Source organism: Neorhizobium sp. BETTINA12A (assembly GCF_023006485.1).
GTDB lineage: Bacteria > Pseudomonadota > Alphaproteobacteria > Rhizobiales > Rhizobiaceae > Neorhizobium.
This window is the reverse complement of sequence record NZ_JALBGW010000003.1, coordinates 56957-114307: the sequence shown is the minus strand read 5'-3', so window position 1 is coordinate 114307 and position 57351 is coordinate 56957. Positions and strand designations below refer to the sequence as shown.

Annotated in this window: 50 protein-coding genes and 1 pseudogene (2 of these 51 only partly in view); 24 read left to right on the top strand and 27 right to left on the bottom strand. The window is 59.9% G+C overall.

Features of this window, described 5'->3' with window-relative positions; translation table 11 throughout:
* Positions 1 to 23, top strand: partial view of a divergent polysaccharide deacetylase family protein gene (locus MOV61_RS02075; RefSeq protein ID WP_247135350.1) — the 3' end only. Its footprint begins 1174 nt before the window's first position; 23 of the gene's 1197 nt are visible here — the last part of the coding sequence; its start codon lies beyond the left edge, outside the window; it ends in the stop codon at positions 21 to 23.
* 16 nt (positions 24 to 39) lie between these two features.
* The gene (locus MOV61_RS02070) at positions 40 to 585 is read left to right on the top strand and encodes an RNA pyrophosphohydrolase (RefSeq protein WP_247135349.1); all 546 of its coding nucleotides are present in this window, start codon (positions 40 to 42) and stop codon (positions 583 to 585) included.
* A gap of 116 nt (positions 586 to 701) precedes the next feature.
* On the opposite strand, the gene bfr is transcribed toward MOV61_RS02070, so the two are convergent.
* From bfr to MOV61_RS02050, 5 genes and pseudogenes are all read right to left on the bottom strand, one after another.
* A complete protein-coding gene (gene bfr, locus MOV61_RS02065) occupies positions 702 to 1187 on the bottom strand; it encodes a bacterioferritin (RefSeq protein ID WP_038547247.1) in 486 nt (161 codons plus the stop codon).
* Positions 1153 to 1556 (bottom strand): annotated as a pseudogene (locus MOV61_RS30545) ((2Fe-2S)-binding protein). The gene bfr and the pseudogene MOV61_RS30545 overlap by 35 nt, the downstream one beginning before the upstream one ends.
* 57 nt (positions 1557 to 1613) lie before the next feature.
* A complete protein-coding gene (locus MOV61_RS02060; RefSeq protein ID WP_247135348.1) occupies positions 1614 to 5054 on the bottom strand; it encodes an error-prone DNA polymerase in 3441 nt (1146 codons plus the stop codon).
* A complete protein-coding gene (locus MOV61_RS02055; RefSeq protein ID WP_408962338.1) occupies positions 5051 to 6502 on the bottom strand; it encodes a Y-family DNA polymerase in 1452 nt (483 codons plus the stop codon). The genes MOV61_RS02060 and MOV61_RS02055 overlap by 4 nt, the downstream gene beginning before the upstream one ends.
* A gap of 13 nt (positions 6503 to 6515) precedes the next feature.
* On the bottom strand, positions 6516 to 7454 hold the full coding sequence (locus MOV61_RS02050; RefSeq protein WP_247135347.1) for an ImuA family protein: 939 nt from the start codon (positions 7452 to 7454) through the stop codon (positions 6516 to 6518).
* Positions 7455 to 7626: 172 nt separating this feature from the next.
* Here MOV61_RS02050 and MOV61_RS02045 point away from each other — a divergent pair, with 172 nt between their 5' ends.
* Complete coding sequence (locus MOV61_RS02045; protein ID WP_038547261.1) at positions 7627 to 8064, top strand: metallopeptidase family protein; 438 nt, start codon at positions 7627 to 7629, stop codon at positions 8062 to 8064.
* A 17-nt stretch (positions 8065 to 8081) separates the two neighbouring features.
* On the opposite strand, the gene MOV61_RS02040 is transcribed toward MOV61_RS02045, so the two are convergent.
* Both MOV61_RS02040 and MOV61_RS02035 read right to left on the bottom strand, forming a co-directional pair.
* Positions 8082 to 8288: a DUF1737 domain-containing protein gene (locus MOV61_RS02040; protein WP_007764402.1), complete on the bottom strand. Its 207-nt coding sequence runs from the start codon at positions 8286 to 8288 to the stop codon at positions 8082 to 8084.
* Positions 8285 to 9187 (bottom strand): CoA ester lyase, encoded by a 903-nt coding sequence (locus MOV61_RS02035; protein WP_247135346.1) that lies wholly within the window; start codon positions 9185 to 9187, stop codon positions 8285 to 8287. Before MOV61_RS02035 ends, MOV61_RS02040 begins: the two co-directional genes overlap by 4 nt.
* 107 nt (positions 9188 to 9294) lie before the next feature.
* Between MOV61_RS02035 and MOV61_RS02030 the strand changes: the two genes are divergently transcribed.
* The 5 genes from MOV61_RS02030 (at position 9295) to lpxE (ending at position 12841) form a co-directional block, all read left to right on the top strand.
* On the top strand, positions 9295 to 9522 hold the full coding sequence (locus MOV61_RS02030; protein WP_038591495.1) for a hypothetical protein: 228 nt from the start codon (positions 9295 to 9297) through the stop codon (positions 9520 to 9522).
* Positions 9523 to 9659: 137 nt separating this feature from the next.
* Complete coding sequence (leuD, locus tag MOV61_RS02025) at positions 9660 to 10265, top strand: 3-isopropylmalate dehydratase small subunit (protein WP_038547271.1); 606 nt, start codon at positions 9660 to 9662, stop codon at positions 10263 to 10265.
* Between the two features lie 16 nt (positions 10266 to 10281).
* Positions 10282 to 10671 (top strand): RidA family protein, encoded by a 390-nt coding sequence (locus MOV61_RS02020; RefSeq protein WP_038547274.1) that lies wholly within the window; start codon positions 10282 to 10284, stop codon positions 10669 to 10671.
* A gap of 109 nt (positions 10672 to 10780) precedes the next feature.
* Positions 10781 to 11890, top strand: coding sequence for a 3-isopropylmalate dehydrogenase (gene leuB, locus MOV61_RS02015; protein ID WP_247135345.1), 1110 nt, complete (start codon positions 10781 to 10783; stop codon positions 11888 to 11890).
* Positions 11891 to 12025: 135 nt separating this feature from the next.
* The gene (gene lpxE, locus MOV61_RS02010) at positions 12026 to 12841 is read left to right on the top strand and encodes a lipid A 1-phosphatase LpxE (protein ID WP_038547280.1); all 816 of its coding nucleotides are present in this window, start codon (positions 12026 to 12028) and stop codon (positions 12839 to 12841) included.
* Between the two features lie 94 nt (positions 12842 to 12935).
* Here lpxE and MOV61_RS02005 read toward each other — a convergent pair whose 3' ends face one another.
* Positions 12936 to 14819, bottom strand: coding sequence for an MFS transporter (locus MOV61_RS02005; protein ID WP_247135344.1), 1884 nt, complete (start codon positions 14817 to 14819; stop codon positions 12936 to 12938).
* Positions 14820 to 15301: 482 nt separating this feature from the next.
* On the opposite strand from MOV61_RS02005, the gene MOV61_RS02000 reads away from it, so the two are divergent.
* Complete coding sequence (locus tag MOV61_RS02000; RefSeq protein WP_038549857.1) at positions 15302 to 16336, top strand: aspartate-semialdehyde dehydrogenase; 1035 nt, start codon at positions 15302 to 15304, stop codon at positions 16334 to 16336.
* A gap of 203 nt (positions 16337 to 16539) precedes the next feature.
* Positions 16540 to 17352, top strand: coding sequence for a lytic transglycosylase domain-containing protein (locus MOV61_RS01995; RefSeq protein WP_038547286.1), 813 nt, complete (start codon positions 16540 to 16542; stop codon positions 17350 to 17352).
* Between the two features lie 37 nt (positions 17353 to 17389).
* Here the strand turns inward: MOV61_RS01995 and MOV61_RS01990 are convergent, their stop codons facing one another.
* The gene (locus MOV61_RS01990; protein WP_038591515.1) at positions 17390 to 18064 is read right to left on the bottom strand and encodes a carbonic anhydrase; all 675 of its coding nucleotides are present in this window, start codon (positions 18062 to 18064) and stop codon (positions 17390 to 17392) included.
* A 70-nt stretch (positions 18065 to 18134) separates the two neighbouring features.
* Positions 18135 to 19007 (bottom strand): pyridoxal kinase PdxY, encoded by an 873-nt coding sequence (gene pdxY, locus MOV61_RS01985; RefSeq protein ID WP_038547291.1) that lies wholly within the window; start codon positions 19005 to 19007, stop codon positions 18135 to 18137.
* A 174-nt stretch (positions 19008 to 19181) separates the two neighbouring features.
* Between pdxY and MOV61_RS01980 the strand changes: the two genes are divergently transcribed.
* On the top strand, positions 19182 to 23948 hold the full coding sequence (locus tag MOV61_RS01980; RefSeq protein ID WP_247135343.1) for an NAD-glutamate dehydrogenase: 4767 nt from the start codon (positions 19182 to 19184) through the stop codon (positions 23946 to 23948).
* A 34-nt stretch (positions 23949 to 23982) separates the two neighbouring features.
* Positions 23983 to 25365, top strand: a complete 1383-nt coding sequence (locus MOV61_RS01975; protein WP_247135342.1) for an MFS transporter — start codon at positions 23983 to 23985, stop codon at positions 25363 to 25365.
* Positions 25366 to 25568: 203 nt separating this feature from the next.
* On the opposite strand, the gene purH is transcribed toward MOV61_RS01975, so the two are convergent.
* From purH to htpX, 4 genes are all read right to left on the bottom strand, one after another.
* On the bottom strand, positions 25569 to 27185 hold the full coding sequence (gene purH, locus MOV61_RS01970; RefSeq protein ID WP_247135341.1) for a bifunctional phosphoribosylaminoimidazolecarboxamide formyltransferase/IMP cyclohydrolase: 1617 nt from the start codon (positions 27183 to 27185) through the stop codon (positions 25569 to 25571).
* Positions 27186 to 27271: 86 nt separating this feature from the next.
* Entirely contained in the window at positions 27272 to 28954 is a 1683-nt protein-coding gene (locus MOV61_RS01965) for a heparinase II/III family protein (RefSeq protein ID WP_038547302.1), read from the bottom strand.
* A gap of 99 nt (positions 28955 to 29053) precedes the next feature.
* Positions 29054 to 30472, bottom strand: coding sequence for an RsmB/NOP family class I SAM-dependent RNA methyltransferase (locus MOV61_RS01960; protein ID WP_080719243.1), 1419 nt, complete (start codon positions 30470 to 30472; stop codon positions 29054 to 29056).
* Entirely contained in the window at positions 30463 to 31425 is a 963-nt protein-coding gene (gene htpX / locus MOV61_RS01955) for a zinc metalloprotease HtpX (RefSeq protein WP_038547307.1), read from the bottom strand. The genes MOV61_RS01960 and htpX overlap by 10 nt, the downstream gene beginning before the upstream one ends.
* 123 nt (positions 31426 to 31548) lie before the next feature.
* Here htpX and MOV61_RS01950 point away from each other — a divergent pair, with 123 nt between their 5' ends.
* The 3 genes from MOV61_RS01950 to MOV61_RS01940 all read left to right on the top strand — a co-directional run bounded on the left by MOV61_RS01950 (position 31549) and on the right by MOV61_RS01940 (position 33445).
* Positions 31549 to 31767 (top strand): DUF1674 domain-containing protein, encoded by a 219-nt coding sequence (locus tag MOV61_RS01950; protein ID WP_038547309.1) that lies wholly within the window; start codon positions 31549 to 31551, stop codon positions 31765 to 31767.
* Positions 31768 to 31916: 149 nt separating this feature from the next.
* Positions 31917 to 32762, top strand: a complete 846-nt coding sequence (locus MOV61_RS01945; protein WP_247135340.1) for a DUF3800 domain-containing protein — start codon at positions 31917 to 31919, stop codon at positions 32760 to 32762.
* A 236-nt stretch (positions 32763 to 32998) separates the two neighbouring features.
* The gene (locus tag MOV61_RS01940) at positions 32999 to 33445 is read left to right on the top strand and encodes a thermonuclease family protein (protein WP_247135339.1); all 447 of its coding nucleotides are present in this window, start codon (positions 32999 to 33001) and stop codon (positions 33443 to 33445) included.
* Between the two features lie 38 nt (positions 33446 to 33483).
* On the opposite strand, the gene acs is transcribed toward MOV61_RS01940, so the two are convergent.
* Positions 33484 to 35436, bottom strand: coding sequence for an acetate--CoA ligase (acs, locus tag MOV61_RS01935; protein WP_247135338.1), 1953 nt, complete (start codon positions 35434 to 35436; stop codon positions 33484 to 33486).
* Between the two features lie 239 nt (positions 35437 to 35675).
* Between acs and MOV61_RS01930 the strand changes: the two genes are divergently transcribed.
* Positions 35676 to 36392, top strand: coding sequence for a DUF1013 domain-containing protein (locus MOV61_RS01930; protein ID WP_038547321.1), 717 nt, complete (start codon positions 35676 to 35678; stop codon positions 36390 to 36392).
* A 56-nt stretch (positions 36393 to 36448) separates the two neighbouring features.
* Here the strand turns inward: MOV61_RS01930 and MOV61_RS01925 are convergent, their stop codons facing one another.
* A complete protein-coding gene (locus MOV61_RS01925) occupies positions 36449 to 38380 on the bottom strand; it encodes a propionyl-CoA synthetase (protein WP_247135337.1) in 1932 nt (643 codons plus the stop codon).
* A gap of 106 nt (positions 38381 to 38486) precedes the next feature.
* A complete protein-coding gene (locus MOV61_RS01920; RefSeq protein WP_247135336.1) occupies positions 38487 to 39146 on the bottom strand; it encodes a YggS family pyridoxal phosphate-dependent enzyme in 660 nt (219 codons plus the stop codon).
* 177 nt (positions 39147 to 39323) lie between these two features.
* Between MOV61_RS01920 and leuS the strand changes: the two genes are divergently transcribed.
* The 3 genes from leuS to holA are packed head-to-tail and all read left to right on the top strand — an operon-like array spanning position 39324 to position 43523.
* The gene (gene leuS / locus MOV61_RS01915; protein WP_247135335.1) at positions 39324 to 41954 is read left to right on the top strand and encodes a leucine--tRNA ligase; all 2631 of its coding nucleotides are present in this window, start codon (positions 39324 to 39326) and stop codon (positions 41952 to 41954) included.
* Positions 41955 to 41994: 40 nt separating this feature from the next.
* A complete protein-coding gene (locus MOV61_RS01910) occupies positions 41995 to 42504 on the top strand; it encodes a lipoprotein (protein ID WP_038547331.1) in 510 nt (169 codons plus the stop codon).
* Positions 42492 to 43523, top strand: a complete 1032-nt coding sequence (holA, locus tag MOV61_RS01905; protein ID WP_247135334.1) for a DNA polymerase III subunit delta — start codon at positions 42492 to 42494, stop codon at positions 43521 to 43523. Before MOV61_RS01910 ends, holA begins: the two co-directional genes overlap by 13 nt.
* Before the next feature lie 10 nt (positions 43524 to 43533).
* On the opposite strand, the gene MOV61_RS01900 is transcribed toward holA, so the two are convergent.
* The 8 genes from MOV61_RS01900 to hemE all read right to left on the bottom strand — a co-directional run bounded on the left by MOV61_RS01900 (position 43534) and on the right by hemE (position 52213).
* A complete protein-coding gene (locus MOV61_RS01900) occupies positions 43534 to 44415 on the bottom strand; it encodes a ParB/RepB/Spo0J family partition protein (protein WP_247135333.1) in 882 nt (293 codons plus the stop codon).
* Between the two features lie 23 nt (positions 44416 to 44438).
* Entirely contained in the window at positions 44439 to 45230 is a 792-nt protein-coding gene (locus MOV61_RS01895) for a ParA family protein (protein ID WP_038547340.1), read from the bottom strand.
* A gap of 15 nt (positions 45231 to 45245) precedes the next feature.
* A complete protein-coding gene (gene rsmG, locus MOV61_RS01890) occupies positions 45246 to 45863 on the bottom strand; it encodes a 16S rRNA (guanine(527)-N(7))-methyltransferase RsmG (RefSeq protein ID WP_247135332.1) in 618 nt (205 codons plus the stop codon).
* A complete protein-coding gene (gene mnmG, locus MOV61_RS01885; RefSeq protein WP_247135331.1) occupies positions 45863 to 47743 on the bottom strand; it encodes a tRNA uridine-5-carboxymethylaminomethyl(34) synthesis enzyme MnmG in 1881 nt (626 codons plus the stop codon). The genes rsmG and mnmG overlap by 1 nt, the downstream gene beginning before the upstream one ends.
* Before the next feature lie 45 nt (positions 47744 to 47788).
* The gene (gene mnmE, locus MOV61_RS01880) at positions 47789 to 49093 is read right to left on the bottom strand and encodes a tRNA uridine-5-carboxymethylaminomethyl(34) synthesis GTPase MnmE (protein ID WP_247135330.1); all 1305 of its coding nucleotides are present in this window, start codon (positions 49091 to 49093) and stop codon (positions 47789 to 47791) included.
* Between the two features lie 86 nt (positions 49094 to 49179).
* Complete coding sequence (gene rho / locus MOV61_RS01875; RefSeq protein WP_105404823.1) at positions 49180 to 50445, bottom strand: transcription termination factor Rho; 1266 nt, start codon at positions 50443 to 50445, stop codon at positions 49180 to 49182.
* A gap of 191 nt (positions 50446 to 50636) precedes the next feature.
* Positions 50637 to 51182 carry a protoporphyrinogen oxidase HemJ gene (hemJ, locus tag MOV61_RS01870; protein ID WP_408962337.1) on the bottom strand — a complete coding sequence of 182 codons (546 nt, stop codon included), beginning with the start codon at positions 51180 to 51182 and terminating at the stop codon, positions 50637 to 50639.
* On the bottom strand, positions 51179 to 52213 hold the full coding sequence (hemE, locus tag MOV61_RS01865; protein WP_247135329.1) for a uroporphyrinogen decarboxylase: 1035 nt from the start codon (positions 52211 to 52213) through the stop codon (positions 51179 to 51181). The genes hemJ and hemE overlap by 4 nt, the downstream gene beginning before the upstream one ends.
* Before the next feature lie 404 nt (positions 52214 to 52617).
* On the opposite strand from hemE, the gene MOV61_RS01860 reads away from it, so the two are divergent.
* The 5 genes from MOV61_RS01860 to dnaQ are packed head-to-tail and all read left to right on the top strand — an operon-like array spanning position 52618 to position 56223.
* Positions 52618 to 53439, top strand: coding sequence for a pyruvate, water dikinase regulatory protein (locus MOV61_RS01860; protein ID WP_038547357.1), 822 nt, complete (start codon positions 52618 to 52620; stop codon positions 53437 to 53439).
* Between the two features lie 32 nt (positions 53440 to 53471).
* Positions 53472 to 54065: a Maf-like protein gene (locus tag MOV61_RS01855; RefSeq protein ID WP_247135328.1), complete on the top strand. Its 594-nt coding sequence runs from the start codon at positions 53472 to 53474 to the stop codon at positions 54063 to 54065.
* Positions 54058 to 54918 carry a shikimate dehydrogenase gene (locus MOV61_RS01850; RefSeq protein WP_247135327.1) on the top strand — a complete coding sequence of 287 codons (861 nt, stop codon included), beginning with the start codon at positions 54058 to 54060 and terminating at the stop codon, positions 54916 to 54918. The genes MOV61_RS01855 and MOV61_RS01850 overlap by 8 nt, the downstream gene beginning before the upstream one ends.
* On the top strand, positions 54915 to 55526 hold the full coding sequence (gene coaE, locus MOV61_RS01845) for a dephospho-CoA kinase (protein WP_247135326.1): 612 nt from the start codon (positions 54915 to 54917) through the stop codon (positions 55524 to 55526). Before MOV61_RS01850 ends, coaE begins: the two co-directional genes overlap by 4 nt.
* A complete protein-coding gene (gene dnaQ, locus MOV61_RS01840; protein WP_247135325.1) occupies positions 55519 to 56223 on the top strand; it encodes a DNA polymerase III subunit epsilon in 705 nt (234 codons plus the stop codon). Before coaE ends, dnaQ begins: the two co-directional genes overlap by 8 nt.
* A gap of 51 nt (positions 56224 to 56274) precedes the next feature.
* Here dnaQ and secB read toward each other — a convergent pair whose 3' ends face one another.
* A complete protein-coding gene (gene secB / locus MOV61_RS01835; protein ID WP_038591599.1) occupies positions 56275 to 56751 on the bottom strand; it encodes a protein-export chaperone SecB in 477 nt (158 codons plus the stop codon).
* Between the two features lie 85 nt (positions 56752 to 56836).
* Positions 56837 to 57351 carry the 3' portion of an FxsA family protein gene (locus MOV61_RS01830; protein WP_038547374.1) on the bottom strand. It continues 1 nt past the right edge of the window, so only the last 515 of its 516 coding nucleotides appear in the window; its start codon straddles the right edge of the window (only 2 of its three bases are visible, at positions 57350 to 57351); it ends in the stop codon at positions 56837 to 56839.

Here is a 57351-nt window from a genome sequence, read left to right as displayed (position 1 = left end):
CAAGCGAAAGCGTCGAACCGTGATCGATCGGAGTTATCCATGAGCAAGAAAGACAAACGCTCGGTCATCGCCGAGGAACTTCCCTATCGCCCCTGCGTCGGCATCATGGTTCTGAACCAGGCGGGCCTTGTCTGGGCCGGCCGGCGCATCAGCGAAGGCAATAGCGAATATGATGGCTCCCCGCAGCTCTGGCAGATGCCGCAGGGCGGCATAGACAAGGGCGAGGACCCGCTTCCCGCCGCCTATCGCGAGCTTTACGAGGAGACGGGGATGCGCTCCGTCACCTTGCTTGCCGAGGCGCAGGATTGGATCAATTACGATCTGCCCGCGCATCTGATCGGCATCGGGCTGAAGGGAAAATATCGCGGCCAGACCCAGCGTTGGTTTGCCTTCCGCTTCGATGGCGACGAGAGCGAGATCGCCATCAACCCGCCGCCGGGCGGACACGCGCCGGAATTCGATGCCTGGGAATGGAAGCCGATGGCGGAACTGCCCAGCCTGATCGTGCCCTTCAAGCGCGCGGTCTACGACCAGGTCGTCGCGGAGTTTACGCATCTGGCCGAAGCGGCAGCCGAACGGCTCTGACTAACCAGGGCCGGCGCTCCTTTCATGCTTCCATAGTCAACGTTCCCATCGACCGAAATAAAAAGACCCGGCGAAGCGGATGCTTCGCCGGGTCTTCTGCGTTCGGATACTGGTAATTATTCGGCTGAATCCGCGGATTCAGCATTAAGGAGGCCGTAGCGTTCCTCGCCGATCTTCGCCAACAGGTCGAGTTGGGTTTCGAGGAAGTCGATATGGCCCTCCTCATCCATCAGAAGCTCTTCGAAGAGCTTCATCGACACGTAATCGCCGGCCGCGTGACAGATATCGCGAGAGGCTTTGTAGGCTGTGCGGGCATCATATTCACCGGCAAGATCGGCCTCAAGGACTTCCTTGACGTTCTGGCCGATGCGCAGCGGGGCAAGCGTCTGAAGATTGGGGTGGCCTTCGAGAAAGATGATGCGATCGATGAGACGATCGGCATGGTGCATTTCCTCGATCGATTCCGCTCGCTCTTTTTTCGCGAGCTTCTTGAAGCCCCAATCCTCCAGCAGGCGATAATGCAGCCAGTACTGGTTGACGGCGCCTAGCTCGAGAAACAATGCCTCGTTAAGCCGCTCGATGACCTTTGAGTCGCCTTTCAATGTCCGCTCTCCTGTTTTCTTCATGGAACTGTCTCAGGCGGGACATATATACGACCACTTCGTCTTCCGTCGAGTGGTGGTGGGCGTGATATTCTTCGGTCGTGCGGATGATCAGGTCGACAACGCTTGGGAAGCAGCCGCAGCAGCGGCCGCGTTTCGCCATGGCATGATAGACCTTTGACGGTACGATGAGCTGCCAACAGTCCTCATCAAGGAGTTGCGTGATGACGTCCTTGATTTCCCTGTCGGTGATGTAATTGCAACTGCAAACCAGCATTCTCGGTCGACCTGCCAAACATGACCCGTAACATCCTCTTTTTGCGAAAGCGGACAGGAGATGTCAAGAAAGAATCGACATATATGAGTCACTTCTTAAGGGAGCCTGCCATACCCACGGCTTCTTCTTTTGTATCATGGCATCGGTAATTAGTGGAAATTGCGGCCCTTCGGCATGACGCTCCCTGGTCCGGCTTCGTAGGAACCGTCAGGCACCGCCTCTTTTGCACTTCCCCTGCGCGCCTCCTCCATTCCATTCGAACGCCTCTTCTGCCGGTGGTCTCCGCTCGATTGCAGCGCCTCGTCCGAGCGGGCCGACACGCCGAACCGCCTCGCCTCCTTCTGCAGCAGACCCAGCATCGGGGTAATGTCTTCGATATGCTCGACCACGGTATGGATGACGCCGCTCTGGCTTTGCAGTCTCCCCCGGATCTTCACCAGCCGCGCGCCCATCACGACCGGCCGATAACGTTCGAAAATCTTCGACCAGACGATCGCATTGGCAACACCGGTCTCGTCTTCCAGCGTCATGAAGATAACCCCCTTGGCCGAGCCCGGCCGCTGCCGGACAAGAACGATCCCGCCGATCGTCACCCTCTGCCCGTTCGGGACCGCCAAAAGATCGACGCTGCGGGTAATCCCCATCGCCTTGAATTCTTCGCGCAGAAACGAAACCGGATGCGCCTTCAGCGAAAGCGAGAGATAGCGGTAATCCTCGATCACCTGTTCGCCGGGCAGCATTTCCGGCAGCGTCGCTTTCGCCTCGGGCCGAAGATCCGCATTGTCCCCAACGTCAAATAGAGATCGGCTCTCGGTCGTCTTTTTGGCATCGAGACCACGAACTGCCCAAAGTGCTTGTCGGCGCGATAACGCAATATCTCCAAAGGCATCAGCATCAGCCAGCCGCTCGATAGCCGATTTGTCGAGACCAGACCGGATCCTTAGATCGTGGACGGACTCATATCCCTGCCCGCGATTGGCGATCAATTTCTTGATCATGTCCTCTTCTGCCAAACCTTTGACCTGGCGGAAACCCAGTCGCACGGCATATCTCGTCCTGATGACATCCCGCATGGATTCGTGACGCTTATCGATCGCGGTTTTGTCGAAGGCGGTTTCTTCCAAGGTACAGTCCCATTCCGACCTGTTGATGTCGACGGGGAGAATCCCGACACCGTGCTCGCGTGCATCCCGTATGAGTTGGGCCGGCGCATAAAATCCCATCGGCTGGGAGTTCATCATCGCCGTGCAGAAAACATCCGGGTAATAGGCCTTGATCCAGGAAGAGGCGTAGACAAGCAAGGCGAATGAAGCCGCGTGACTTTCCGGAAACCCGTATTCGGCGAAACCTTCAATCTGGCTGAAGCAGCTTTCTGCGAATTCTCTGGGATACTTATTCTTCTCCATACCAGCAATGAAATCACGCCTGAATTCATCCACTCTTCCGGAACGCTTGAACGTTGCCATCGACCGACGCAATTTGTCAGCCTTCGCCGCCGAAAAGCCGGCTCCGGTGATTGCGATCTGCATCGCCTGCTCCTGGAAAAGCGGCACTCCCAGCGTCCGTTCAAGAACCTTTTCCAACTCAGGGCCCGGGTATTCGATAGGCTGATTGTTCCGTAAGGCCTCCCGCCGCTTCAGATAAGGATGCACCATGTTGCCCTGGATCGGGCCGGGCCGGACGATCGCCACCTCGACGACAAGATCGTAGAATTTTTCTGGCCTCAGCCGCGGCAGCATGCTCATCTGCGCCCGGCTTTCGATCTGGAAAACGCCGATCGTATCGGCTCGGCAAATCATGCCATAGACGTTTTTGTCTTTATCTTTCTGAAGAAGACCCGCCAACGTCTCCTCTCGATCGTAATGCTGCTTCATCAGCTCGAATGCCTTCCTGAGGCAGGTCAACATACCGAGCGCCAGCACGTCGATCTTCAAAAGCTTCAACGTATCGAGATCATCCTTGTCCCATTCGACCATGTAACGGCCAGGCATTGCCGTTTTCATGATCGGCACGACTTCATCCAGCCGGTCGCGGGTTATCAGGAACCCGCCGACATGCTGGGTGAGATGCCGCGGAAAACCCATAAGTTCCTTGGCATGAGCAATCACCTTGAGTGTCGTTTTATCCGTCACATCGAGCCCCGCGACCCTTGCCTCGCGCTCCGAAAGCCCCTCTTCCGACCAGCCCCAGACCGTGCTCGAAAGGGCTGACTGTACATCTTCGGAAAGGCCGAAAGCCTTGGCCACCTCGCGGCCTGCCATGCGGGTCCGGTAGCTGGTAACCGCCGCCGTCAAGCCGGCATGGCGATAGCCGTAATGCCGGTAGATATACTGGATAACCTCCTCGCGTCGCGCGTGCTCGAAATCGACGTCGATATCCGGCGGCTCGTTCCGCTCCGTCGAAATGAACCGTTCGAAGAGAAGTGTCGTGAAAGTCGGATCGACCTCGGTGATGCCGAGGCAGAAACAGACGGTGGAATTGGCCGCCGAGCCACGCCCTTGGCAGAGAACCTTCAGCACATCTCGGGCATGCCAGACGATGTGGCGTACCGTCAAGAAATACGGCTCGTATCCCATCTCCTTGATCAGATCGAGTTCGTACCTGATCTGGCCTGCGATCTTTTCGGTAATTTCGTCAGGGTATCGGCGCTTTGCCCCTTCCCAGGTAAGACGCTCCAAGGTTTCCGATACGGTTTCACCCGGAACGCTCTCATCTGGATAATTATGGCTGAGTTCATCGAGCGAAAACTTCAGCCGGCTGAAGAACTTTCCCGTATTGTCGATCGCATCGGGATAGGCGCGGAAGAGCCGCGCCATTTCGGCAGGTTGCTTGATATGCCTTTCTCCATTCGGCGCCAGCCGAAATCCGGCTTCCTGGATCGTCACATGTTCGCGGATTGCCGTGACCACATCCGACAGGGATCGCCGATAAGGGAGATGGAAAAGAGGCAGGTTGGTCGCGACCAAGGGCACCCGGTTGCGCGCGGCAATCCGGGCAAGCAAGTTGAAAACAAAGACATCTCGTCCATCATAGGTCGGCGACAGAACCAGATAGATGTTCTTTTTGAACCGCTCTCTGTATTTACCGAGACAGGCTCCGAGGTGTCGCTGATAGGCCATCTCTTCCACGCGGGAAAAATCCGGCACGACCGCCAGCATCATCTCGTCGCACCATTCCAGAAGATCCCATTCTTCCAGAATGCAGGACCCTTTGTTGGTCCTGAGATTTCCACGGCTCAGCAGGCGGCAGAGATTGGCCCAGCCCTTCCGGTTCTGCGGATAGGCGAGAATATCCGGCGTGTTGTCGGAAAAAACGAGCCGCGCTCCCGGATAAAACGCACAAGGGAGGATGGCTGCTTCCTCGTCTTTCTTTCTGCCCTGCTTCTGCTGAAGCTCGTAGGTTTCCTTCATGTTTCTGACTTGGCTATGCGCTCTCACCACGCCGGCAACGGAATTCCTGTCGGCTATACCAAGGCCGGATAGGCCGAGCACGCTTGCCGCCAAGATCATCTCCTCCGGTTTGGCAGCCCCTTCCAGGAAAGAGAAATTGGTCTTCGCGCCGATCTCGAAAAAAACGGGGGCATCCGTCATGCGAAAATCCCATGCACGCGCCAGGTCGGCGCAGTTTTGCCGGCAACGTAATGACCGGCGCGGAAAATCCAGAAGCGGCGGCCAGCTTCACTTTCAAGCCTGAAATAGTCGCGCTCCTCGACATCCTCCTCGTCATTCCACCATTCGGGCGAAATCCGCTCCGGCCCCTCCGCACGGATGACTTCATGGACGATGCGGCGCCAGCGGAAACGCTGCGGAGGGCCATCCGGCACCGTTGCCGCAAAAGCCTCCATCAGTTCCGGATGACGGAAGAGCCGCAAGGGGCGGTCACTTTTCGGCGCGAAGGTAAAAATCTCCTCGGTCTTTTCCCGGACGATCCGCGAGGCAATCGCCGGCACGAACACTTCCGCGCGCTCCGGCACGTGGCTCTGCTTCGGTTCGGCGATCTGCAGACAATCGGCCCCGAGCCGGGCCGAAACCCGATCGACAAAATCGGCAAGCGAGATTTCGCTATCGCCATTGCCGGTGAAATCACCCTGGGAAATCCTGAAGACATCGTATTGCAACACGTTGAGGCGCAGGAGCTCGAAACCAAAGCCTGCATCGAGGTCATCGTGCACGGCGTTCAGGCGCTCGGAAAACAGCAAAGAGATCCGTTTCGGATCCTGCAATGGCTGCGAGGCACCGGCGGCGATGCGAAACACCCGGCCATCGACCCGGAAAAGCACCAGTTCGAAAACACGCCCCCCGACACCACGGGCTTCCAGTTCCGATTTCAACGAAATGGCAATCTGGCCGGCCAGCTGCAGAATATGTTCTTCCGCCTGGATCGGTTCGGCGAGCCGTCGCTCGGCGGAAAGGGCAGCCACGGGACGGCGAGGCGAGATGGCTTCCTCATTGTGCCCGAGCGCCTGATCCAGCCGAAGCAATAGATGAATGCCGAAACGGCGAGCCAACGGCGCACGCGGCATCGGCAGAAGGTCGCCGATCCTTTTCAGTCCGAGCTTGTAAAGCGATGCGACAGTGGCCTCATCGATACGCAAAGCATTGACCGGCAGCGGCGCCAGTACCGCCTCCGTCACCTGGTCGGCAATCACGCCGCCGCGGCCGAAGCGACAGGCGGCCCAGGACAGGCCCGGCGACGAGGAGATCGCCCCTTTGACATCGAATCCCATCTGCAAAAGTCGGCCAAGGATGTCCTTGAGCAGAGCCTCCTCGCCACCGAAGAGGTGGGTGCAGCCGGTTATGTCGAGAAACAGACCTTCGCGGCCGTCCAGCGCCACCAGCGGTGTATAACGGTCGCACCAATCGGCGATCGCCTCAAGAAGGCCCCGGTCCGCCGCGCCATCCTCGTCCACCACGTCGATCTTCGGAAACATGGCGCGCGCTTCCGCCAACCCCTGCCCACGCTTCAGCCCGAGACGTTCGGAAACCTCGTCGAGCGCTGTGAGCCGCATGGCGTTTTCGCGCCGGCCGGCACAGAGGATCGGCGGATGATGTTCAGGACGCCCTTTCGAACGCCACGACAGCCCCCAGAGCCGGCGCGCGATCCTGTCGGTCGGCAGGTGCGGGAAGACGAGCGCCAGGATGCGCTGGCGGGTTGCGGAAAGAGAAAGCCTCTCCTGCCTCTCGGCCGAGGGAAAATTGACGGTCATGGGGATTCCACTCCAGAAGTAGGGATAGCGGAGCCGGGATGCGGCTCTTCTCCAGGGTCAGCCTGAAAACGGGATGACCGATGCTGCCGCCAAGCTCGGATCCCTCCGGAAGATGCCGGCGAGCCGCCGGCGCCGGTTCGACAAGGAAGCGGAACGAGGCGCTGCTTGCCTCCTCCTCTCCCGCATGCCGCAGCAGAAAGAGCGGCCGTCCCGCCGCCTTTGCCCTCAGACCCAACCTGCGGCTTTCGGTGAGACCGAAATGCCTGGGGTTGCCCCGGATTTCGAGAATGATGGCGACAACAGCCCCGCTGGCCACCGCAGTCTCCGCAAGCCACAGGGCATCGTCCAGCTTGCGCGGAGAGGCGTAAAGAACATCCCGCTGGCTCAATCCGAACTGTTTGAGGCCGACGGAATAGGGAATTCCGGCCTCCTGCGTGGACACGACATCGCCGATCCACAGAACCGGCGCGTCGCCTGGCTGTCTCGCTTTCAGGTGAGAGGCCAGCGAGAGAGCAAAGCCGCTTGCTGCTCCGGCATCTCCCATCAGCAGCGAGCGGATTTCCGTGATGCCGTCGAGCGGCAGGCCACCTTCCAACGCGGTATCCATCGGCGGTATGCCGAATGGCAAACGCGGTTGATTATTCCTGGCTTTCTGGCCTTCCGGATCAGCGGCCAAGTCCGCTTGTTCCGCCGCGGCAAGCGCCGGGAGAGATTTTCCTTCCAGTCTGGCGATCTGTTCGCGCAGGGCAAAAAGCGTCTCCTGCGCCGTGGCGTGCTCGGCCATGGCGTCAGCTCCATTCGTACATGTTCTCTTTATGTTCTTATGGATTCCAGAGCTGGCCGAAAGAGTCAACAGCCAAATCCTGGGAATCTTTTCCTCGGATCCTAGGCCAATGATTCTTCACTCGAAAAATATCGCGGGAGGTACTATATGGGCCTGATCAGAAGGAGAGCCTATGGCCCGCATCGACCAGACCGACGATTGGCAGGATCGCCACGCACCGACGATCAGCACGTTCGAGTCGCTGGCAATCGAGGCCTATGGTCATTTACCGGAGGAATTCCGGGCTCTCACCGTCAACCTGACGATCGAGATCGAGGATTTTCCGGACGACGACGTTTTCGAGGATATGGCACTCGAGACGCCTTTCGACCTGCTCGGCCTTTTCGAAGGCCGCGGCATTTCCGAGCGGTTCAACATGGAAACCGGTGAATTGCCGAACCGCATCCGGCTTTATCGCCGGCCGATCCTGGATTACTGGGCGGAAAACGAGGAAACCCTGGGCGATATCATCACCCATGTGCTGATCCACGAGATCGGCCACCATTTCGGCCTCAGCGACGACGATATGGAGCGTATCGAGGCCAGCGCCGACGAAGCTGCTCAGCGCTGATCCTCTCCGACTGGAGCTTATTGCTCGCCGAGCTTCATCTCGGGATCGTATTCCTTGCCATGAACGGTTTTGGTCACCGCCTGGCCGCACTGCATCTCGCCGGTCGTGGCGTTGAAGGCGTAGGTCGGCGAACCGGAAAGTTCCCAACCCTTGTTCAGTGCCGCCGTCACCTTGTGGCAGAAGGAAGAATCGTCGGGACCGCTGAGGAAGCGATAAAGTTTCATGGCGTTTTCTTTCGTTCGGCGATGATGCGTGCCTTGGCGGCAAGCTTTTCAGCCTCCACCAGGTGCAGCCGCTCGACCATCTTGCCGTTGAGGTTGATGACGTTGAGATGTTGCGCGTCCGGTTCCGCAAAGGCGGCAATCACCGCTTCCGCCTCTTTCACGGCCTGAGGATCCGGCCCGAAATGCCGGTTGGCAGGTTCGATCTGGGCCGGATGGATCAGCATCTTGCCGGAAAAGCCCATGGCGCGTCCCTGGGCGCATTCCGCCTCAAAGGCTTCTGCATCCTTGAACTCGTTGAAGACGCTGTCGATCACATCGATCCCATGGGCGCGGCCGGCAAGCACGATCTGCATCAGCCAGGGCACCAGATAGGCCCGACCGGGCTGCGGCAGCACGCCCGTCTCCTTGCGCAGGTCGTTGAGGCCGACCACGAAACACTGGAGCCGCTCGTCGACAGGGGCAATTGCCGGCGCATTCAGGACGCCCTTCGGCGTTTCGATCATCGCCCAGATGGCAAGATCGTCCGGAGCCCCGGCCTCGGACAGGATATCCGCCACCGCCTGGACCTGCGACATGTGCTCGACCTTCGGGATCAGCACCACGTCGGGAGAGACCTCGGTCACCAGGTCCATATCCGCCTTGCCGAATTCGGTTTCGAGCGGGTTGATGCGGATGATCGTTTCCCTGCCCCGGAGCGGATTTTCCTTAAACAACCGGCGCAGGTTGTCGCGGGCCTCCGCCTTCTTTTCCGGTGCGACGGAATCTTCCAGATCGAAGATCGCCGCATCGCAATCGAGGCCATGCACCTTTTCCAATGCCCTCGCATTGCCGGCCGGCACGCTCAGGATCGAGCGGCGAATATGAAAGGAGGCGGATTTGATATCAGTCAAGGCGATCATCCGCGCTTTGTGCCAATCTTTTTGGTCTGCGGCAATACTGCATGCCCAAAGCCCCTTGCAAGACAGGGCGGAAGGCTCCACATTCCTTGATGAGAAAGGTATATACCATGCAAAACATTCGCGTATTCTTCGTCATCATATCTGCCATTGCCGTGCTCGCCATGGCAGCACTTCTGACGGCTTCGCTGACCGTCGCCTTTGCCGGCATTCTCGCAGTTCTGTCCATCGGGCGTGCGCTTTCGGCGCGGCTGAAGCCGGTTCCGGTACGGGCCAAGGCGAGCAAGCGCGAGATGCGCGTCTGGAACGACGGCCGCGGCACGATCATCGACCTCTGATCGCGCCGAAGCGGTAAAGAGACGAATGCGCCGGTTTCCGGCGCGTGGGCGTACCGGTTCACGCCAAACAGCCCTTCAAATCCGCGTCAATATGCTTTATGGCAGCTTCCGCAGATAAGTCCACGTGGAGGCAGATCATGGAAAAGTTCACCAAGCTCACAGGCGTTGCAGCGCCGCTGCCGGTCGTCAATATCGACACGGACATGATCATTCCGAAGGATTATCTCAAGACGATCAAGCGCACCGGCCTCGGCAAGGGCCTGTTCGCGGAAGCCCGTTACAATGACGACGGCTCGATCAACCCGGATTTCGTGCTGAACAAGCCCGCCTATCAGAATGCCAAGATCCTGGTCGCCGGCGACAATTTCGGCTGCGGTTCCTCGCGGGAACACGCGCCGTGGGCGCTTCTCGATTTCGGCATCCGCTGCGTCATCTCGACGAGCTTCGCCGACATTTTCTACAATAACTGTTTCAAGAACGGCATCCTGCCGATCGTCGTTTCCCCGGAAGATCTTGAAAAGCTGATGGACGATGCCGAGCGCGGCTCGAACGCCATCCTTTCGATCGACCTGGAAGCCCAGGAAATCACTGGCCCGGATGGCGGCTCCATCCGTTTCGACATCGATCCCGGCCGCCGCCATATCATGCTCGAAGGCCTCGACGACATTGCCTCGACGCTGAAGAGCGATGCGGCGATCAGCACGTTCGAAAACAACAACCGAGCCGCTCGCCCCTGGCTCTGATTTCCGGAGCATCCTGATGGTCAAGCGGATTTCCTCCGGATCGCCCTTCGAAGCGCGGATCGGCTATTCGCGCGCCGTCGTCGACCGCGACATGGTCTATGTCTCCGGCACCACCGGCTACGATTATGGTCGGATGGAAATGCCCGAAGACGCCGCCGCCCAGGCCCGCAATACGCTCGGCACGATCGAGAAGGCATTGAAAGAGGCCGGCAGCAGCCTTCAGGACGTCGTCCGGGTGCGCTATTACCTCACCGATATGGCCGATTACGACGCCATCGTTCAGGTACTTGGCGAGACCTTCTCCGAGATCCGGCCAGCGGCCACGATGGTCGTCTGCGGCCTCACCATGCCCGAAATGAAGATCGAGATCGAAGTGACTGCCCGCATCGGCGCCGGCAGCCCTTAAAACCTTTCCAGCCTCGTCGCTCTAGCAGGTTCGGACGAGGTTTTGCCAGGCGCGGAAATTCCGCGCGGGAGGACGCGAGCCTGCAAAACCCGCAAGGATACCAAACGATATGGCAAAGAACCTCTTCCTCCTTCCCGGCGACGGCATCGGCCCCGAGGCCATGGGCGAAGTCCGCAAGATCATCGCCCATATGAACAGCGCCATGAAGGCCGATTTCGTCCTCGACGAAGGGCTGGTCGGCGGCTGCGCTTACGATGCCCATGGCGCCGCGATCTCCGAAGGGGACATGAGCAAGGCCATGAACGCGGATGCCGTGCTCTTCGGCGCCGTCGGCGGCCCGAAATGGGACCAGGTTCCTTATGAAGTCCGTCCGGAAGCCGGCCTGCTTCGCCTGCGCAAGGACATGGAACTGTTTGCCAACCTGCGTCCAGCCATCTGCTATCCGGCGCTTAGCTCCGCTTCCTCCCTGAAGCCGGAACTGGTCGAAGGCCTCGATATCCTGATCGTCCGCGAATTGACCGGCGGCGTCTATTTCGGCGAACCGAAGGAAATCATCGACCTCGGCAACGGCCAGAAGCGCGGCATCGATACGCAGGTCTACGATACGTATGAAATCGAGCGCATTGCCGGCGTCGCCTTCGAGCTTGCCCGCACCCGTAAGAATGCCGTCTGCTCGATGGAAAAGCGCAACGTCATGAAGTCGGGCGTGCTCTGGAACCAGGTGGTCACCGAAACTCACAAGGCGAAATATTCAGACGTCAAGCTGGAACACATGCTGGCCGATGCCGGCGGCATGCAACTGGTCCGTGCTCCAAAACAGTTCGACGTGATCGTCACCGACAACCTGTTCGGCGACATGCTCTCCGACGTCGCGGCGATGCTCACCGGCTCGCTCGGCATGCTGCCGTCCGCATCGCTCGGCGCACCCGATGCCAAGACCGGCAAGCGCAAGGCGCTTTACGAGCCGGTCCACGGTTCGGCGCCTGATATCGCCGGCACCGGCGTTGCCAACCCGATTGCGATGATCGCTTCGTTCGCCATGTGCCTTCGTTACTCCTTCAACATGGTCACGGAAGCCGACAACCTCGAAAAGGCCATCGCCAACGTGCTGGATCAGGGTATCCGCACCGGCGACATCATGGCCGAAGGCGCCCGCAAGGTCGGCACCGCCGAAATGGGCGATGCGATCCTCAAGGAATTCGTAGGCCTTTCCGCCTGATAACACCGATCGGTGCCTTTCCGCCCAAGGCGGAAAGGCACCTTCATATTTGGCGTTCGGCATCCTGCTACCCATATCGCGGAATCTATGGGAAAAAGCGGCGCGGGATCGATCCCGCGCCACGGACAGAGGCCGATGAAACGGACAATCGAAAAACTGAAACATCGGCGGTATCGCCATCCATCCGGGCCGCCGTCGCCGCGATGGCTGCCTTATGCGCTGGTCACGATCAACCTGATCCTGATCGCCTTTTTCCTGCTCGATGCCCCCGTCGGCTCCTATGCCGCCCATACGCCCAACGTGCTGCTGCCGGTCGGCAAGGCGATCACCGATTTCGGCACGTCCGGCTGGATCCTTTTTGCGACAGCGCTCCTGTTTTTCGAAGCGCTCGCCGTTATCCGGCTCGCACCCGGCCTGAAAGCCCGCTTCCAGGCGATGCTGGTCAGCCATGTCGCGGCTTATATCTTTGTGGCCGTTGCCGGTTCCGGCCTTCTCGCCAACCTGGTGAAGCGTATCATCGGACGCGCCCGGCCAGGACTTTACGAGCAATGGGGTTTCCACGGCTTCAGCCCTTTTTCCGGCTCTCGGTTCGAAAGCTTCCCTTCCGGCCACGCAACCACGGTGGGCGCGTTCCTGATGGCACTGGCGCTGCTTGCTCCGCGCTACCGCCTGTTCTTTCTGATCATCAGCTTCTGGCTCGGTTTTTCGCGCGTCATCGTCGGAGCCCATTATCCGAGCGATGTGATTGCAGGCCTCTCCTTCGGCGCTTGGTTCTCGGTGATCATGGCAATCGTCTTTTCCCGTTACGGGCTGCTTTTCCGGCAGGAGCCGGACGGCTGGCCGGTTCTGCGCCGGGCGATACCCCTGCTGATACGTCCCGACTGGAAAAACACACCCTTCCCGCCGCGCGGCATGCCACCGAAGCGGGAGACGGACGTAAAACAGCAATGACCCCTTCATGAAAAAAGCCCGGCGCAGTTGCCTGCGCCGGGCTTTTTCATTTTAGCGGGGTTGCTGACGCAAACCCGAACAGGGAACGAAACCCTTATTCCGCGTGGATATCGCGATCCTTGGTTTCCGGCAGGAAGAGCAGCCCGATCACCAGAGTGATGACTGCGAAAACAATCGGATACCAGAGGCCATAGTAGATATCGCCCGCGGCCGCGCTCATCGCAAAAGCCGTTGCCGGCAGAAGGCCGCCGAACCAGCCGTTACCAATGTGGTAAGGCAGCGACATGCCGGTATACCGGATGCGGGTCGGAAAGAGTTCGACCAGCAGGGCCGCGATCGGGCCGTAGACCATCGTCACATAGATGACCAGAACGAAGAGGACGGCGATCGTGCCGATCCAGTTCACCCGGGCCGGATCGGCCACCATCGTGAACGCACCGCCCTTGGCGATCGTATAGACCGGCATGTCGGTGACGCCCTTCGCTTCGTCCGCGGTCAGCAGCTTTTGGCTGACGAGGTCGGCCGCAGGAACGCTCGCCTTTTCGCCGCCGCGAACGGAGGCGGCATTGAGAGCAAGTTCCGGATTGGCGGCGATGAAGGCGTCGAGCTTGGAATCCGCCACCTTGATCGCACCGCGGCTTAGCGGGTAACCGGCATCGTGAAGCGCAACATTGACGCCCTTTTCGAAGGCGCGCTGCTTGGCTGCGGCATCGGCGCCGGCAGCAACCGAGTCAAAGCTGGTGACGCTCTTGCCGGCGATCTTTACCGTAGCCGGCTGGCCGGTGGGACCGACGACAACTTCGTAAGGCACCGAGTTACGGGTCAAGAACGACGTGGCGATATCGCAGGAGCTGGTGAACTTCGATGTGCCGGTCGGGTTGAACTGGAATTTGCAATCCGCCGGATCGGCCGTGACAGTCGCCTTGATCGTCGCCTGGGCTTCGGCAAGTGCCGGGTTCGCCATCGAGGTCATCGCCTTGAAAAGCGGGAAGTAGGTGACCGCCGCAATCAGCAGGCCGGCCATGATGATCGGCTTGCGGCCGATCTTGTCGGAAAGCCCGCCGAAGATGACGAAGAACGGTGTGCCGAGGAAGAGCGCGATCGCGACCATGATATTGGCCGACAGGAGATCCACCTTCAGCACGTTCTGCAGGAAGAACAGTGCATAGAACTGGCCGCCATACCAGACGACGGCCTGGCCCATGGTCGCGCCGAGAAGCGCGATGATGGCGATCTTGGCGTTGCGCCAGGTGCCGAAGGCTTCCGTCAGCGGTGCCTTGGAGCCCTTGCCTTCGGCCTTCATCTTCTGGAATGCCGGTGACTCGTTCATCTTCAGGCGGATCCAGACGGAAACCCCGAGCAGGATGACTGACACGAGGAACGGAATGCGCCAGCCCCATGCCGCAAATGCGGTGGCACCCATGAGCCACTGGACGAAGACGATGACGATCAGCGACAGGAAGAGGCCGAGTGTCGCGGTCGTCTGTATCCACGAGGTGAAATAGCCACGTCGCCCATGGGGCGCATGTTCGGCCACATAGGTCGCGGCACCGCCATATTCGCCACCAAGCGCAAGGCCTTGCAGGAGGCGCAGGGCGATCAGGATGATCGGGGCTGCGATGCCGATCGTGGCGGCACCCGGCAGGATACCGACCAGGAAGGTCGACATGCCCATGATCAGAATGGTCACAAGGAAGGTGTATTTCCGGCCGACGAGGTCGCCCAGGCGACCAAATACCAGCGCGCCGAAGGGGCGGACCAGGAAGCCCGCAGCGAACGCGAGCAGCGTGAAGATGTTACGCGTTGCTTCCGGATACTGGGTGAAAAAGGTCGCGCCGATATAGGTGGCGAGTGAACCATAGAGATAGAAATCGTACCATTCGAATACGGTGCCGAGCGAAGAAGCGAAGATGACTTTCTTCTCCTCCCGCGTCATCGGTCCGGCCTTCACGCCGACCCCCGTTGCGACATTTGCCATTATCGTCCTCCCTCAAGATAAAACTCGCGTGCCGACTCCGGGCCCGTTCCTCCTGGGCTTGGGCACGGCGACGCATTGTCGCAGATTGACAGAATTCAAGGCTCAAGAAGAGGGATGCTTTGGGATTATGACTTTCGTCTAATATCGCGCGCACCGTGCACCACGGATGCCGCAGCGCAGCAATCGAGTTAGCATCGCTTGACTCATTGCAAAAATCTTCTAAACACCTTCGCGAACGGGAAGACACCCACATGCGCGCCTGCGAATTCGACATCGCTGCCTCCGCACTGCCGGCTATCCAAGCTGCGCAGCGGGCGTGTTTTTCCGCTTTCTTCAAAACCAAGGCCAAAACGACGACGAAAACCGTCTGACGTCTCTGGCCGCCGCTCTCTCCCCGGATGGCCGGGGACAAGGAATTCCGCGACTTCAACCGCGGCTTCCCCCTCACCGGAAACGAGGAGAGACAGAAAGAGAGCAAAAAAATGGGTTTCAAGATCGCAGTCGCCGGTGCAACCGGCAATGTCGGCAGGGAAATGCTAACGATCCTTTCCGAGCGCGGCTTCCCGGTCGACGAAGTCGTGGCGCTGGCATCCGCCCGTAGCCAGGGAACCGAAGTTTCGTTCGGCGACCGGACGCTGAAGGTTTCCAACCTGGAAAACTACGACTTTTCCGACACCGATATCTGCCTGATGTCGGCAGGAGGCGAGGTTTCCAAGAAGTGGTCGCCGAAGATCGGCGCCCAGGGCTGCGTCGTCATCGATAACTCTTCCGCCTGGCGTTACGATCAGGACGTTCCGCTGATCGTTCCGGAAGTAAACCCCGATGCGATCTCCGGTTTCACCAAGCGCAACATCATCGCCAATCCGAATTGCTCGACCGCGCAGCTCGTCGTTGCCCTGAAGCCGCTGCACGACTTTGCCAAGATCAAGCGTGTGGTCGTCTCGACCTACCAGTCGGTTTCCGGCGCCGGCAAGGAAGGCATGGACGAGCTCTTCACCCAGACCCGCGCCGTCTTCGTCGCCGATCCGGTCGAATCCAAGAAGTTCACCAAGCGCATCGCCTTCAACGTCATCCCGCATATCGATAGCTTCATGGAAGACGGCTATACGAAGGAAGAGTGGAAGGTTCTCGCCGAAACCAAGAAGATCCTCGATCCGAAGATCAGAGTGACCTGCACTGCCGTGCGCGTTCCAGTTTTTATCGGTCATTCGGAAGCGGTCAATATCGAATTCGAAAACGAGATCACCGCCGATCAGGCCCGTGACATTCTCCGCGAAGCTCCGGGCTGCCTCGTCATCGACAAGCACGAGAACGGCGGTTACATCACGCCCTATGAATGCGCCGGCGAGGACGCCACCTACATTTCCCGCATCCGTGAGGATGCGACGGTGGAAAACGGTCTCAACATCTGGGTCGTTTCCGACAACCTGCGCAAGGGCGCGGCGCTCAACGCCATCCAGATCGCCGAGTTGCTTGTCAATCGCGGCCTGATCAAGCCGCGCAAGGTTGCTGCCTGATAGATAATAAATTTATTAAGCATGTTCCGATAGAAACCCCGTCAGAAATGGCGGGGTTTTTCTGTCGAATCACCCATATCACGAACTATTCATGAACGGATGAGTTGCGATTGTTTGCAACCGCCGCCATAAGGCCGAAACAATGCACATTATCCGGACGCTTCTGGCCGAGCGATCCGGTTCTCGGGGACGGGTTTGACCGCATGAAGAAGATTTTGCTGGCAGGATTGATCGCAACCGGTTTCATGACCGCTAGTCCGGCGCTTGCCGCGCTCCAATGCGGCAACGATTCATCCGGCTTCGCCCGCTGGGTCGAGGAGTTCAAACGGGTTGCGCCGTCGAACGGCGTCAATCCTTCGGTCGTCGAAAAGGCCTTTTCGGGCGTCTCCTACAATCGCCCGACCATCAGCGCCGATCGCGGCCAGAAAAGCTTCAAACTCTCATTCGACGACTTCATGAAGAAGCGCGGCGGGGCTGCCATCATCTCCCGCGGCAAAGGCATGAAGTCCGGCAATGCCGCGCTTTTTGCGCAGATCGAGCGCCGCTTCGGCGTGCCGGCCGGCCCGATCATCGCTATCTGGGGCATGGAAACCGGCTTCGGCAGCTTCATGGGTGATCAGCATACGCTTTCCGCTGTCGCGACGCTCGCTTACGATTGCCGCCGCTCCGCCTATTTCACCGAACAGCTTTATGCTGCGCTTGAGCTGGTCGGCCGAGGTGATCTGAGCGTCACCGCCCGTGGCGCTGCCCACGGCGAAATCGGCCAGACCCAGTTCCTGCCGCTGAACGTTGTCCGCTACGGAGCCGACGGCGACGGCGACGGCCATATCGACATGGTCCGTTCGCGTGCCGATGCGCTTGCCTCGACCGCCAACTTCCTAAAAGGACATGGCTGGAGAGCCGGTGCCGGTTACCAGCCGGGCCAGCCGAACTTCGTTGCTATCCAGGGCTGGAACGCCGCAACCGTCTATCAGCAGGCGATCGCCTATATGGGCGCACAGATCGACGGCCAATAAGCCCGCCGGCAGTGAAGTTTCGCTTCACCTGAAAAATTCAGGCCGACGCTTGTTCGGCCTGGACGGGCAGTTCGGTAAGGTCCGGACGGACGAAGTCGCCCTTGCTGTCCATAATCCACAATTCGCCGCTCGAGATATCGAACCAGGCGCCGTGAACGCTGAGTTCGCCTTTCTCTCCACGTTTTTTGACGAACGGGAACGTCTCCAGGTTGGCGATCGAATTGCGGATCGACACCCGTTCCAGCGCTGTCTGCCGCTCGGCCTGGGTCATGAACTCGTTGCTCTGGATCTGTTCGGCGGCCGGTTTGACCAGCGCCATCCAGCGGCCGATGAAATCGCCGGGAGAAAGCGGCGACATGCTCGGATCCAGTGCCGCTCGGATACCGCCGCAACGGCCGTGACCCATCACCACGATATTGTCGATCTCCAAAACCTCGACCGCATATTCCAACGCCGCCGAAGTGGCATGGAACTGGCCATCCGGTTCAAAAGGCGGGACCATGTTGGCGACGTTGCGGACGACGAAGAGTTCGCCCGGACCGCAGTCGAAAATGGTTTCCGGTGCGGCACGGGAATCGCAACAAGCGATGAGAAGGGTGTGGGGGTTCTGCCCGGTCTCCGCCAACACGCGGTAGCGCTCGCGTTCATCGCTATAGCGCCCGCTCATGAAGTTGCGGTAGCCCGCCAGAAGTTTGGCTGGAAAATCCGTCATGGAACAACGATTATAGCGCCGCCGAGCGAAGATCAACGGCCATTGTGCATCTGCGAACTTCCGATGCCGGTTACCGCTTGGTGCGCTGCAACGGATGCACGAGCCGGCGCATCTGGACCATCGCCATGGGAGTGGAGAGGCTGGACGCGTCGGTCTCCAGTGTCAGCTCGTCGCCGCCGCGCTTGGCTGTGCGCGCCAAGACCTCGAAAACGCTCGCGGTAGCCAGCTGCAGCGCCTTTTCCTCGTCCATGCCGGCAAGGATCCGCCCCAGGAACAGGGCTCCCAACAGGTCCCCCAACCCGTTTGGCGGATTGTCTATCAGCCGGTGTTCGGCAAGCAGCGCGTGTTTGCCCGTCAGGTAAAGATTGCCGGTACCGCCCGCCATCATCGGCACGGCCGAAGTCACCAGGATGCGCGGCGGCCCGAGCGCGATTGCGGCATCCATGATATCGTTGTTGGTTTCAAGCGGCGCGCCGGAAAGCCAGGCGAGTTCGTAACGGTTCGGGGTGGCGATCGTTGCCAGCGGAATGAGTTCGTCGCGGATCGCCTCTGCCGTCGGCTGCGGGATATAGAGACCGCCGAGATCGCCCATGACGGGATCGCAGACATAGAGAAGGTCCGGGTTTTTCTCCTTCAGCGCCCTTATCAGCCGCGCCACCGAACGCGGCTGGGCGGCGTTGCCGAAATAACCGGTCAGCACCGCCTTCACTTCTCCGAGCCATGGCGCGCGAATAAGATCGTCTATAGCCTTGTCGAAATCTGATTCGGGAAAGGTCAGCCGCGTGGAAGGTCCGTGACCGGGATGCCAGGGGAGGACGACGGTCGGCATTGCCCAGACGGGGAACCCCAGCGTCTCGAGCGCGAAGACGGCGGCACGATTGCCGACCGAGCCGCGCACGACATGGCTGGAGATGACGAGGACGGCACTGCTGGTATCCTGCATGAGATCGGTTTCCGGCTACGATGGCCCTGTTGATCGTTTCTTCGCCGCCGCATGTCAACAAGGCTTCACGGAAGAATGAAACGTGTAGTGTCGCTTGACATGGATCAGCCACGTTGCCGCGTGATGACACAAAGCTAATTTATTCCGTCCGGGCACGGAAAAGGGGAGAGGGACATGGCCGTCAGGCAAAATCCGAAACGGGAAAAACAGATCGAAAGCGCACGCAAGATCGTTGCTGCGAGCAAGGGGCCGCATCTCGACCCGCTCATCCTGTTCGCCCGGGCCAGCACTGACGACCTCGAAAGCTATACGCCGGAAATGCTGGCGCTTTCCGCCAATCATGCAGCCGAGCGGCTGATGGCCTGGACCCGGATTCGGGCCGATATCACGGTCGAGCCGATCGCCGGCGTCGCACCGGACGGAATTCCGGTCTCGGTGCTGACCGTCGTCGATCGCAACATGCCCTTCCTGTTCGACTCGGTCATGGGCGAAGTGACCGCGACCCACCGCGATCTTACCATGGCGGTCCATCCGATCCTGGTCGTGGAGCCCGGCAAGGACCCGGCGCTCCGCTCCAACGAGCAGCCCAGTAATCCCGCTCATCACGTAAGCCTTATCCAGATCCATCTGTCGCCGCTCAACGAGGAACAGGCGGCTTCGCTCACCGAGCGTATCCGCTACATTCTCGATCAGGTTCATCTGTCGATCACCGACTGGGGCTCCATGCTGGAAGTCTTGGACGGCGCCGCCAAGCAGCTCAACAACTCGACGAGCCGCCGCAAGGCCGACCGCGACGAGGCGCTCGCCTTCCTGGACTGGCTGCGCGACGACAACTTCACCTTCCTCGGCATGCGCGAATACGTCTATTCCGGCAAGGGCACTGAGGCCAAGGTCGAACGCGGCAAGGGCCGCGGTCTCGGCATCCTCTCCGATCCGGATGTTCTGGTGCTGCGCCAGGGCAAGGACGCGGTGACGACGACGCCGGAAATTCTGGAATTCCTCGACGGGCCCGATTTCCTGATCGTCACCAAGGCGAACGTGAAATCCGTGGTGCACCGCCGCGCCTATATGGATTATGTCGGCGTCAAGCGCTTCGACGAACAGGGCGAAGTTGTCGGCGAACTTCGTGTCGTCGGCCTTTTTACGGCAACCGCCTATACCCACTCCGTCCGCGACATCCCTCTCCTGCGTGCCAAGACCGGCCGGGTCGAAGAGCAGTTCGGCTTCGACCCCGACAGCCATTCCGGCCGAATGTTGGAAAACACGCTCGAATCCTATCCGCGCGACGACCTTTTCCAGATCGATGTCGATCTGCTCGCGCGCTTCTGCGAGCAGATCATGGCATTGAGCGAGCGTCCGCGCGTCCGGGTCCTGCCGCGCATCGACCATTTCGACCGTTTTGTCTCGGTGATCGTCTACGTGCCCCGCGAGGACTATAATTCCCTCGTCCGCGAGAAGGTCGGTGACTACCTGACCAAGGTCTATGATGGCCACGTCTCTGCCTATTATCCGGCTTTCCCGGAGGGCGGCGTCGCCCGCGTCCACATGATCATCGGCAGGCGCGGCGGCAAGACCCCGAGGATAGCGCAAGCCAAGCTCGAGGAAGCGATCCGGCTCATCGCCACGCCCTGGGAAGACCGCTTCGCAGCGCTTGCGGAGAAGGGGCCGCGGCTCACCGTCACCCAGGCCTTCCAGGAAGCCTTCTCGCCCGAGGAAACCTTCGCCGACCTGCCCGACATCGCCGCCTGCGCCGCCGGCGAAACGATCCGCATCGCCTTCTATCGCCGCCCGGGCGACCCCGCCAACACCGTGTCGCTGAAGATCTTCCACAAGGACCGGCATCTGTCGCTCTCCCGGCGTGTGCCGCTCCTCGAAAATCTCGGGTTCCACGCCGTCAGCGAGCAGACGTTCGAAATCCAGGCGGGGCCGGAAAACGACCGCAGCCAAGTCGTCCTCCACGACATGGAACTGCAGCTCGGCGATGGGCGTGAAGTCGACCTGTCGCGTGAAGGCTTGGCTCTGGAGGAGGCCTTCCTCTCAGCCTTCGAAGGCCTGATCGACAATGACGGCTTCAACCGGCTGGTTCTGCTGGCCGGCCTGTCAGCTCGCGAAGTCACGGTGCTGCGTGCATATTCCCGTTATCTGCGGCAGACCGGCATCGTTTATTCGCAGGCTTATATCGGCGATACGCTGGTGAAATACCCGGCCATATCCGCCGCCATCTTCCGCCTCTTCCGCGATGGTTTCGACCCCAAGATCACTGAGAAGGCCCGCGTCAAGAAACTCACCGACCATCATGCGGAGATTGAGGAAGCGCTCGGCAACGTGCCTAACCTCGACGAGGACCGCACGCTTCGTCGTTTCGTCAATGCGGTCGATGCGACGCTCAGGACCAACTACTTCCAGCGCGACCCCAACGGGGCTCCATACCGGATGTTCGCCTTCAAGCTCGATCCGAAGCTGCTGGACGGCCTGCCGGAGCCCCGGCCCTTCCGTGAAATCTTCGTCTACGGCACCGAGGTCGAAGGCGTGCATCTGCGCTTCGGCAAGGTCGCCCGCGGCGGGCTGCGCTGGTCGGACCGCGGCGAGGATTACCGCACCGAAATCCTCGGCCTCGTGAAGGCACAGCAGGTCAAGAACGCCGTCATCGTGCCGGTTGGTGCCAAGGGCGGCTTCTTCCCGAAGATGCTGCCGCCGGCAAGCGCGCGCGACGCATTCTTCAATGCCGGCCGGGAAGCCTACAAGACCTTCATCCGCACCCTTTTGTCGATCACCGACAATATCGTCGGCGCCGACATCGTCGGGCCGCCGGACACGATCCGCCTCGATGGCGACGACCCCTATTTCGTGGTTGCCGCCGACAAGGGTACGGCGACCTTCTCCGACACCGCCAACGGCCTGGCGCAGGAAGCCGGCTTCTGGCTGGACGATGCCTTCGCCTCCGGCGGTTCGGTCGGTTACGACCACAAGAAGATGGGCATCACCGCCCGCGGCGCCTGGGAAGCCGTGAAACGGCATTTCCGCGAGAAGGACATCGACATCCAGACGACGCCATTCACGGTCGCCGGGGTCGGCGACATGTCCGGCGACGTCTTCGGCAACGGCATGCTGCTGTCGCGCAAAATCCGCCTCATCGCCGCCTTCGACCACCGTGATATCGTCATCGATCCAGATCCGGATATCGAAAAGTCATTCGCGGAACGCGAACGCATGTTCGCCCTGCCGCGATCGAGCTGGCAGGATTACGACAAATCGACCCTTTCCGAAGGGGCGATGGTCATTTCCCGCTCGGAGAAGTCGGTAAAGCTCACCAGGCAGGCAGCGGCCGCGATCGGCATCGACAAGGCGACCGCAACGCCTTTCGAGATCATGACCGCGATCCTGAAGAGCCCGGTCGACCTTCTCTGGTTCGGCGGCATCGGCACCTATGTCAAGGCGGCCTCCGAGACCGATACGGAAGTCGGCGATCGCGCCAATGACCCGATCCGCATCACCGCGGCTGAAGTGCGCGCCAGCGTCATCGGCGAAGGCGCCAATCTCGGCATGACCCAGAAGGGCCGTATCGCCTACTCCCTGAATGGCGGGCGCTGCAATTCGGATGCGATCGACAATTCCGCCGGCGTCAACTGCTCCGACGTCGAGGTCAACATCAAGATCGCCCTCAATTCGGCCATGCAGGACGGCCGCCTGACCCGCGACAAACGCAACCAGCTTCTCGCCTCGATGACCGAGGAAGTCGGCCACTTGGTTCTGCGCAACAACTATCTGCAGCCGCTGTCGATCTCGCTGACCGAACGCAAGGGTACCGGCAACCGCGAAGAGCTTTCACGGCTGATGTCCGTGCTGGAATCGCAAGGCCAGCTCAATCGCAAGGTCGAAACTCTGCCCGATGATGCGGAGCTTGCGGAGCGTTATTCCTCCGGCAGACCGCTGACCCGTCCGGAAATCGGCGTGTTGCTCTCCTATTCGAAGATCGTTCTCTTCGATGCCCTGCTCGACAGCAGCCTGCCGGACGACCCCTATTTCTCGGCTGTCCTGAAGGCCTATTTCCCGGCCAGGATGCAGAAGGCTTATGCGGCGGACATCCAGTCCCACCGCCTGCATCGCGAAATCGTCGCCACCACGCTCGCCAACGAGGCGATCAACCGCGGCGGCCCGGGTTTCATACAGCAGATGAGCGATATGACCGGCGCTACGGCGGCGAATGTCGTCAAGGCTGCCTTCCTTGCCCGCGACGGCTTCGAACTTCCCAAGCTCTGGGCCGAGATCGATGCGCTGGATGGAAAAATCCCCGGCCAGCTGCAGAACGATCTCTACGCCCGCACCACCGAGACCTTCGCGGAAGCGACCCGCCTCATCCTGCAGACGCAGGTCGGCAGCGGTGATGTGGACGGCGCGATGAGCCGCCTCAAGGCCGCGATCAAGGGGCTGCGCTCGTCGCTCGCGGGCGAAGATTTCGTGGAAACCGCAGCCCGCGCCTCGGAACTCGAAGCGCAGGGCATACCGGCATCGCTTGCCCGTGAAATCCTGTTGCTGTCGACGCTGGTCTTGGTGCCGGAGATCATGCTGATCGCCGACCGTACCGGCGAAACCATGGCGCGCGCCACCGAGAGCTATTTCACTGTTACCGAAACTTTCCGCATCAATCGGCTGATCGGCGCAGGCGAACGCATCAGCACCTCGGAACACTATGAGAGCCTGGCGCTCTCCCGCAGCCTGCAGCAGCTCGCCTCGGCGCGCCGCGACATCGTCATCGCCGCGATGACTGCCCATCCGAAGGAGAAAAAGCCGCTGGAAGCCTGGGTCGGCGGCGATCGGGTGCGAGTGAACCGCATCGGCGCCGAACTGGTGACCTTGAGCGAAAGCGGTGAACTGACGCTTCCGAAGATCACCGTCGCGGCCGGTCTCCTCAGCGATCTTGCGCACGGTCGGGCGATGTAGGACAACGGACCGAACTGGCTGATCCGGGGGAAAAATGGCCATTATTGATGTGGACGATGCGCCGGTGAGAACGAGCCGGCGCGGCATCTGGGGCTGGATGTTCTTCGATTGGGCAGCCCAGCCGTTTTTTACCGTCGTCACCACCTTCATCTTCGGTCCCTATTTCGTTGCGCGGCTGACCGAGGATCCCGTCTCGGCGCAGGCGGCCTGGAGCAACATGGCGACGATCTCGTCGCTGGTCATCGCCGTCTTCTCCCCGGTCCTCGGCTCGATCGCCGATCAGGCCGGTCCGCGGAAACCCTGGATCGCCTTTTTTGCGGTGATCAAGATCGTTTGTGTTTCGGCCCTCTGGTTCGCGGCACCCGGTTCGCCGATCATCTGGCCGATGATCTTCATGATCTTCGCGTCGATCGCCGCGGAATTCTCGACCGTCTTCAACGATTCGATGATGCCGCGGCTGGTCTCCAAGGACGATGTCGGCCGCATTTCCAACGTCGCCTGGGGGCTCGGTTATCTCGGCGGCATGATCGTACTGATCGCCGTCGTGGCGCTGCTCGCCGCCAATCCCGAAAGCGGCAAAACGCTGATCGGCATCCCCCCGCTTTTTGGCCTCGACCCGCATCTCGGCGAAGACGCGCGCATCACCGGGCCGATCTCGGCCTTCTGGTATTTTCTCTTTATCCTGCCGATGTTCTTCTTCACGCCCGATGCCAAGAAAGGTCTGCCGCTCGCCGCGGCGGTCCGCTCCGGCATAAGGGAGCTCAGCGGCACGCTGCGGGATCTGAGGCAGCGCACCGGCATCACGAAATTCCTGGTTGCCCGCATGCTCTACCAGGACGGCGTCAACGGCCTGCTGATCCTCGGCGGCACGTTCGCAGCCGGCATGTTCGGCTGGGCGACGATCGAGATCGGCATCTACGGCATCATCCTGAACGTCGTGGCGATCTTCGGCTGCATCGTCGCCGGCTGGCTCGACCGCCTGCTCGGCTCGAAGATCGTCGTGATCATCAGCCTCGTTCTGTTGCTGGTGGCCACCCTCGGCATCATTTCCACCGGCCCCGGCTTCGTCTTTTTCGGCCTTCTGCCGCTTTCGGCAGAGGACAGCGGCGGCTTGTTCGGCACCGCAGCCGAAAAAGCCTATATCCTGTTTGGATTGCTGATCGGCCTCGCCTTCGGCCCCGTCCAGGCCTCATCGCGATCCTATCTCGCCCGCAGCGTCAGCCTTTCTGAGACCGGCCGCTATTTCGGCATCTACGCTCTCTCCGGCCGCGCGACGAGCTTTCTCGCCACCCTGTTCTTTTCGGTGATGACCTATGCCAGCGGCTCTGCCCGGCTCGGCATGGCAACGCTGCTGATCTTCCTCGTGGCAGGGCTGGTGCTGCTGTTTGCGACGCCTTATCCGGCGAACAGGAAGTAGAAACGGATAACTATTCGGTCGAGACGTGGGTCCTCGGGTCAAGCCCGAGGATGACGGAGCGCGTGGGGATCTAGCAGAGAAAAACGGAACGTCACAGCTTGCTCAAATCTCTCTTCGAGCAAGCCGGAAACACCTCTCCGCCGTCATCCTCGGGCTTGACCCGAGGATCCACGCCACACCCTCAGAGCTGACATCCAACGACATCAATGCCGGAAATGCCGCATTCCGGTAAACACCATCGCCACGCCATGTTCGTCGGCAGCGGCAATCACCTCGTCGTCGCGCATCGAGCCGCCCGGCTGGATGACGGCGGTGGCGCCGGCAGCAATGGCGGAAAGCAGGCCGTCCGCAAACGGGAAGAACGCTTCCGAGGCAACGGCGGAACCCTTGGTCATCGGTTCGGCCCAGCCCATCGCCTTTGCCGCTTCTTTCGCCTTGATGCCGGCGATGCGGGCGGAATCGATGCGGCTCATCTGGCCGGCGCCGATGCCGGCCGTCTGACCGTTCTTGGCGTAAACGACCGCATTCGACTTCACGTGCTTGGCGACCTTGAAGGCGAACTTCATGTCTTCGAGTTCGGTCAGCGTCGGAGCGCGCTTGGTGACGACGCGCAGGTCGATATCCTCGACCATGCCGTTGTCGCGAGTCTGGACCAGCAGGCCACCCGAAACGGTCTTCGCCGTTAGCCCGCGCGAGCGCGGGTCCGGCAGGCCGCCGGTCACCAGCAGACGCAGGTTCTTCTTGGCGGCGATGATCGCCTGGGCCTCGTCGGAAACTTCCGGGGCGATGATGACTTCCGTGAACAGCTTGACGATCTCTTCGGCCGTCTCGGCGTCCAAAAGCTGGTTGACCGCGATGATGCCGCCGAAGGCCGAGGTGGAATCGCAGGCGAGTGCCCGCAGATAAGCTTCCTTGAGGCTTGGGCCGGTCGCCACGCCGCAGGGGTTGGCGTGCTTGATGATCGCGCAGGCCGGCGCCTTTTCGGGCGAGAACTCGGCAATCAGCTCGAAAGCGCCGTCGGTGTCGTTGATATTGTTGTAGGAGAGCTGCTTGCCCTGCAGCAGTTTTGCGGTCGCGACACCGGGGCGGTTTTCACCGGTCACGTAGAAGCCGGCGCTCTGGTGCGGGTTCTCGCCATAACGCATCTCTTCCTTCAGCACCCCGCCGATCGTCCGGTAGCGGGGAATTTCGATGTCAAGCGCTTCCGCAAACCAGTTCGAGATCGCCGTGTCGTAGGCGGCGGTGCGGGCATAGGCCTTGGCGGCGAGCTTCTGGCGGAAGGCATAGACCGTCTGCCCGTCATTCGAACGCAGTGCCTCGATGAGGGCAGGATAATCGGAAGGATCGGTAACGGTGGTCACATAGGCATGGTTCTTGGCCGACGCGCGGATCATCGCCGGGCCGCCGATATCGATATTTTCGACGGTCGTCGGGTAGTCGCCGCCGGCGGCGCGGACTTCCTCGAACGGGTAGAGGTTGATGACGGCAAGATCGATGCCCTCGATGCCGTGTTCCTTCATCGCCGCGACGTGTTCCGCATCGTCGCGGATCGCCAGCAGGCCACCATGTACCGTCGGATGCAGCGTCTTCACCCGGCCATCCATGATTTCCGGAAAACCGGTGACTTCCGATACGTCCGTCACGGCGAGACCGGCGGCAGCGATCGCCTTATGGGTGCCACCGGTCGACAGCAGCTTCACGCCCTGCTCGGTGAGCGCCTGGGCAAGCTCGATGATACCGGTCTTGTCGGAGACCGAGAGCAGTGCGGTGCGAATCCTGATGCGATCGGGAGCGGGGATTTTCTTGGAAACGACGGCCATCGGTCTCTCCTGGAAACGCGCCGCGGGACCCGGCGCAAAGGTAAGATCGCCGCCCGTTAGCACAGCTTGGCAGAAGAAGAAACGGCCTATTCGCCGCGCCTCAGCATCCAGCGTATTTCCGAGGTCTCCGGCGGAGAAAACTCGATGACCAGCTGCTGACTCGGCCGCACCCCGGAGACGTCCGCAAAGAAGATATCTTCATCGATCATTACCTGAAGCCCCGGTGCCGCAAAGATCCAGGTCTCACCATCCGGCGCGCGCATGGTGACGCTCTCCTCGTCCCGCCGCGAAAGGTTGATGACGGGATGGATGTGGAAACGCGCCACCGCTAGGAGAGCCTCGTTATCGGGCGCCTCGCCCTCGGGCAGGAAAAGCCGGTCATGTCCCTTGATCTTGTTGCCCTTCGCATTGAGGCCGATTTCACGCTCGTGGAAATAACCTAACTGATGGACATAACCGTCATGGCTGGCGCGCAGCCAGTCATTGCCATGCATGTCGTCCCAGCGCTCCACCTCCACCTCCGAAACGCCGCCGAGCAGCATGGAACCTGCGAAGCGGGACCGGATGATGCGGCTGGACGATGTCTCATTGAGCGTCACCGTCGAATGGGCGGGGGTCGAGCGGGCCATGTGCCGGTAGTTCCGTCCTGCATATTTCGGCGAGCCGCAATTGACGATGAAACGATGCCGACCGGCCGACATCTCGAAGGAAAGACAACCCGCATGCGCGCCGCGGGAAAGACCCGGAGAAAGCGGACGGCCGGTATCGACGATCAGCGTCGTGCCGTCCGCCGAGAGGCGATGATAGTTCATGTGCGGCAGCGCCTTGAACGGCTTGCCGGCGGTCTCGTCGTAGCGCAGCACCGACATCAGCTCGCTCGCCGGCGTCGAGCTCGCACCGTTGAAAAGCGCCAGATCCCCGTCCTGATGGCGAAAGAAGCGCAGCGCCGGATACATTCGGTCGATCGTGGGGATGAGTTTTTGCGGCAGGTCGTGGCCGAGATTGATATAGGTCTGGCGAAGCGGCAGGAGATCAATCAGTAGGTCGAGCACCGCACGTGGATTGCGGGACACATGCCCGCCATCGGCAAGGATCTGACGTTCCAGCTCCCGATCCAGCCGTCTGCCCTCACGACGGATATAGGCAGCCCGCGTCGGCATCGAGATCGAGGCCATGGCAAGCGCGATCCTGAGCCTCAGCCGCGTATCGCCCTCCGGCGTGCAGCCGGCTATCTTTCTCAGATAACGGACCTGGTAGGCGAGGCTTTTCATGAAACGGCGGTAGAAGCCGGCCTCTGCGCCCTGCAGCACCACCGTCGAATGGGAAAGCCAGGCGATCACCCGTTCCGCCGCGACATGCGCCTCCCAGGCAATGCCTTGCGGATCTCGGCCATAAAGCGCGATCCAGTCGGCGACCACCTGACGGGCGCCGGCACAGGCGGCTTCCGTCTTGTTGGTGCGGATATGACGCAGCCAGGCAAACGAATGCAGCCGCTCCGCCGCCGCCCGGGACGGCAGCTCGACGGAGAACGGCGATTGGCCATAGGTTTCGAGTATCCGTCCCGCGAGCGGGAACCGACCTTCCAGGATTTCCTCCGCCACGAACGGGTCGAGCGCCCGCAGATCCGTCGGCGCGACAATCAGCCGATCCGGCACCTGCATGGAAAACGAGGTCACGGCCAAGCGGAATCCGGCGGAACGCCGGCAAAGGCGCCGCCAGATTTCCCGCAAGCCGAAGGACAAAAGCCTCCGGCGATCCGCGAGCCGCATCTTCAATCTGGACACTCCGCAGGAATCAGCCTCCGCCCCGCCGGCGGGAATCAACTATTAGATTGTTCGAAAGTATCGGTCCGTATGGTGAAGAAAGCCTTACCGGACCTGGAGCACGCTTGCGAAGAAGCCATCCATGCCGCCCACAAAATTTTCGCGGGCGGGCAGCATCGCAGGCGTGGTGCGAAATTCGCCGAGCGGCGAGATCGCCCCTTCCAGCCCCGGCCAGTCCTCAGGATTGACGGCCACCCGTTTCAATTCGGGATGGTCCTTGAGCACGCGCACGACCAGTTCCTCCCCCTCCAGCGAATCGAGCGAGCAATTGGAGAAAACGATAGTGCCGCCCGGTTTCACCAGCGTGACGGCGTGGCGCAGCATCTTTTCCTGGAGGGCTGCGAGCTTCGCCACATCCTCCGGTCCCTTGGTCCAGAGCACGTCCGGATGCCGGCGCGTCGTGCCGGTCGAGGAGCAGGGCGCGTCCAGCAGCACGCCGTCCAGCAACTCTGCCGGCTTGAATTCGAAAAGGTCGCCGCCGACCAGCTCCGCCTCGTAACCGAGCCGCCCAAGATTTTCCTTGAGCCGTGCCAACCGGTTGACGGATTGCTCGACCGCGATCACCTCCGCACCGGCCGCAATCAGCTGCGCAGTCTTGCCACCGGGCGCCGCGCAGAGATCTGCGACCTTCTTGCCCTTCAGATCGCCGAACAGCTTTGCCGGAATGCTGGCTGCAACATCCTGCACCCACCAGACACCCTCATCGAACCCTTCGAGCGCGGAAACCGCACCATCGAAGGCCGTCAGGCGAATGCTGCCGGTCGGCAGAACCGTACCGCCGAGCTTTTCCGCCCAGGCGGCTGGATCGGATTTGACCGTCAGGTCGATAGCTGCCGGAACAAGCTGGGCCTCGGCGATACGATCCGCCTCCGCCTCGCCATAGAGGGCGACCAAGCGCTTGCGGAACCATGCCGGTACCGGGGAAATCGTTGCGGTCGCGGCAAGGATCTCGTCCTTTTCCCGGTCCATCCGGCGCAGGACCGCATTCACCAGCTTGGCGAAACGGCGGTTGCGCGGATCACGGTTGGCCTGTTCGACCGCAAGGTCGACGGCCGCATGCGGCGGCACGTCGAGATGCAGGATCTGCGCGGCAGCGATCACTAGCACATGGTGAAGCGCCCGAGCGCCTTCCGGCAGCGGCGTGTCGATCAGCGACGCGATCGCCGCCTCGATGCGCGGCAGATGACGAAGCGCTGTATTGAGAATGGCGCGTGTCAGCGCCCGGTCGGCATCGCTGAGCGCCCGATAGGCCGGATTGCCGTGGACGAGGTCGAGCATGCCGTCGAGCGAAATCTTGCGATCGATGACAGCCGCCAGCAACTTGGCGGCCGTGACACGAACTTCGAAGCCCGCCTTGAAGGGGCCGCTTTCGCGCTCCGAGTGAGCCGGTCTCCTGCGCTGTTCGGCTGGTTTGCCCGATGGCTTGTATGGCTTCTTGTTCTTCTTGTCTTCGTTCAAGACCAGGGACCTTTACGCGGTTCATCCGAGCCGCGGCCCCAACCGGTATTCGGAACGGAGCGCGCGGTGCGCTGCGGTCTATCAGCCTGGAACCCGGCCGTCGAGGCACCGTTGCGGAACTCACCGGCCATCTGCTGAAGCGCGGCGATACGGTTCCCGGTGTCCGGGTGAGTCGAGAACAGGTTGTCCATGCGCTCGCCCGACAGCGGGTTGATGATGAACATATGCGCCGTCGCCGGATTGCGTTCGGCTTCGTAGTTCGGGATCTGATGCGCCGCACCGGCGATCTTGCCGAGTGCGGAGGCAAGCCACAGCGGATTGCCGCAGATCTCGGCGCCGCGACGGTCGGCCGAATATTCGCGCGTCCGGCTGATCGCCATCTGCACCAGCATCGCCGCGAACGGAGCGACGATCATCGCCACCAGCACGCCGACGAAACCGAGCGGATTGTTGTTTTCGCGATTGCCGCCGAAGAAAAAGGCGAAATTGCCGAGCATCGAAATCGCGCCGGCAAGCGTCGCGGTGATCGTCATGGTCAGCGTATCGCGGTTCTGGATATGCGCGAGCTCATGCGCCATCACGCCCGCCACTTCCTCGTGCGTCAGCCGCTGCATCAGCCCGGTGGAAGCCGCAACGGCGGCGTTCTGCGGGTTGCGGCCGGTCGCAAAGGCGTTCGGCTGCGGATTGTCGTAGACATAGACTTTTGGCATCGGCAGGCCGGCATTGGCCGAAAGATCGCGGATCATGTTGTAGAATTCCGGCGCACTGCGCGCATCCACTTCCTGCGCATGATAGGCCGAAAGCACCATCTTGTCGGAATTCCAGTAGGAAAACAGGTTCATGCCGGCAGCGATCACCAGCGCGATCATCATGCCGCCCGTGCCGCCGATCAGGAAGCCGATCCCCATGAACAGGGCCGTCATGAAGGCCAGAAGCATGGCGGTGCGCATTACATTCATCGTCATCTCTCCCGTTGCCGATATCGCCCAAAGGCCTTTAAAGGGTTTTCCCCCAGGCGCGAACGCCTTATGATGTGGTCAATTCACCCAGAGTTTTCAATAATCCACCCGGCGAAGCCCAAGATGCAGAACGCAGATAACGACAATTCGGAAACCGCCCCGGAAGAGGAAGCTCCCAGGAAACCGCTTACTCCAGCTGCCGAGCGTGCCCTCAAGGAAGCCGAGGAACGCCGCCAGGCAGCGGCCAAGGCCGAACTGCCCGAAGAATTCGGCGGCCGCGGCGGCGCCGACCCCGCCCGCTTCGGCGACTGGGAGATCAACGGCCGGGCGATCGATTTCTAAGTAAATACTGGCACTGTTATCTTTGATGTTCAGCCAAGAGAATCGGGTATACTAAAGCTCCCGGCTAGGCTCCGAGAACAACCGCGGACCGTGTCCTTCTCTTCTCAATGCCAGTTAGCCTTTCCATCAAGCTCTCGGTTTCTCACTACATGGCCAAGCGTCACTACACAATATTTTGCGACGAATCTGCCAAGAAAGGTCGCTATTTTTCAAATTTCTATGGCGGTGCGCTTCTTAAATCGGAAGATCGTCAGGCGATAGAGGCCCACCTGAGGGCTAAGCAGGCAGAACTGAATATATCAGGAGAGATGAAGTGGACGAAAATAACTAAAAACTATCAAGAGAAATACATTGAATACATTAGGTTGTATTTTGATTTCGTCCGCACCGGGCGGATTAAGTTAAGGATAATGTTTACCCATAACTATCGTCGCGCTAAAAATCTTACCGATGACCATCACGAAAATCAATACTTTATACTTTATTACCAAATGTTAAAGCACGCTTTCGGTCTACAATACTCTAATCCAAATTTTATCGACAGAATTTATGTATCGACATTGTTGGATGAAATACCAGACACTAAGGAAAAACTTGAAAAATTCAGAAATTTTATAGCAGGAATAGAGAACACCGTGCAATATAGGGGAAAAGGAATCTATTTCCTTAAGGATCAGATCGGCGATGTAAATTCACACGATCACGCCATATTGCAGGGCTTGGATATCATCCTTGGCTCAATCTACTTCAGGCTAAATGATCTCCATAAAGAGAAGCCGGAAGGTCAGCGCATTCGCGCAAAGCGGACTATCGCGAAAGAGAATGTTTATAACGAAATCAACAGACAAATTAGGTCGATTTATCCCAATTTTAATATCGGGGTAACTACCGGTGCAGCTGACGGGGAGTCAGTCAGATGGACCCACCCATATCGCCACTGGTGCTTCCGACCATCAGACTATGAAATTGATGAAAAAGCGGTGAAGCCCCGCTAGTGCCTACATAAATAATCCTAGTGGAACTAGAACCTTCGGCAAAAGCAGGGCTCACGAATCAGTATAAAGCGACTTTCTTAAAAAGCAATCCGCGGTATTGACTCTAAGAGAATTTATGTTACCGCGCGACCTTTGTATCGAGTCGATCCTGTCAGGGTTCAAGCACCGTTATTTCGTCGTTTGGCAAAGAAGATATTCCTATTGACTTTGACTGAATTCCGGAATTTATTCCTTTCATGATCAAGGTGCATCTAATCCCTATTGTCATCGCCGCCATGTTCGCCACCGAAGCGGAAGCGCGTGACGAAATCCCGGGACCGGTGGCGGCGGAAATCCTGCGGGTCATCGACGGCGATACGCTGCTGGTCGAAGCGCAGCCCTGGCCGCAGCAGAAGATGGAAGTTTATGTGCGTATTCGGGGCATTGACGCGCCGGAGCTGAAATCGAAATGCGAGCGGCTCCGGGAAGCGGGCCTCAATGCCCAACGGGCGCTCGAAGCGCTGACCGCCCAATCACATAAAATTCAGCTCACCCATATTTCCGGCGATAAATATTTCGGTCGCATCGTCGCTGACGTCGTGCTCTCCGATGGCCGCAGCGCCGGCGGCGACCTGCTGCTCGCGGGCCTCGTGCAGCCCTATGACGGCGGACGCAAGCCGCGCGAGGTCTGCGACACAGACTGAAAAGGCCGCCCGGTTTCCCGAGCGGCCTTTAAGTTCAATCAGCCCGCTTTGTTCTGGCGGTTGGCGATCAGATCGTCCACCACGCCCGGATCAGCGAGCGTCGAGATATCCCCCAGCGAGCCAAAGTCGTCCTCGGCGATCTTGCGCAGGATGCGGCGCATGATCTTGCCGGAGCGGGTTTTTGGCAGGCCGGGCGCGAACTGGATCTTGTCGGGTTGCGCGATCGGGCCGATTTCCTGGCGGACATGCTTCACCAGTTCCTGGCGCAGCGCGTCGCTGCCTTCGTGGCCGGACATCAGGGTCACGTAGCAATAGATGCCCTGGCCCTTGATATTGTGCGGATAACCGACGACCGCCGCTTCCGACACGAGATTGTGTGAGACGAGCGCCGATTCCACTTCCGCCGTGCCGAGCCGGTGACCGGAGACGTTCAGCACGTCGTCGACGCGGCCGGTAATCCAGTAATAACCGTCCTCGTCTCGCCGGCAGCCGTCACCGGTGAAATATTTCCCCTTGTAGGTGGAGAAATAGGCTTGGATGAAGCGGTCGTGGTCGCCGTAGAGCGTGCGCATCATGCCCGGCCACGCGTCGGTGATGCAGAGATTGCCGTCGGCCGCGCCTTCCAGCACCTTGCCCTCGTTATCCACCAGTTCGGGCTTCACGCCGAAGAACGGTTTGGTGGCCGAACCCGGCTTCAGGTCGGTGGCACCCGGCAGCGGGGTGATCATGTGGCCGCCGGTTTCCGTCTGCCACCAGGTATCGACGACCGGGCAGCGCTTGTCGCCGACCACGTTGTAATACCATTCCCAGGCTTCCGGGTTGATCGGTTCGCCGACCGTGCCAAGCAGGCGCAGGCTTGTCCGCGAGGAGCGTTTCACGAACTCGTCGCCGGCACCCATCAGCGAACGGATCGCCGTCGGCGCGGTGTAGAAGATGTTGACCTTGTGCTTGTCGATGATTTCCCAGAAACGGCCTTGATCGGGGAAGTTCGGCACGCCTTCGAACATCAGCGAGGTGGCGCAGTTCGCCAGCGGCCCGTAGACGATGTAGGAATGGCCGGTCACCCAGCCCACATCCGCCGTGCACCAGTAGATGTCGCCGTCATGGTAGTCGAACGTATATTCGTGGGTCATCGCCGCGAAGACGAGGTAACCGCCGGTCGTGTGCAGCACGCCCTTCGGCTTTCCGGTCGAGCCCGAAGTGTAGAGGATGAACAGCGGATCTTCCGCCTTCATCTTCGCCGGCTCGCAGTGCTCCTTCACGGTGGCGATTTCCTGGTGGTACCAGAGGTCGCGGCCAGACGCCCAGCCGGTCTTGCCGCCAGTGCGGCGCACCACCACGACCTTGTTGACGATCACGTGCTGGCGGGCCGCGATGTGGATCGCCGTATCGGTATTGTCCTTGAGCGGCACCGGCTTGCCACCGCGGACGCCCTCGTCGCAGGTGATCACGAAGGTAGACTGGCAGTCGATGATACGTCCGGCCAGCGCTTCCGGCGAAAACCCGCCAAACACGACCGAATGTACCGCGCCGATACGGGCGCAGGCGAGCATCGCATAGGCCGCTTCGGGGATCATCGGCATGTAGATGGTGACGCGGTCGCCCTTCTTGACGCCGTGTTTCTTCAAGACGTTGGCCAGCCGGCAGACCTGATCGTAAAGCTGGTTATAGGTGATCTTCTTGTCGATATAGGGGTTGTCGCCCTCCCAGATCAGCGCGGTGCGCTCACCATGGGTCTTCAGGTGCCGGTCGATGCAGTTGTAGGAAACGTTGGTCAGACCGTCCTCGAACCATTTGATCGAGACCTTACCCTTGAAGGAGGTGTTCTTGACCTTGGTATAGGGCTTGAACCAGTCGATGCGCCTTCCATGCTTGCCCCAGAACTTGTCCGGGTCCTCAACGCTCTCCTCGTACCACTTCTCGTATTTATCCTTGTCGATGAGCGCCTTCGCTTTGGCAGACTTGAGGACCGGGTAGACTTTTTCTGACATGAACACCTCCCTGAATTGGCACGCATGACGACGCATCGAGCCGTCAGCGATATGTGCCGCATTCATAACAGGTGAGGCAAGGGCGGCAATTAGACAAACGGTTCATCTCGGTGCGACGATCTCGCTTCAAAGATTTGCAATTCTGTACCAATTCGATTATAGGGCGGTAAATTCCCGGAAATTGTGGTTGATACCCACGGCCCGCGACACCGGCGCGGACGGACAGAGGACCTATACCCATGGCTCAACAATTGCTCATGCCGAAGGCGACCGCTGTATGGCTGGTCGACAATACCGCGCTTTCCTTCGAACAGATCGCCAATTTCTGCAAGCTCCACCCGCTCGAGGTGAAAGCCATTGCGGATGGCGAAGCGGCGCAGGGCATCAAGGGCCTCGACCCGATCGCAACAGGCCAGCTTTCGCGCGATGAAATCGAGCGCGGCGAAAAGGACATCAACCACAAGCTGAAGCTGTCCGAGCCGAAGGTTCGCGTGCCGGAATCGAAGCGCCGCGGCCCGCGCTATACGCCGGTCTCCAAGCGCCAGGATCGCCCGAACGCCATTCTCTGGCTGGTTCGCAACCATCCGGAACTGAAAGACGCGCAAATCTCCCGCCTCGTCGGCACCACCAAGTCGACGATCGAGCAGATCCGCGAGCGCACCCACTGGAACTCGACCAACCTGACGCCGATGGATCCGGTGACGCTTGGCCTCTGCAGCCAGATCGACCTCGACCTCGAAGTCGAACGCGCTTCCAAGGGTCGTCCGCTGCCGACCGCCGCCGAACTCGGCGCTTCCCTGCAGCCGGCGAGCGAAACCGAAAACCTCGGTTTCAATTATCGCAACGAGCGCGAGGAAGAGAAGGAAAAGGAGATCGACGCGGACGCCGTTTTTGCCAAGCTCTCGTCGCTCAAGTCCACCCGTCGCGACGACGACGAGGAAGACGACCGCTTCTGATCGAACCATTTCGATTGCATGAAAAAGCCCCGGAGACGATCCAGGGCTTTTTTCGTTCAGGCGCTCTGTTTCAGGCCACTGCCCTCGCGGGCATAACCGTTCGCCTTCAGGATCGCGGTGATCTCGTCCAGCACCGCTGCATCCTCGATCGTCGCCGGCATTTTCCACGGCATGTCGTCGGCAATCTTCTGCATCGTGCCGCGCAGGATCTTGCCCGATCGGGTCTTCGGCAGCTTATGAACCACCATCACCGTCTTGAACGCCGCCACCGGGCCGATCTCGTTGCGCACCAGCTCGGCCACTTCTCTCGCAATATCAGTGATTTCCCGTGAAACATGGTTCTTCAGCACCATGAAGCCGCAGGGGATCTGCCCCTTGGTGGCATCATGGACGCCGATTACCGCGCATTCTGCGACATCGGGATGTTTGGCGCAGACTTCCTCCATTGCCCCGGTCGAAAGCCGATGGCCGGCGCAGTTGATGATGTCATCGGTGCGCGCCATCACGAAGATATAACCGTCCTCGTCCATCACCCCGGCATCGGCCGTCTTGTAATACCCCGGGAACTCGTCAAGGCAAGCCTCGCGGAACCGCTGGTCGGCATTCCAGAAGCTGACGAGGCAGCCGGGCGGCAGCGGCAGCTTGATGACAATATTGCCGAGCGTCCCGCGCGGCACCGGATGGCCGGCATCGTCCAGCACGTCGAGCGCATAACCGGGCATCGGCCGCGTCGGCGAACCGTGCTTGACCGGCATCAGACCGAGCCCGACCGTGTTGGCGGCTACAGGCCAGCCCGTCTCCGTCTGCCACCAGTGATCGATCACCGGGATCTTAAGCTTCTGCTCGGCCCATTTCAGTGTTTCCGAATCGGCCCGCTCGCCGGCGAGGAACAGGGCGCGCATCCCGGTCAGATCGTATTTTTCGACCAGTTCGCCCTCCGGATCGTCACGGCGGATCGCCCGAAAAGCCGTCGGCGCCGTGAACAGCACTTTCACGTCGTGATCGCTGACGACCCGCCAGAACGTGCCGGCATCCGGCGTGCCGACCGGCTTGCCCTCAAAGATCACGCTTGTATTGCCGGCGAGCAGCGGTCCGTAGACGATATAGGAATGGCCGACCACCCAACCGATATCGGATGCCGTCCAGAACACCTCCCCCGGCTTGACGCCAAAGATGTTCTCCATGCTCCAATGCAGCGCCACCATGTGCCCGCCATTGTCGCGCACGACGCCCTTCGGCTGGCCGGTCGTCCCGGACGTATAGAGGATGTAGAGCGGATCGGTCGCCTTGACCGCCACGCATGGTACGTCCCTGCCCCGCGTCTTCTCCACCGCCTCCGAGAAATCCAGCTCTCCCCGCTCCGACCACAGCTCCACCTGGAGCTGTTCGCGCTGGAGTATGAGGCAATGTTCGGGTTTTACGCGGGCAAGCTCGATCGCCTGGTCGAGCAGCGGCTTATAGGCAACGGTGCGACCGGGTTCGAGGCCGCAGCTCGCGCTGATCACCAGTTTCGCTTCCGAATCGTTCAGTCGCGCCGCCAGCTCCTGCGCCGCAAAGCCGCCGAACACCACCGAATGCACCGCCCCGAGCCGAGCGCAGGCCAGCATCGAAAATATCGCCTCCGGCACCATCGGCATGTAGATGACGACCCGATCGCCTTTCTCGATGCCGAGATCCCGCATCACAGCGGCGATCGCCGTTACCTCCTCGAGCACCTCGGCATAGGTGAAGCTCTTCTGCCTTCCCGTCATGGCGCTGTCGTGGATGAAGGCGCGCTGTTCGCCACGCCCTGCGGCCACATGCCGGTCGAGGCAGTTGTGGCAGGTGTTGGTCTCCCCGCCGGTGAACCAGCGGCCATAGACCCCTTCGTCCCTGTCGAAGATTTTCTCCGGTTCCTTGAACCAGTCGATGGCGGCGGACGCGCCTCTCCAGAACCCTTCTGGATCCTTTTGCCAGCCTTCATAAACGTCGAAATAGCGGCTTTGCATCTGCACCTCCCGTCACATGAGCACAGCCCGGAATGGTCAATCTAGGGTGCGGGCGAGGTGCGGGAAAGCCCGACGAAAGCGCTAGGTGCTTGGCGAAAGCCTGTTTTCAGCGCGAGCCGAAGATGGCCGAGCCGACGCGTACGCTGGTCGCCCCGAATTCGACCGCCGTCTCGAAATCGCCGGACATCCCCATGGAGAGCTTTTCGACGCCGCATTCCTTGGCAAGCTTGGCCAGCAGTGCAAAATGCGGCCCCGGATTTTCCTCAGCCGGCGGAATGCACATCAGCCCCTCGATCGAAAGCCCTAGCTCCTTACGGCAGAACTCTACGAAGGCAACGGCCTGCTTCGGCTCGATCCCCGCTTTCTGCGGTTCAAGCCCGGTATTGACCTGCACATAGCATTTTGGCGCTTTGCCCTGCTTGTTGATCTCGTTGGCAAGCGCGCGGGCGATCTTTTCCCTGTCCACCGTCTCGATGGCATCGAATAGCGCCACGGCGTCGGCCGCCTTGTTGGATTGCAGCGGCCCGATCAGATGCAGCTCGATTTCAGGCGTCTCAGACTTCAGTTCCGGCCACTTGTCCTGGCTTTCCTGCACGCGGTTCTCGCCGAATACCCGCTGTCCCGCGGCGATTGCTGGCCGAATGTCCTGCGCTTCGAACGTTTTCGAAACCGCCACAAGCGTCACCGACCCCACCGGCCGCTTCGACAGGCGCTCCGCCCTGTCGATCCGTGCCTTCACATCCTGCAGCCGTTCTTCGACGTTCATGGCCTCTACCTTCCGCTTTTCTTGCAAGCTCAGCGCTTAGTCCTCATATAAGGCTCTGCCAAGGGTGTTTCGCCCTGAACTTGGCCTTTCCCACCCCTGTAAAACTTGACGCTTGCCGGGTTTCATGGTGAAGGTCTCGCCCGACTCTTGATCTTATTTTCCCGGAATATCATTGAAATGGCGACTGAACGTTACAATCCGCGCGATGCCGAGCCCCGTTGGCAGCAGACCTGGAACGATGCCAAGGTTTTCGAGACCGACAACAGCGATCCGCGCGAAAAATATTACGTTCTGGAGATGTTTCCCTATCCGTCGGGCCGCATCCACATGGGCCACGTGCGCAACTATGCCATGGGCGACGTGGTGGCCCGCTACAAGCGCGCCCGCGGCTTCAACGTCCTGCATCCGATGGGCTGGGACGCTTTCGGCATGCCGGCTGAAAACGCCGCCCGCGACAACAAGGTGCATCCGAAGACCTGGACCTACCAGAACATCGAATCCATGAAGGCGCAGCTGAAGGCCATGGGCCTGTCGCTCGACTGGTCACGCGAGTTCGCCACCTGTGACGTCGAATATTACCAGCAGCAGCAGCACCTCTTCCTCGACATGATGGAAAAGGGGCTGGTTTATCGCAAGCAGTCCAAGGTCAACTGGGATCCGGTCGACCAGACGGTTCTGGCCAACGAGCAGGTTATCGACGGCCGCGGCTGGCGCTCGGGTGCGCTGGTGGAGCAGCGCGATCTGGTGCAGTGGTTCTTCAAGATCACCGATTTCAGCCAGGATCTGTTGGACTCGCTCGATGCGCTCGACCAGTGGCCTGAAAAGGTCCGGCTGATGCAGAAGAACTGGATCGGCCGATCCGAGGGCCTGACGGTTCGCTGGGAAATCGTCAGCTCGACGGCACCCGCCGGCGAAAGCGAAGTCGTGGTCTACACGACCCGTCCCGACACGCTGTTCGGTGCTTCGTTCCTGGCCATCGCCGCCGACCATCCGCTGGCCAAGGCCGCAGCTGCGCAGAATCCGGCTATCGAAGCTTTCGCCGAGGAATGCCGCCATCACGGGACCTCGCTCGCAGCGCTGGAAACGGCCGAGAAGAAGGGCATCGATACTGGCGTCCGCGTCAGGCACCCGCTCGATCCCTCCTGGGAACTGCCGGTCTATGTCGCGAACTTCGTGCTGATGGATTATGGTACGGGCGCCATCTTCGGCTGCCCGTCCGGTGACCAGCGCGACCTGGATTTCGCTCGCAAATATGGTCTGCCCGTCGTACCGGTCGTCATGCCGGAGGACGCCGACGCCGCGACCTTCGAGGTCGGCGACACCGCTTACGTCGATGACGGCGTGATGATCAATTCGCGCTTCCTCGACGGCAAGACGACCGATGAAGCCTTCGAGATCGTTGCAAACCGGCTGTCGGAAACGATTGTCGGCAACATGCCGCAGGGTGAGCGCAAGGTGAATTTCCGCCTGCGCGACTGGGGCATCTCGCGCCAGCGCTACTGGGGCTGCCCGATCCCAGTCATCCATTGCGATGACTGCGGCGTCGTGCCGGTGCCGAAAGCGGACCTGCCGGTCAAGCTGCCGGACGACGTGACTTTCGACCTGCCGGGCAACCCGCTCGACCGCCATCCGACCTGGCGCCATGTCGCCTGCCCGCAATGCGGCAAGCAGGCCCGCCGCGAGACGGACACGATGGACACGTTCGTCGATTCGAGCTGGTATTTCACCCGCTTCACGGCGCCCTGGGAGAAGGATCCGACCGATCCGACTGTGGCCAACCGCTGGCTGCCGGTTGACCAGTATATCGGCGGCATCGAGCACGCGATCCTGCACCTGCTCTATTCCCGTTTCTTCACCCGCGCCATGCGCGAGACCGGCCATGTCGAGGTCAAGGAGCCCTTCAAGGGCCTCTTCACGCAAGGCATGGTCGTGCACGAAACCTATCGTCGTGGCACCGGCCCCAATGGTGAATGGGTGGCCCCGGCCGATATCCGCATCGAGGAAGTCGATGGCAAGCGCCGTGCCACCATGCTGAAGGGCGGCGAGGAAGTGACGATCGGCTCGATCGAGAAGATGTCGAAATCGAAAAAGAACGTCGTCGATCCGGACGATATCATCGCCTCCTACGGCGCCGATACCGCCCGCTTCTTCGTGCTCTCCGACTCGCCGCCGGACCGAGACGTGATCTGGTCCGAAGCCGGTGTCGAAGGTGCTCACCGCTTCACCCAGCGCCTGTGGCGTCTGATCTCCGAAGCCTCGGAGAACTTGGCTGGTATCGATCCGATGCCGGCTAACGAGGGCGAAGCGCTGGCAATCTCGCAGCTCGCCCACAAGACGCTGAAGGCGGTTCAGGGCGATTACGACAGGCTGTCGTTCAACAAAGCCGTAGCGCGTATCTATGAGCTGGTGAATGCGCTTGCGGCGCCGCTCGGCCGGGTCGCTGCCAGCGAGGGCGATGCTGCCTATCGCGCCGCCGTCCGCAACGCCTCGGAAATTCTGATCCAGCTTGTTGCGCCGATGACACCGCATCTGGCAGAAGAATGCTGGGCGGTTCTCGGCAACAAGGAACTGCTTTCCGTAGCCCCCTGGCCGCAATATGACGAAGCGCTCGTCATCGAGAACGAGATCACACTGCCGGTCCAAATCAACGGCAAGAAGCGCGGCGAATTGACAATCGCGCGCGACGCGGATCAAAGTGCGGTCGAAGCTGCGGTTCTGGCACTGGATACGGTCAAAGCGGCTCTTGAAGGCCGGGCGCCGAAGAAAGTCATCGTCGTCCCACAGAGGATCGTAAACATTGTCGTCTGACCGCTCTCTTCGTCGTTTCGGGTTCATATCTGGCCTGGTAATGTTGACTGTGCTTGCCGGCTGCCAGGTCCGCCCGCTCTATTCCGAGGCTTCCGGTACGGGCGAACGCCTGGCTTCGGTCGGTTTCGAACAACCTCACACCCGCCTCGATCAGGTTGTCCGCAACCATCTCGTTTTCCTGACCTCCGGTGGTGCCGGCGAGTCTGCCCATCCGGCTTACGAAGTGAAGCTGACGACAAAAAGTACCTCCTCGAACATCAGTGAGGACGAGGATAACGATAGCGTCTCTCCGACCGGCGTGCCTGTCCCTGGCCGCGTCCGGGTGGAAGGGATCTACACGATCACCCGCATCAGCGACGGAAAGATCTTGAAGTCCAGCAAGCGTGAAGTGGTATCGCTCATCGATGTCTCGGGTCAGGGTTATGCCTCGCTCCGCGCCGTTCGCGATGCCGAAAACCGCGCTGCAAGAGAGCTCGCTGAATTCATCCGCGCCGAGATCGCCATCGCGCTCGCCCGCGAACCTCAGCCGCAGACGGTATGGCAGAAGTAAAGTCCCACGAATTCGATCGGTTTGCCGAAAAGAGCTCGGATCTTTACAAGATCTTCGTGATCTACGGACCGGATCGCGGCCTTGTCTCAGAGCGGGCAGCACTCATTGCAGGCAGGACAGGCGTCTCGCAGGACGATCCGTTCGCCATGCTCAAGCTCGACGTCTCGGATCTGCAGGGTGACCCCGGGCGGCTTCTCGACGAGGTGAACTCGCTCGGCCTCTTCGGCGGCTCCAAACTCGTATGGCTGCGCGGTGCCGCCAATGAAAAACCCCTTCTCGACGCGATGCAGGCTCTCGTGGATGGTCCGCCGCCGGCCAACATCCTGATTGTCGAAGCGGGAGACCTCAAGAAGGGGAGCGGACTGCGCAAGATCGCGGAACCTTCGCGGTCGATCGCTGTCATTCCCTGTTATGCGGACGACGTGAAGGCGCTGAACGGGCTGATCGATTCGGAACTGGGGAGCGAAGGTCTCAGAATCAGCCAAGGCGCGCGCCAGAGGCTCCTGGAGCTGCTCGGCGGGGATCGCGTAGCCTCCCGTAACGAGATCCGCAAGCTCGCTCTCTATTGCCGTGGTATGGGCATGGTCGAGGAAGAGCATATAGATGGGATTATCGGCGACGCGAGTGCCGTTTCGGCCGACGAGGCCGTCGATGCGATCCTCAGCGGTGACTTGCCGGGCCTGCACCGTGCCATCCAGAAGGTCGTCTCATCGAAGACCCCGGTTTTTCTCGTCCTGCAATCCTGCCTGAAACAATTCCAGCTGCTGGATCTGATGAAGGCGGAAATGGAGGAAAAGAAGCTCCAGACCGCCCAGGTGATGATGACACTCGGCCGGCATATTCACTTCAAGCGCAAACCGCTCATAGAAAAAGCGCTGAGGACATGGAGCTCACCAGCGCTCTCGCGTGAAACGGAAAGGCTGCAAGCCGCAATCCTGATGTCGCGGCAGAGGCAGAGCCTGGAATCCAACATTGCCTTTCACACGCTGATGGCCACGGCCATTCAATCAAGCCGTTGAATTTCCTAGATTATCTCCGTTCTAGAAGACGGCAGATCTCCTCGAGCTGCTCCAGCGTCCGGTAGCCGATCTTGATCTGGCCCCCACCATTCTTGTGGTTGATCTTCACTTCCAGTCCGAGGGAATCCGAAAGGGTCCGCTCAAGCGCCAGCGTATCGGAATCTTTTTGTTCCGCTTTCGAAACGGTTGTCGGCTCGGCTTGAGCCTTGATATCGTTCTGAGCCAGCTTTTCGGCATCCCGCACCGACATTCCCTTGGCAATAATGGTACGCGCCAATGAAGCCGGATCCGACGTCGTGATCAACGCACGGGCATGCCCCGCGGAAAGGCTCCCTGCTGCCAGCATATCCCGCACCGGTTCGGGCAGCTTCAGCAGGCGAAGACTGTTGGCGACATGGCTTCGACTCTTGCCGATGATCTCGCCCAGATCGCTCTGAGTATAGCCGTGCTCGGCGATCAGCTGGTCGTAGCCAAGGGCCTCTTCCAGGGGATTGAGGTCCGAACGTTGAACGTTCTCGACGATTGCGATCTCGAGTGCCGTCCGATCGTCCACGTCGCGGACGATGACAGGAATTTCGATCAAGCCTGCCAATTGGGCGGCACGCCAACGACGTTCGCCGGCTATGATCTCATATTGCGCAGGGCCTCGCGGCCGAACAACGACCGGCTGAACGATCCCATGCTGACGAATGGAGCTGGCCAAATCCTGCAGCTCGCCCTCATCGAAACTCCGACGCGGATTCTTCGGATTGCGGGATACATGCTCAATCGGGACCATACGATCCGGATTAACGCTCCGGGCACCATTATCCGCCGGCGCCTGCTGATCCATTTCGCCTATGAGCGCTGCAAGACCGCGCCCGAGGCGCCGTTTCGATAGGTCGTCGTTCATTCTTATCACTCACTTGGTCTGAATCAGGCGGCTTTACGCCTGCGTTCTCGCTGGATAACTTCGGAAGCCAGTTGCAAATAAGCTTGGCTGCCCGCGCATTTCAGATCGTAGAGGATCGCCGGCTTACCGTAAGAAGGCGCCTCGGATACACGGACATTGCGCGGAATCAGCGTATGATAGACTTTTTCGCCAAGATGCGTCCGCACATCATTGACAACCTGTTGAGCCAGGTTGTTTCGGGCATCGAACATGGTGAGGACGATTCCCTGAATATCGAGCGACGGATTGACGCTGCGACGCACCTGATCGACCGTTTCGAGCAACTGGCTCAACCCTTCCAGTGCAAAGAACTCGCATTGCAACGGCACCAGGATGGAATGAGCCGCGGCCATGGCATTCATCGTCAACAGATTGAACGATGGAGGGCAGTCCAAAAGAATATAGGAATAGACCAGGGCGTCATCGCCGCTCAACGCGCTTCGCAGCTTGAATGCCCGATCAGAAGCCTGGGAAATTTCCATTTCGAATCCAAGCAGGTCCATCGTCGAGGGAACGATGTGCAGGTTTGGAACCGCCGTCTCGAGCGCCGTCTCCGCTATGGAGTTGTATCCCATCAACAAATCATAGGAAGAGAGCTTGCGGTCTCGACGGTCGATACCCAGCCCGGTGCTGGCATTGCCCTGCGGATCAAGGTCGATGATCAGAACGCGTTCGCCAATTGCCGCAAGGGCCGTCGCCAGGTTGATTGCCGTCGTTGTCTTGCCCACGCCGCCTTTTTGGTTGGCAATCGTGATAACCCGATTTCTTTCAAACATTCAGCACCTGAAAATCTAGGGTTCTTTGTGCCTTAAATTGCTAATCTCGAGGATAATTGAATCCGGCTCGACGGCACTCTGATGTTTTACCAGATCGAACGACCAACGGCCACGGGCTTTCTCGACTTCCGCGGCGTAATCCCTGCCTTTATGGAAGAAAGCTCTTGTATCTTTGCCAATCATCCAAGGCGATGTGTAGGCAAGAAGCGGATCGAGCTCGGCAAGGGCTCTGGCGGAGATGCGTTCGCAATCGGGAAGGGCCGTAAAGGCTGATTCGATTCGCAAAGGATGGACTGAACCCCTGGCACCCGTTTCATTGAGCGCCACTCGAAGAAACGCAACCTTTTTCTGATTGCTCTCAACCAGATGAACCCATCCCTGTTGTGTCTCGGCCAGAAAGATGGCCGTTATCACGCCAGGGAAGCCACCCCCGGAACCAAGATCGAGCCATCTATATGGATGAGGGGAGAGTTGGAAGATTTGGGCGCTATCAGCAATATGACGCCGCCACAATTCGTCCAGTGTGGAGGGAGCAACCAGATTGATGGCCTTTGCCCATTTCTGGAAAAGCGCTGCAAAGTGCTCAAGCTTTTCCTGCGTTTCACGTGAAACACTCTTGCCGTTCAGAAGCATTACAGGACTCGCTTGACGCGCTGCGGTGCAGCTTCTTCTTTGCGAAGGAGTGCTAGGATGAGCGCAAGGGCAGCGGGCGTCATTCCGTCGACCTTGGACGCCTGTGCCAGATTGCCGGGGTTTGCCGCCGTTAGCTTCAGTTTGAGTTCATTGGAAAGTCCAGGAAGCGCTGAAAAATCAAAGGCTTGCGGGATAATTCGTGCCTCGTCCCGATGGGTGGCGTGGATGTCGGCCGCTTGCCGATTCATATAGACCGCATAGGACGCCTCGATCTCCAATGCTTCAGCAACCTTTGGCGGAAGTTGCTCCAATTCCGGCCATATGGCCGTAAGCGCGTCCAGCGATTGGTCGGGATAAGCCAATAATTCATATGCCGTCCGTCGTTGACCGTCCTTGTTCAACTTAAGACCAAAGCGATGTGCCTCATTAGGCGTCAGGTTACGAGACTGCAAAAGGTCCCTGCCAGCTTCTAGTGCTTGGGTATAGTTTCGAAATTTCGATATCCGTCCGGCTCCCACGCAACCAAGTTCGATGGCTTTTTCAGTCAATCGAACGTCCGCGTTGTCAGCCCGAAGCGAAAGGCGATATTCAGCGCGCGACGTAAACATCCGGTAGGGTTCGGTCACCCCACGAGATGTCAGATCGTCCACCATGACTCCTATGTAGGAATCGGCGCGGCTGAAGTGATAGGCGTCGCCGCCGGAAGCTTTACGGGCGGCATTCAGCCCGGCAACCAAGCCCTGAGCCGCAGCCTCCTCATAACCCGTCGTTCCATTGATCTGGCCCGCAAGGAAGAGCCCAGGAATTTTCTTGACCTCAAGGGCGGCGGTCAACTCCCGCGGATCCACGTGATCATATTCGATTGCGTAGCCGGGCTGGATGATCGATACCGCCTCCAAGCCTGGAATGGTGTGAATGAACGCTGCCTGAACCTCGGCGGGAAGCGAGGTCGAAATGCCGTTCGGATAGACAGTCGAGTCGTCCAGGCCTTCCGGCTCCAAAAAGATCTGATGCCCGTCGCGTTCGCCAAAGCGGACGATCTTGTCCTCGATCGATGGACAATAACGCGGACCGACACCCTCGATCTGTCCGGAATACATCGCAGACCGATGGATATTGTCCGAAATGATCCTATGCGTCGCCTCCGTCGTGCGGGTGACGCCACAGGCAATCTGCTTCGTGGTAATCCGGTCGGTCATAAAGGAGAAGGGCACCGGATCTTCGTCGGCTTCCTGCCGACCAACCCGTGCCCAGTCGATCGTATTTCCGTCCAGCCGGGCAGGCGTACCGGTCTTCAGCCTGCCGAGCCGCAGGCCGAACCGTAAAAGGGTCTCCGATAACCCCAGGGAGGGAGCTTCCCCGACGCGACCTGCGGGGACCTTTTGGTCGCCGATATGGATCAAACCCCGAAGGAACGTGCCGGTCGTTAAGACAACCGTTCCGCATCCGAATCGACGGCCATCCTTCAGTTCCACGGCCGTCACGCGGTCAGCCTGGATTTCCAGGTCAAACGCGTCCCCTTCGATGACAGTGAGATTGGGGTGGTTGAAAATCTCGCGCTGCATCGCCTGGCGGTAAAGCTTACGATCGGCTTGCGTCCGCGGCCCGCGCACCGCCGGCCCCTTCTTTCGGTTGAGAAGGCGGAACTGGATGCCCGCGGCATCCGCAACACGTCCCATCAGCCCATCGAACGCATCGACTTCACGGACAAGGTGACCCTTGCCAAGTCCGCCGATTGCGGGATTGCAGGACATGACACCCACCGTCTGCCGATTATGGGTTATAAGAGCGGTCTGTGCGCCCAAGCGCGCAGCGGCACTCGCAGCCTCGCAGCCAGCATGTCCGCCACCGATGACGATTACGTCGAATGTCTTTTCCATTTGGTCACCTTATGAAACCGCGCAAAGCGCCCTGTTTCACGTGAATCACTTGCCGATGCAGAACTGCGAAAAGATTACGTCAAGGAGCTGTTCCACATCAACCCGACCGGTGATGCGGCCCAGCGAGGACGCAGCGGCCCGAAGGCTCTCGCCTCGAAGATCAAGTTCCTGGCCGTTTAGCGCTTCTGCGATAAAATGGGAAGCCTCTTTGAGATACTGAAGATGCCGCTGCCGGTTGGGAACCAGCGATCCGGACCAAGTTTCCTTGAGCTTTAACAGGATCCGTGAACGCAATTCCTCCAGCCCATCTCCCGTTTCACTGGAAATGGCAAGGTCATAGCCAGACGATGGTCGGTGCATATCGATCTTGGTGCCGATCCGCAGAACCTCAGCCTTCACACCGTCGTAAGTCTGTTTCGAGTCCGAATCGATCTCTTCGAGCTGCAGAACGAGATCGGCCTGCTCGATGGCTATCCTAGCCCTGCGAACGCCTTCTTGCTCGACGCGATCCTCGCTTTCGCGCAGCCCGGCCGTATCGAAGAAACGAACGAGGTAACCCTCCATATCGATATCGACATGCAGGAGATCCCTTGTTGTCCCAGCAATCTCGGTGACGATGGCAATGTCCCGTTTTGCCAAAGCATTGAGCAGGCTCGACTTACCGGCATTGGGAGGCCCAGCGATAACCACCTTGTAGCCGTCTCGGATAATCTCGCCCGCCTTTGCGGAGGCGATATGTCCCTCGATCTCGAAATAAAGATCACCGACCTCTGTCCAGACCCTGTCGGACACCGACCCCGGGACGTCATCCTCATCGGCAAAATCGAGTTCAGCCTCGATCAGCGCGCGAGCTCGGGTCAATCTCTCGGCCCAACCCACATAAAGCGCCGACTGTCCACCAAAACCCTGCTCGACCGCCAGGCGGCGTTGCATCTCGGTCTCTGCGGCGATGAGATCCGCCAGACCTTCGACCTCGACCAGATCCAACTTGCCGTTCTCGAACGCGCGGCGCGAAAACTCGCCCGCATCCGCCAACCGAAGTCCGATCGCCTCCAGTTCCTGATAGACGGCGGAAACGACGGCCCGACTGCCATGCAGATGCATTTCAACGCAATCCTCGCCGGTAAACGAATTCGGACCAGCAAATGCCAGAACCAGAGCGTGGTCGATCACCAGACCGTTGCGGCTCCGAATCGTTCTGAGTCCGGCCTTCCGATCGGCCGACAGTTCACCAGCCAAAGCCACCGCGGCGTCGAAAGCCTGCGGACCGCTCAAGCGGATAACAGCGACACCCGCCGGCAAGGTGCCGCTCGAGAGCGCGAAGATCGTATCGTTGTCTGCCTGGGCCATGGGTTCAACTTACCAGAGGCGGCACTAAACTGAAAAGCGCCCGGCAAAACCGAGCGCTCCATATCTAATTTGAATCCGGCTAAGGATCAGGTGTTCATCGAGTCGAAGAAATCGCCATTGGTCTTCGTTTGCTTCAGCTTGTCGATCAGGAATTCGATCGCATCCGTGGTGCCCATCGGGGCAAGGATACGGCGAAGCACGAAGATCTTCTGGAGATCCTGGCGTGGCACCAGCAGGTCTTCCTTACGTGTGCCGGACTTGAGGATGTCCATCGACGGGAAGATGCGCTTGTCGGCGACCTTGCGGTCGAGCACAATTTCCGAGTTACCGGTGCCCTTGAATTCTTCGAAGATAACTTCGTCCATGCGGCTGCCGGTATCGATCAGCGCCGTCGCAATGATCGTCAGCGAACCACCCTCTTCGATATTACGAGCGGCACCGAAGAAACGCTTCGGACGCTGCAGGGCATTGGCGTCGACGCCGCCTGTCAGGACTTTGCCGGAGGAGGGCACAACGGTGTTGTAGGCGCGGCCGAGGCGGGTGATCGAGTCGAGCAGGATGACGACGTCGCGGCCATGCTCGACGAGGCGCTTGGCCTTCTCGATGACCATCTCGGCGACCTGCACGTGGCGTACGGCCGGTTCATCGAAGGTCGAGGAGACGACCTCGCCCTTCACCGACCGTTGCATGTCCGTGACTTCTTCCGGCCGTTCGTCGATCAAGAGGACGATCAGATAACATTCCGGATGATTGGCGGTGATCGAGTGGGCGATGTTCTGTAGCAGAACGGTTTTACCGGTGCGCGGCGGCGCGACGATCAGGCCACGCTGGCCTTTGCCGAGCGGCGCCACAAGGTCGATGACGCGGGCGGAGAGATCCTTGGAAGTCGGAACTTCCAGTTCCATCTTGAACCGCTCGTTCGGATAGAGCGGCGTCAGGTTGTCGAAGTGGACCTTGTGGCGGATCTTTTCCGGGTCGTCGAAATTGATCGTGTTGACCTTGAGAAGGGCGAAATAACGCTCGCCTTCTTTCGGACCACGGATCGGGCCCTCGACCGTGTCGCCGGTCTTCAGCGAGAAGCGGCGGATCTGGGAGGGTGAGATATAGATGTCATCGGGACCGGGCAGATAGTTTGCGTTCGCGGAACGCAGGAAACCAAACCCGTCCTGCAAGACCTCGACCACGCCTTCGCCGATGATTTCGACGTCCTGGCTCGCCAAAACCTTGAGGATCGCGAACATCAGTTCCTGCTTGCGCATGGTGCTGGCGTTCTCGACCTCCAGTGATTCGGCGAAGGTCAGCAAATCGGTGGGGGATTTGCTCTTGAGTTCTTGAAGCTTCATTTCAGCCATGAAGGGGGGACCATATTGAGAATTTCGGGGGGATAGGCGTGTCGGTGAAATTCGCTACCGCGGAAGATGATCCGGGGACGACAGGAAATTACACGCATGCCACGAGATGAGATGGGGAGGAAAATAGCGATTCACGTGGAACGCCGCAAGGGGCAAGACGGAAATCTTGCCAAAGAAAGAATATCCTCGCGTCAAAACGGTTTCACGATCACCAGAATGACGATCCCGATCATCAGAACGGTTGGGAGTTCATTCATCATCCGCCAGTAACGCGGCGTTTTTCGCGGACCATCGACCGCGAAGTTGCGCACCGCGCGGCTGAACAGCACATGCACCATTGTGAGCAGCACGACAAGCCCGATTTTCGCATGCAGCCAGCCGCCGCGAAACTCGTAGACATCCCAGGCGAGAAAAAGACCGAGAACCCAAGTGATCATCATCGCCGGGTTCATGATGATCTTCAGGAGCCGGTGCTCCATCATCTTGAAGGTTTCGGACTGCGCCGAGCCGGGTTCCGCATCGCTGTGATAGATGAACAGCCGCGGCATGTAGAGCAGGCCCGCCATCCAGGACATCACTGCGATGACGTGGAAAGCCTTGACGTAGAGAATGAAATCATTCGGTTGACCGAGATAGACGGCAACCAGGATGGCGATGAAGACTGCAAGCGCGATGAAGGCGCGCAGTGCCGATCTCCTCCCCGCCGGCGTGCCCGTCTGCAGCTCCTCTCTACTCACGCGTTCGCTCCCCGCACGCGTTCAATCAGCTGGCGCACATGATCCGGATTAGCCTCCGGGGTGATGCCGTGGCCGAGATTGAAGATCAGCGGCCCATGCCCAAGCTTAGCGAGAATGGCGTCGATACCCTCCTCCAGCGACCTGCCGCCGGCGACGACCCGCATCGGATCCAGATTGCCCTGCACCGGGCCATCCTTCTGCAATTCGGCCGCAAACGACAGCGGCACCGACCAGTCGAGGCCGATCGCATCGGCTTTGGTCTTCTGCCGATAGAATTTCAGGTTCAGGCCCGCACCCTTGGCGAAGGCGATGATCTTCGCCTGTGGTCGCGCGCTGCGAACGATCTCGATCATCCGGGCCACAGGCTTTACGGCATAGGCGTCGAATTCCTTCTCGCCCAGAACACCGGCCCAGGAATCGAAGATTTGCACGGCGTCGGCGCCAGCATCGATCTGCGCGATCAAATATTCGGCGGAGATTTCCGCAAGCAGCGACAGCAGCCTCTCGAAGGCTTCAGGATGCCGGTAGGCGAACAGCCGGGCAGGGGCCTGGTCCGGCGTCCCGTGGCCGGCGATCATGTATGTCGCAACGGTCCAAGGCGCCCCACAGAAACCAAGCAGGGTTGTTTCATCAGGCAGTTCACGCCTCAGCCGGCGAACCGTTTCCATGACCGGAGCGAGATGGGCAAGAACGCCTTCGTCGTTCAACGCCTGAATACCAGCGACATCGATCGGATCCATTTGGGGACCTTCGCCCTGCACGAACCGCACGTTCCGGTGCAGCGCATCCGGGATGACCAGGATATCGGAAAACAGGATTGCCGCATCGAAACCGTAGCGCCGGATCGGCTGCAAGGTCACCTCGACAGCCAGATCCGGCGTGTAACAGAGATCGAGAAAACTTCCGGCCGCCGCCCGCGTCTCCCGATATTCCGGCAGATAACGTCCTGCCTGTCTCATGAGCCAGATTGGTGGTGGACTGACCGTCTTGCCTTCCAGCACTTGGATGATCTTCCGGTATGCGCCGGTCAATGGGTTCTCCCTAAAAATATAAGAAATGAATCTTTCTAGATTTCTATTTCTTAGAGTCGGTGAGTAGCAAGGATTAAAGTCAAATCACAGCCGACGCGACGATCCGCCGCTTTGCAGCCACTCGCGGGACAGAAAATCACCTCCGGTTGACGGATCTTGGGATAGCTTGAATTTCGCAAGTTATTTCAGGAGGATGGCGGGAAATGGAATTCGGCGCTATCTGTGGATAAGCTGGGGAGGAAAAAGAGCGACGAAGAGCCTATCCCCAGAACGCACAAGCAGGCCTGATCCGCATCCGCAGGAACTGCGAATGTGGAAAACCGGGCGGTTTTCCCGAGGCCTTGTTCCGGCCTGGGAGAACCCGATGGTCTCTCCCGAGTTATCAACAAAGGGTTAAGTTTAGCGTGGAGAACAGAAAAAACTTCTTCCATCTGCATCTCATATCTGACTCGACAGGCGAGACTCTCATCTCCGCCGGCAGAGCGGCCTCAGCCCAGTTCCAGTCATCGCTGGCCGTGGAGCATGTTTATCCGCTGATCCGCAATCGCAAGCAGCTGCTGGCCGTGCTCGAAGCGCTCGATCGCGAGCCGGGCATCGTCCTTTATACCATCGTCGATCAGGAGCTGGCCGAACTCATCGATCAGCGATGTCGGGAAATGGGCCTACCCTGCGTCAATGTTCTCGAACCGGTCATGGCGACCTTTCAGGCTTATCTTGGGGCGCCGTCCCGTCGCCGTGTCGGGGCCCAGCACGCGCTCAACGCTGATTATTTCAAGCGCATCGAAGCGCTCAATTTCAGCATGGATCACGACGATGGCCAGATGCCGGAGGATTATGACGAGGCGGATGTCGTGCTGATCGGCATCAGCCGCACTTCGAAAACGCCGACCAGCATCTATCTCGCCAATCGCGGCATCAAGACCGCCAACATTCCGATCGTGCCGGGTGTGGAACTGCCCGATAGCCTATACCGCGCGACCCATCCGTTGATCGTCGGTCTCATTGCGACCACCGACCGGATCAGCCAGGTGCGTGAAAACCGCGAACTCGGTGTCACCCAGGGTTTCGACCGGCGCCACTATACGGACCGCGCGACGATCAATGAGGAACTGAAATATGCCCGCGCGCTCTGCGCCCGCCAGAACTGGCCGGTCATCGATGTGACGCGCCGGTCGATCGAGGAGACAGCAGCCGCAATCGTTGCGCTGCGCCCGAAGCTGCGTTAAGCGAATCCGCCTGCAGCCTTTGGGAGATTTTCGTGACAGTGCCCCTCGTACTTGCCTCCTCCAGCCCCTTCCGCCGGATACTGATGGAAAATGCCGGCCTGACGTTTGAAAGCCGTGCGGCCGAGATCGACGAGCGAAAGATTGAAGCTGGGATGGAAGGCGCAAGCCCTGACCAGGTGGCGCTGACGCTTGCCAAGGCAAAGGCGGTGGATGTGACACGCCATTTCCCGGGCGCGCTGGTGATCGGCTCGGATCAGACCATGTCGCTCGGAAGCCGGGTTTATCACAAACCGAAGACCCTTGCCGAAGTGAAAGAGAATTTGCTTTCCCTTTCAGATAAGACCCATCGACTGAACAGCGCAATCGCTTTTGCGCGCGACAACGAGATCGTCTGGGAGCATGTTGCGCATGCGGACCTGACCGTCCGCGAGCTGAACGAAACCTTCGTCGATCGCTACCTGTCGCGGGTCGGCGAAAAGGTCTACGGGAGCGTCGGCGCTTATCAGCTGGAAGGCGAGGGCATCCAGTTGTTCTCGAAGATCGAGGGCGATTATTTCACCATCCTCGGCCTGCCCATGCTGCCGCTCCTCGAGAAGCTGCGCGAATTGGGAGCGATCGATGGCTGATTCACGTGAAACATTTTTGGTTAATGCTTTCGTAACCGGCTGGCCGGTGAAACATTCCCGCTCGCCGCTGATCCACGGTCACTGGCTGAGACAGTTCGGCATTGCCGGGTCCTACACGGCTGAGGCTGTCACAGAAGCGGATTTTCCCGCCTTCATCCAATCGCTGAAAGACGGGAGCTCCGGTTTTCGCGGCGGCAATGTCACCATTCCTCATAAGGAACTTGCCTTTAAGCTGGCTGACCGGCCGGATGATCTTGCCGAAGAACTCGGGGCATCGAACACGCTCTGGATGGAAGACGGACTACTGCATGCCACCAATACTGACGGCCACGGTTTTACCGCCAATCTCGACGACCGTCATCCAGGCTGGGACAGCACCGGCCGTGCGGTCATCTTCGGCGCCGGCGGTGCAAGCCGCGCTGTCATCCAGGCGATACGGGATCGCGGCGTCAGTGAGATCCACGTGGTCAACCGGACTGTTTCACGGGCCGAGGAACTCGCCGATCGCTTTGGTTCGAAAGTTCACGCCCACCCGGTTGGAGCCTTGAATGAGGTCATGTCGGATGCCGGGCTGTTCGTGAACACGACATCGCTTGGCATGGACGGCAGCGAGGCGCCGGAGATTGACTTCTCACCGCTGGCGTCCGGCGCAGTCGTCACCGATATCGTCTACGTACCCTTGAAAACGCCGCTGCTTACTCAGGCCGAAGAACAGGGTTTCGCGATCGTCGACGGGCTCGGCATGCTGCTTCACCAGGCTGTGCCCGGCTTCGAAAAATGGTTCGGCCGTCGCCCGGTTGTCGATAAAACTCTTCGGGACCTCGTCATCGCCGATATGGAAAACCACGGATGATCGTCATCGGCCTCACCGGCTCCATCGGAATGGGAAAATCCACAACCGCGAAAATGTTCGCGGAAGAGGGTGTCCCGGTGAATGACGCCGATGCCGTCGTCCATGATCTCTACCGCACCGATGCAGTGGCACCCGTCGGTGAAGCGTTTCCGGGCACGGTCAAGGATGGCGTCATCGACCGCCAGGAACTGTCCCGGCAGCTTTCGGCCGCGCCCGAGAAATTCCAGGCCCTCGAAGCGATCGTCCATCCGCTGGTCCGCAAGCGTGAAGTCGATTTCCTGTCGCGCCACAGGGAGGCCGGTACCGACCTCGTGCTCCTCGATATTCCGCTTCTCTTCGAAGTGAAGGGCGAGGATCGCGTCGATGTTATTGTTGTTGTCACCTGCGATCCACAGATACAGCGCGACAGGGTGCTTGCGCGTCCGGGCATGACGGAGGAAAAATTGGCGATGATTCTCTCCCGCCAGATGCCCGACGCGGAAAAACGCAAAAGAGCCGATTTTCTCGTCGATACGGGCCTTGGACTGGACGCGGCGAGAGAACGGGTTCGCGAGATCATCGCGTCTCTGAAGGCCGGAAAGACGAGCGAGAAAAAGCCAAATGCGTGAGATCATCTTCGATACGGAAACCACCGGCCTCGAATCGAAGGTCGATCGGGTTATCGAAATCGGCGGCATCGAGCTGATCAACAATTTTCCGACCGGCAGGACGCTTCATCTCTACATCAATCCGGGCGACCGCAAGGTTCATCCGGACGCGCTGGCGGTTCACGGCATTACCGACGAGTTCCTGAAGGACAAGCCGAGCTTCGGCGATGTCGTCCAGCAGATCATCGAGTTCTTCGATGGCGCCAAGTGGATCGCCCATAACGCCACCTTCGACATGGGCTTCATGAATGCAGAATTCGGTCGCCTCGGCCTGCCCCCCGTAATGTCCGACCAGGTCATCGACACTCTGGCCATGGCCCGCCGCAAACACCCGATGGGTCCGAATTCGCTTGATGCGCTCTGCCGCCGTTACGGCATCGACAACGCCCACCGCACCAAGCACGGCGCGCTGCTCGACTCCGAACTGCTCGCCGAAGTCTATATCGAGATGACGGGCGGCCGTCAGACGGCGCTCGGCCTGATGGGCAACGAACGGTCTGCGACGGTGATCGAGGTCGATGAAGTCGTGGTGGCGGTGACCGGCCGCCCGCGGCCGCTTGACCGCCGGCTGACGGAAACCGAGATCAAAGCGCATGCGGCCATGGTCACGTCGCTGAAGGACAAGGCAGTCTGGCTGAAGTACAAGCAGGCCCAATAAAAAAGCCCGGGTCGAAACCCGGGCTCTTTCGTCAAATCGAAAAATCCGATCTCAGCTGTCGAGTGCCTGGACCTTGGAGCGAGCCTGTTCTTCGGCCATGCGCTGTGTGAACATCTGCGCGAAATCGATCGGGTCGATCATCAGCGGGGGGAAACCGCCGTTGCGCGTCACGTCGGCGATGATCTGGCGGGCGAACGGGAACAGGAGGCGCGGGCACTCGATGAAGAGGAGCGGCAGCATGTGCTCCTGGGGGAAACCCGTGATGCGGAAAACGCCGCCGTAAACCAGCTCGGCCGCGAAGACGATCTTGTCGCCTTCCTTGGCTTCGGCGTTCAGCGTCAGGATAACATCGAAATCGGCGTCGGAAAGCGGATTGGCATTGACGTTGACATTGATGTTGATCGCCGGCGCTTTGTCGCGCGCCTGCAGCGAGCGAGGAGCGCCCGGGTTCTCGAAGGAGAGATCCTTGGTGTATTGCGCCAGGATGTTGAGGGACGGCGTTTCGGCCTGGTTGTTATCATCTGCCATTGGGATTTCCTCGAGGCTTTGGAGCGTTGAGGCCCTCTAACATTTCGCTTGTGGGCTTACAACCCTGGCCAACGGGCTGAACCGCTCAAGGTTCCTTGCTTTTAGGTCCGGCCCAGGGCGAGGAGGGATCGGGATCGCGATGGTAGTCCTGCTCGTCGAGATCGACCACCGGCCCGGTTTTGTTGGCCTCCGGCGAAGGCCTCGGACTTTCGTAGCGATAGCTCTTGCTGCGAGGCGAACGGACGACCACGATACGCCGGCCGATCACAGACCAGATCAGGCTGCGCACGAAGGGAATGAACAGCGCAAGCCCGATGATGTCGGTGATGAAACCGGGCAGCAGCAGCATGATGCCGGCGACGACGATCATCGCCCCGTCGATCAGGGCGCGGCCGGGTGCGCGGCCGTCGCGGCTCTCGGTGGAAATCTGTCTCAGGATCTGGGTGCCCTGGTTGCGCAGCAGGATGGCTCCGAGCACCGCCGTACCGATCACCAGGCCAAGCGTCGCCCAGAGGCCGAGTGCTTTGCCGACCAGCACGAAGCCCGCGATTTCGGCAAGCGGCCAGCCGATAAGAAGAAGCGGCACGAGAAAGAAGCGCA

What these genes read in the sequence shown, in the direction of transcription:
- MOV61_RS02070 (WP_247135349.1), top strand. Translation starts at nt 40, where the DNA reads ATGAGCAAGAAAGACAAACGCTCGGTCATCGCCGAGGAACTTCCCTAT.
- MOV61_RS02060 (WP_247135348.1), bottom strand. Translation starts at nt 5,054, where the DNA reads ATGACGGATGCCCCCGTTTTTTTCGAGATCGGCGCGAAGACCAATTTC.
- MOV61_RS02050 (WP_247135347.1), bottom strand. Translation starts at nt 7,454, where the DNA reads ATGGCCGAGCACGCCACGGCGCAGGAGACGCTTTTTGCCCTGCGCGAA.
- MOV61_RS02045 (WP_038547261.1), top strand. Translation starts at nt 7,627, where the DNA reads ATGGCCCGCATCGACCAGACCGACGATTGGCAGGATCGCCACGCACCG.
- MOV61_RS02040 (WP_007764402.1), bottom strand. Translation starts at nt 8,288, where the DNA reads ATGAAACTTTATCGCTTCCTCAGCGGTCCCGACGATTCTTCCTTCTGC.
- MOV61_RS02035 (WP_247135346.1), bottom strand. Translation starts at nt 9,187, where the DNA reads ATGATCGCCTTGACTGATATCAAATCCGCCTCCTTTCATATTCGCCGC.
- MOV61_RS02030 (WP_038591495.1), top strand. Translation starts at nt 9,295, where the DNA reads ATGCAAAACATTCGCGTATTCTTCGTCATCATATCTGCCATTGCCGTG.
- leuD (WP_038547271.1), top strand. Translation starts at nt 9,660, where the DNA reads ATGGAAAAGTTCACCAAGCTCACAGGCGTTGCAGCGCCGCTGCCGGTC.
- MOV61_RS02020 (WP_038547274.1), top strand. Translation starts at nt 10,282, where the DNA reads ATGGTCAAGCGGATTTCCTCCGGATCGCCCTTCGAAGCGCGGATCGGC.
- leuB (WP_247135345.1), top strand. Translation starts at nt 10,781, where the DNA reads ATGGCAAAGAACCTCTTCCTCCTTCCCGGCGACGGCATCGGCCCCGAG.
- lpxE (WP_038547280.1), top strand. Translation starts at nt 12,026, where the DNA reads ATGAAACGGACAATCGAAAAACTGAAACATCGGCGGTATCGCCATCCA.
- MOV61_RS02005 (WP_247135344.1), bottom strand. Translation starts at nt 14,819, where the DNA reads ATGGCAAATGTCGCAACGGGGGTCGGCGTGAAGGCCGGACCGATGACG.
- MOV61_RS02000 (WP_038549857.1), top strand. Translation starts at nt 15,302, where the DNA reads ATGGGTTTCAAGATCGCAGTCGCCGGTGCAACCGGCAATGTCGGCAGG.
- MOV61_RS01995 (WP_038547286.1), top strand. Translation starts at nt 16,540, where the DNA reads ATGAAGAAGATTTTGCTGGCAGGATTGATCGCAACCGGTTTCATGACC.
- MOV61_RS01990 (WP_038591515.1), bottom strand. Translation starts at nt 18,064, where the DNA reads ATGACGGATTTTCCAGCCAAACTTCTGGCGGGCTACCGCAACTTCATG.
- pdxY (WP_038547291.1), bottom strand. Translation starts at nt 19,007, where the DNA reads ATGCAGGATACCAGCAGTGCCGTCCTCGTCATCTCCAGCCATGTCGTG.
- MOV61_RS01980 (WP_247135343.1), top strand. Translation starts at nt 19,182, where the DNA reads ATGGCCGTCAGGCAAAATCCGAAACGGGAAAAACAGATCGAAAGCGCA.
- MOV61_RS01975 (WP_247135342.1), top strand. Translation starts at nt 23,983, where the DNA reads ATGGCCATTATTGATGTGGACGATGCGCCGGTGAGAACGAGCCGGCGC.
- purH (WP_247135341.1), bottom strand. Translation starts at nt 27,185, where the DNA reads ATGGCCGTCGTTTCCAAGAAAATCCCCGCTCCCGATCGCATCAGGATT.
- MOV61_RS01965 (WP_038547302.1), bottom strand. Translation starts at nt 28,954, where the DNA reads ATGCGGCTCGCGGATCGCCGGAGGCTTTTGTCCTTCGGCTTGCGGGAA.
- htpX (WP_038547307.1), bottom strand. Translation starts at nt 31,425, where the DNA reads ATGAATGTAATGCGCACCGCCATGCTTCTGGCCTTCATGACGGCCCTG.
- MOV61_RS01950 (WP_038547309.1), top strand. Translation starts at nt 31,549, where the DNA reads ATGCAGAACGCAGATAACGACAATTCGGAAACCGCCCCGGAAGAGGAA.
- MOV61_RS01945 (WP_247135340.1), top strand. Translation starts at nt 31,917, where the DNA reads ATGGCCAAGCGTCACTACACAATATTTTGCGACGAATCTGCCAAGAAA.
- MOV61_RS01940 (WP_247135339.1), top strand. Translation starts at nt 32,999, where the DNA reads ATGATCAAGGTGCATCTAATCCCTATTGTCATCGCCGCCATGTTCGCC.
- acs (WP_247135338.1), bottom strand. Translation starts at nt 35,436, where the DNA reads ATGTCAGAAAAAGTCTACCCGGTCCTCAAGTCTGCCAAAGCGAAGGCG.
- MOV61_RS01930 (WP_038547321.1), top strand. Translation starts at nt 35,676, where the DNA reads ATGGCTCAACAATTGCTCATGCCGAAGGCGACCGCTGTATGGCTGGTC.
- MOV61_RS01925 (WP_247135337.1), bottom strand. Translation starts at nt 38,380, where the DNA reads ATGCAAAGCCGCTATTTCGACGTTTATGAAGGCTGGCAAAAGGATCCA.
- MOV61_RS01920 (WP_247135336.1), bottom strand. Translation starts at nt 39,146, where the DNA reads ATGAACGTCGAAGAACGGCTGCAGGATGTGAAGGCACGGATCGACAGG.
- leuS (WP_247135335.1), top strand. Translation starts at nt 39,324, where the DNA reads ATGGCGACTGAACGTTACAATCCGCGCGATGCCGAGCCCCGTTGGCAG.
- MOV61_RS01910 (WP_038547331.1), top strand. Translation starts at nt 41,995, where the DNA reads ATGTTGACTGTGCTTGCCGGCTGCCAGGTCCGCCCGCTCTATTCCGAG.
- holA (WP_247135334.1), top strand. Translation starts at nt 42,492, where the DNA reads ATGGCAGAAGTAAAGTCCCACGAATTCGATCGGTTTGCCGAAAAGAGC.
- MOV61_RS01900 (WP_247135333.1), bottom strand. Translation starts at nt 44,415, where the DNA reads ATGAACGACGACCTATCGAAACGGCGCCTCGGGCGCGGTCTTGCAGCG.
- MOV61_RS01895 (WP_038547340.1), bottom strand. Translation starts at nt 45,230, where the DNA reads ATGTTTGAAAGAAATCGGGTTATCACGATTGCCAACCAAAAAGGCGGC.
- rsmG (WP_247135332.1), bottom strand. Translation starts at nt 45,863, where the DNA reads ATGCTTCTGAACGGCAAGAGTGTTTCACGTGAAACGCAGGAAAAGCTT.
- mnmG (WP_247135331.1), bottom strand. Translation starts at nt 47,743, where the DNA reads ATGGAAAAGACATTCGACGTAATCGTCATCGGTGGCGGACATGCTGGC.
- mnmE (WP_247135330.1), bottom strand. Translation starts at nt 49,093, where the DNA reads ATGGCCCAGGCAGACAACGATACGATCTTCGCGCTCTCGAGCGGCACC.
- rho (WP_105404823.1), bottom strand. Translation starts at nt 50,445, where the DNA reads ATGGCTGAAATGAAGCTTCAAGAACTCAAGAGCAAATCCCCCACCGAT.
- MOV61_RS01850 (WP_247135327.1), top strand. Translation starts at nt 54,058, where the DNA reads ATGGCTGATTCACGTGAAACATTTTTGGTTAATGCTTTCGTAACCGGC.
- coaE (WP_247135326.1), top strand. Translation starts at nt 54,915, where the DNA reads ATGATCGTCATCGGCCTCACCGGCTCCATCGGAATGGGAAAATCCACA.
- dnaQ (WP_247135325.1), top strand. Translation starts at nt 55,519, where the DNA reads ATGCGTGAGATCATCTTCGATACGGAAACCACCGGCCTCGAATCGAAG.
- secB (WP_038591599.1), bottom strand. Translation starts at nt 56,751, where the DNA reads ATGGCAGATGATAACAACCAGGCCGAAACGCCGTCCCTCAACATCCTG.